The sequence below is a fragment of the Massilia agri genome, from assembly GCF_024753255.1.
GTDB classification, from domain to species: domain Bacteria; phylum Pseudomonadota; class Gammaproteobacteria; order Burkholderiales; family Burkholderiaceae_D; genus Telluria; species Telluria agri.
In genome coordinates this window covers 1-57,032 of sequence record NZ_JANUHA010000015.1, presented here as the reverse complement: position 1 = coordinate 57,032, position 57,032 = coordinate 1, and the positions used below count along the sequence as shown (strand labels likewise).

Below are 57,032 nucleotides of genomic sequence, written 5' to 3'. Positions count from 1 at the left end.
CGGGCGGATGCGCTCTGCGACGATGCGGGCGGCGCGCGCCAAGGCGGCCTTGCGTGCCTCGGGCGACAGGCCTTCCATCTTCTCGGTGCGCTGGGCCAGCGACGTCACCAGCACGTTCTCGTTCGCGGCGGGCTTGAGGAAGGTGTCGACCTGGTACTGGGCGCGCTCGAGGATGAAGCGCGGCGGGATCAGGGACTTGGCCGCTGCCTCGCGGGCGCGCGCCAAGGCTTCGTCCATGCGGGTGCCGACCTGCTCCAGGCGCGCCAGGTAGCTGTCGACGTCCTGCGGGTGGCGCAATGGGTGGGTGGTGGTCATGAAGTTGACCAGGCTGACCTGCACGCCGCTGAACTGCGAGAAAATGAAGTTGTGGTCTTCGAAGGGCTCGTTGGCGATCACGTTCTGCAGCGACCAGCGCATGACGCTGGCCGACACCCGCTGGTTCTCGTCGAGCGGGCCGGCCATCCACTTGTCGAGGCGCGCGAGACCGGTCCTGGCCATCGCCTGCATCTTCTGGCGCTGGGCCTTGGTGAGCGGCGTGAGCTCGCGGTCCAGGCGCGCCTGTTCGGCGCCGCTGAAGTACTGGGTCGAGGTGGCCAATTGCGGGCTCATGCGCACCCAGTCCTCCGCGAACTTCTCGGCCCAGGTGTCGAAGGCCTTGTTCGGCTTGGCGGCGGCCGCCTTGGCTGGTGCGGCTGCCTGTGCGGCGAGCGGCAGGCTGGCGACGGCAGGAGTGGCCAACACAGCGGCGGGGATGAACAGGGCGCCGATGGCGGCGCGCAGGCGGAGGGATGGCATCGTTTGTCTCTTCCTTGTCGTGGTCAGTTGGACGGCGTCGCACGTCGTGTTTGCCGCGCAGGAATCTAACATGGAAATGCTGACATGAACAATGCAGCGGCGTGGACCGTGACCCCGGCCGCCCTTGTCGCCCCGCTCACGATGATAGGCCTTGCCCACCTTGCAAGCCTCAAGGTATCCTGAAATATTCTTTCATGCCCAGCCTGAATATGAAATTTTCTTTCACCGCCCTCGCCCTGTCGGCCGCCCTCCTGTGCGCCGCGCCCACCCATGCCGAACAGTTCAAGGTCCTCCTGTTCACCAAGACAGCCGGCTGGCACCACGACGCCGTGCATGCGGGCGTGTCGGCCGTGCAGGAGCTGGGCAGGCTGCATGACTTCGGCGTGTTCTGGACCGCCGACGCGAACCGCGTGATGAACGATGCCGAGCTGGCGAAGTACGGGGCGGTGATCTTCCTGCTCACCACCGGCGACGTGCTCGACGACGCCCAGCAGGCCGCCTTCGAGCGCTACATCCGCAAGGGCGGGGGCTTCGTGGGCGTGCACAGCGCCTCCGACACCGAATACGGCTGGCCGTGGTACACGAAGATGGTGGGCCACATGTTCAAGGTCCATCCCGCGGTGCAGACCGCCGTGCTGCAGGTCCGCGAGCGCAACTTCCCTGGCATGGAGCGCTTCGCCCCGCGCACCCTGTTCACCGACGAGTGGTACGAATTCGGCCCCGCCACCTCGGACAGGCTGACCTACCTCCTGAGCGTGGACGAATCCACCTACGCGCCAAAAACGAAGTGGCCGGACCGCGAGGGCGCGGGCATGGGCGCCTTCCACCCGATCAGCTGGTACCAGCCCTACGAGGGCGGGCGCGCCTTCTATACGGCGCTGGGACACATGGCGGCGACCTACCGCGATCCGGTCTTCCTGCACCACCTGTACGGCGGGATCTACTGGGCGGCGACCGGACGCGGGTTCAAGGCGGACTGAAGGTCCGCGCCGCATCAAGGGCAAAGTGGGAGACCCGGCCCGTCCTGCCTCACATCAAGGGTGTCTTCCTGCTAGCGTCAGGGCGCGTCGGCCTCGATCTCCAGCGTCGCCTCCTTGCTCCAGTCCCAGCTACCCGCCAGGCGCCAGTCGCGCGCCCCGCCCTCGACCACGACCTGCCAGTGCGTCGCTTCCAACCCCGGCGCGGCGGCCGTGAAGCGCCCTCCCGCATCGGGCAGCGCCTCGAGCACGCGGTCGCGCTCGGGCTGGGTCGGGTGGGCCAGGCGGATGTGGAAGGGCGCCACCACCGGCTTGCCGTGGCTGAGCAGGCGCCCGCGCAGCTTCCCCTGGCCCGGGTCGTAGCGCGTCTCGAAGGCCAGGGCCCGGCGGGTGGCTTCGCGGTCGCGGCGCAGCTCCTGGTTGATGGCCTTGCCCTGCTTGTAGTAGTCGCCGACCACCATCGCATCGGGACGCATCGTCGCCAGCCAGATCATGACGACGCCGCCAACCAGCACCAGCGCCGGCCCGATCATCAGGAGCCACGGCCAGCGGTGGCGATACCAGGGCGCGCTCGCCTGCAGCGCGGGATGTGCTTGCATGTCCTTCTCCTTCTTCATTTCGGCACGAGGAAGACCGCGTCCTCCTCCACCGCCAGGCCGTGCCCGTCGATTGATGTCACGTGAAAGGCGATCCGGTTCGAGCCCGGCATCGCCTCGCCCGGATTGACGCGCACCCGTACGGGAATGGCGCGCGTGGTGGCGGGATCGATGTCGACCACCTCCCCTTCGACCACCCGGGCCGACCCGATGCCGCTGACGGCGATGCGCAGGCGCTGCGCGTCCTCCAAGGTGTTCATCAGCTGCAGCCGGTAGACGTTCTCGATCATGCCGTCCTCGACCTCGCGCCCCATCGAACCGCGGTCGCGGATCACGTCCAGCTTGAGCGGATTGCGCAGAGCCATCGAGGTGACCATGGCCGTGCCCAGGATGGCCAGCACGGCGGTGTAGACCAGCACGCGCGGGCGCAGGACGCGCCGGCGCACCTGGGCAGGCTTGAACCGCTGCGCCAGCGCATTCTCGGTGGCGTAGCGGATCAGGCCGCGCGGGCGCTTCACCTTGTCCATCACGCCGTTGCAGGCATCCACGCAGGCGGCGCAGCCAATGCATTCGTACTGCAGGCCCTTGCGGATGTCGATGCCCGTCGGGCAGACCTGCACGCACATGCTGCAGTCGATGCAATCGCCCGCGCCGGGCGCGGATTGACGCGGATTACGCGGTTCGCCGCGCGCCGCGTCGTAGGTGACGATCAGCGTGTCCTTGTCGAACATCGCGCTCTGGAAACGCGCGTAGGGGCACATATACTTGCAGACCTGCTCGCGCAGCCAGCCGGCATTGCCGTAGGTGGCCAGGGCGTAGAACAGCACCCAGAAGGTCTCCCATGGGCCCAGCTTGAGGCCGGCCACGCCGCCGCCAAGCTCGCGCACCGGGGTGAAGTAGCCGACGAAGGTAAAGCCGGTCCACAGCGCCACCGCCAGCCAGGCAGCGTGCTTGCCGCCCTTGCGAGCGATTTTCGCCACCGTCCAGGGCTGGCGCGCGAGGCGGATGCGGGCGCTCCTCGCGCCTTCGAACTTGCGCTCGATCCACAGGAAGATCTCGGTATAGACGGTCTGCGGGCAGGCGAAGCCGCACCACACCCGCCCAGCCACCGCCGTCACCAGGAAGAGCCCATAGGCGCACAGGATCAGCAGGGCGGCCAGGTAGATGAAGTCCTGCGGCCACAGCACCAGGCCGAACAAGTAGAACTTGCGGCTGGCCAGGTCGAACAGCACCGCCTGGCGGCCGTTCATCGAGATCCAGGGCAGGCCGTAGAACAGCAGCTGGGTGAGCCAGACGCAGGCCCAGCGCAGCGAGGCGTAGCGGCCCTTGATCTCGCGCGGGTAGATTTCTTCGCGCGCCGCATACATGCGGATGACCGCTTCCTGTGGGGTATTCATTTTGCTTCCGCGGTCACGATGGGCTGGTTCGACAGGCTCCACACGTAAGCTGCCAGCACGTGCACCTTCTCTTCGCCGAGGAACTCGCCGAAGGCCGGCATGGTGTTGGCGCGGCCCTTGCGGATGGTCTCCATCACGGTCTCCTGGCTGCCGCCATACAGCCAGACCTTGTCCGCCAGGTTGGGCGCGCCCAGCATCGGATTGCCCTTGCCCTCCACGCCATGGCAGGCGGCGCAGGCGGCGAACTTCGGCTTGCCGAAGGCGACCTTGATCGGGTCGGCCGCGAGGCCGGAAAGGTTGCGCACGTAGTGGGCCACGCTCTCGATATCCTTGTCCGAGCCGAGAACCGCGCCCATCGCCGGCATAGTGCCGACCCGGCCCTGCATGATGCTCTGCTTGATGGTGGACGGTTCGCCGCCATGCAGCCAGTCACTGTCGGCCAAATTCGGGAAGCCCTTGCTGCCGCGAGCGTCCGAGCCATGGCATTGCGCGCAGTAGGTCAGGAAGAGGCGCTCGCCGATGGCGTGGGCCTGGGGGTCGCGCGCCACCGCCTTCAAGTCCTGGCCGGCGTATCTGGCGAACAGCGGGCCGTATTCAGCCTTGGCCTGTTTCAGTTCGGCCTTGTACTCGCCGGTCGAGTTCCAGTTCAAGCTGCCCGCATAGCTGCCCAGGCCCGGGTAGAGCAGCAGGTAGCCGATGCCGAACACGATGGTGAGGTAGAACAGCACGATCCACCAGCGCGGCATCGGCGTGTTCAGTTCGGTCAGGTCCTCGTCCCAGACGTGGCCGGTGGTTTTCTCCGGCGTGCCGTCGGCGCGCAGCTTGACGCGGTGGGTCGACTGCGACCACAGCAGGATGCCGCAGCCGAGGATGGACAGCACCGTGATGACGGCGATGTACCAGTGCCAGAAGCCGTTGAAGAAGTCAGCCACGGTCGTTCTCCTCGTCCGCGAACGGCAGCTGGGCGGCCTTGTCGAAATCGCTGCGCTTGCGCAGCACGAAGGTCCAGCCGAGGATGCCGAGGAAGGTCGTGAAGCTGATCACGGTCATCACGCTGCTGGCGTTATCGAAAATCTGTTGCAGTACCATGTCAGTTCCTTGTCTTGATCTGGGTGCCCAGGCCCTGCAGGTAGGCGATCAGCGCATCCTGCTCGGTCTTGCCCTCGAGTTCCGCCGGGCCGGCCTTGATCTCGTCTTCGCCATAGGGCACGCCCAGGCGGCGCATCGCGCGCATCTTCGGGACGATCTCCGCCGGGTTCAGCTTCGCCTTTGCCAGCCAGGGATAGGACGGCATATTCGATTCCGGCACCACGTCGCGCGGATTGTCGAGGTGGGTGCGGTGCCACTCGTCGCTGTAGCGTCCGCCCACGCGCGCCAGGTCCGGGCCGGTGCGCTTCGAGCCCCACTGGAAGGGGTGGTCGTAGACGAATTCGCCGGCCACCGAGTAGTGGCCATAGCGCTCGGTCTCGGCGCGGAAGGGCCGGATCATCTGCGAGTGGCAGTTGTAGCAGCCCTCGCGGATGTAGACGTCGCGGCCGGCCAGGCGCAGCGGCGAATACGGTTTCAATCCGGCCACCGGCTCGGTGGTCGACTTCTGGAAGAACAGCGGCACGATCTCGACCAGGCCGCCGAAGGAGATCACGAGCAGCACCAGGCCAATGAGGAGCCAGGGGTTCTTCTCGATCCATTCATGGGTGAATTTCATTTTTTATCTGCTCCAGGTTCAGGCGTGCGCCGCTTCAGGATGCGCGAGATGCGGGGGCTTGTTCGTCGGGATCGGCGCATCCGCGTTCTTCGTGCCGCGCATCGTCATCCAGGTGTTCCAGGCCATCAGGACCATGCCGGACAGGTAGAGGAAACCGCCGCTGAAGCGGATCACGTAGTACGGATAGGTGGCCTTGACGCTTTCGGCGAAGGTGTAGGTCAAGGTCCCGTCCGGGTTCACCGCGCGCCACATCAGGCCCTGCATCACGCCGGCGATCCACATCGAGGCGATGTAGAGCACGATGCCGATGGTGGCGACCCAGAAGTGGGCGTCGACCAGCGCGGTGCTGTACATCTGCTTGCGGCCCGCCAGGCGCGGAATCAGGTAGTAGATCGAGCCCATGGTGATGAAGCCGACCCAGCCCAGGGCGCCGGCGTGGACGTGGGCGACGGTCCAGTCGGTGTAGTGCGACAGCGAGTTGATGGTCTTGATCGACATCATCGGGCCCTCGAAGGTCGCCATGCCGTAGAAGGACAGCGAGACGATCATGAACTTCAGGATCGGATCCGAGCGCAGCTTGTGCCAGGCGCCCGAGAGGGTCATGATCCCGTTGATCATGCCGCCCCAGCTGGGCGCCAGCAGGATCAGCGAGAACACCATGCCGATCGACTGGGTCCAGTCGGGCAGCGCGGTGTAGTGCAGGTGGTGGGGGCCGGCCCACATATAGGTGAAGATCAGGGCCCAGAAGTGCACGATCGACAGGCGGTAGGAGTACACCGGACGCTCGGCCTGCTTCGGGATGAAGTAGTAGACCATGCCCAGGTAGCCGGCAGTCAGGATGAAGCCCACGGCGTTATGACCGTACCACCACTGGATCATCGCGTCCTGCACGCCGGCATAGACGGAGTACGACTTCATGAGCGACACCGGCATCACCGCGCCGTTGACCACGTGGAGGATGGCGACCGCGAGGATGTAAGCGCCGAAGAACCAGTTGGCCACATAGATGTGCTTGACGCGGCGCTTGACGATGGTGCCGAAGAAGACCACGGCATACGCCACCCAGACGACGGTGATCAGGAGAGCGATCGGCCATTCCAGCTCGGCGTATTCCTTGCCGCGCGTGAAACCCATCGGCAGCGAAATCGCGGCGGACACCAGCACCGCCTGCCAGCCCCAGAAGGTGAAGGCAGCCAGCCTGTCGGAGAACAGCCGCACCTGGCAGGTACGCTGCACGACATAGTAGGAGGTGGCGAACAGGCCGCAGATGCCGAAGGCGAAGATGACGGCGTTGGTGTGCAGCGGACGCAGGCGTCCATAGCTCAGCCAGGGGATGTCGAAGTTGAGCGCGGGCCAGGCCAGCTGGGCCGCGATGAAGACGCCGGCGGCCATGCCGATGACGCCCCACACGACCGTGGCGATGGCAAACTGGCGCACGATCTTGTAGTTATAGTTTAGACTGGTGTCCAAGACGCTCTCCTGAAAATACCTTGATGAATGACAATCAGGAGTGTCGTTTTTCGGACAGTAAAAATCCTTGATGTGAATCAAATTGTTCAGCTTGAGATGAGCTATGCAACGGCCTGTTGCGTCCGCGTGCGCAGCGGCTCGTCCAGCACACCCCACACAGGAAAAACGCCATGCCGCCTCTATCGCAATCCGTATCGGAACAATTGAGGGCGAGCCTGCACCAGGCCCGCGAAGACCTGCTGGATACGGTGCGCTCGCGCACGGACTCTCCAGACGACGAAGCGCCATCCATCGGTCCGCTGGCCCACCAGGGCCAGAGCGACGATGCGCCGCAGTCTGAAATGCTCAGCCATAACGAGCAGCACCTGGCCGATCACGAATCCAACCTGCTGCACGAGATCGACGTCGCCATCGGCAAGCTCGAATCGGGCGGCGCCGGCATCTGCGAGTCCTGCGGGCGCGACATCCCCGAGGCGCGCCTGCTGGCCACGCCCACGGTGCGCCTGTGCATCGAATGCCAGGAACAGCTCGAGAAAGACCAGCACAGCGGGCGCGGCCCGTCCATGTAAGGCAGACGGCGCGTTCAACTCAACGGCGCGCCGAATCGCCCTCCGCCCCTACCCTGTCGTCGTCGACGAGAATCCGCATCCCCGGCCCTTCGAGATCCTCGAACTGCCCGCTCTCCGCGGCGCCGAAGAAGATCCACACCGCCAGCGCCACCAGCATCACGCTCAGCGGAATCAGCAAATACAGCGCTTCCATCTCAATCCTTCCTCAGCCGCAGGGCATTGAGCACCACCAGCGCCGAACTCGCCGCCATTCCGATCCCCGACAGCCAGGGGTTGAGCAGGCCGCTCGCCGCCGCGGGAATCGCGGCCAGGTTGTAGACCGTGGCCCAGACCAGGTTCTGGCGCACGATGGCCAGCGTGCGGCGCGCCGTGTCGGCCGCATCGGCCAGCGGGCCCAGGCCTTCGCCCAGCAGCACGCCGTCCGCATGCAGCTGCGCCAGCTCGGCGCCGCGTCCCATCGCGAAAGAGACGTCGGCGCCGCTCAGCACCGCCGCATCGTTGACGCCGTCGCCCACCATCGCCACCACCGCGCCGCCCTTCTGCAGTTCGCGCACGAAAGCCAGCTTCTCGGCCGGCAGCCGGCCGCCGTAGGCATGCGCGATGCCGAGCTGGCTGGCCACGGCCTGGGCCACGGCCTGCTCGTCGCCGCTCAGCAGCACGACGGTCTTGCCGCCGTCGCGAAAGCGCCGCACCACGTCTATCGCTTCTTCGCGCAGGCTGTCGGACAAGTCGAAACGCGCGAGCCAGGCGCCGGCGGTCGCCAGCCACACCGTGGTGGTGCCCGGCGGGGCCGCCGTGCGCGCCGCCCCGCCCGCCAGTTCGGCGACGAAAGGCGCGCTGCCGATGCGGTAGACCACGCCGTCGATGCTGCCCTCGATGCCGCGGCCGATCTCGAAACGCAGATCGCGCGCCCGCAGGCCCGGCTCGGGCATGGCGGCGCGCACCGCGCCGCTCAGCGTATGCGAGCTGTCGGCCTGCAGGGCGGCGGCGATGCGCAGGCAGGTCTCGCGATCGAGTTCACCCACCGGGAGCACCCGGCGCAGCCGCGGGCAGCCATGGGTGAGCGTGCCGGTCTTGTCGAAGACCACATGGGTGGCGCGCTCGAAGGTCTCGAGGGTGTGCGGCGCGACCGCCAGCACGCCGCGGCGCAGCAGGCGGTCGGTGGCGGCCGCCAGCGCCGTGGGCGTGGCGAGCGACAGCGCGCAGGGGCAGCTCACGACCAGCACCGCGATCGCCGCCTGCCAGGCGCGGGCCGGGTCGAGCACGTGCCAGATCGCGTAGACCACGCCGGTGAGCAGCAGCAGCCCTACCACGAACCAGGCCGCGACGCGGTCGGCCCACAGCGCGATGGCCGGCTTGCCCTGGCCCGCCCGTTCCACCAGGCGCACCAGCATGGCCAGCGTGCTCTCGTGGGCGCTCGACGTCACGCGCACCACGATCGCCTGGCCGGCATTGACCACGCCGCCCGGAAGCTGCTCGCCCACCGCGACGGCACGCGGCTTGCTCTCGCCGCTCAGCAGGGAGAAATCGGCTTCGGTCGCGCCTTCGACCACCTGGCCGTCGGTCGGCACCGCCTGCCCCGGCTTGACCAGCACCAGGTCGCCCGGCGCCAGTTTCGTGGCCGGGACCAGCTCGGTGTCGCGCAGGGCCGGATCGCCGCGCAGGCGATAGGCGGACGCCGGGGCGCCGCGCCGCAGCGTATCGAGCGCCTCGGTCGCGCGCCGGCGCGCTTCCAGCTCCAGGTAGCGGCTGCCCAGCAGCAGGAAGATGAACATCGTGATCGAGTCGAAATAGACCTCCCCCTTCCCGGCCAGCAGTGTCACGCAGCTGCCGGCGAAGGCCGCCGCGATGCCCAGCGCCACCGGCACGTCCATGCCCGGCATGCCGCGCCGCAGGTCGCGCCAGGCGCCCGCGAAGAAGGGCAGCGCCGAGTAGAGCACGGCCGGCAGGGTCAGCGCGAAGGAGGCCCAGTGCATCAGCGCCGTCATGCCGGCGTCCATGGTGCCGTCGCCCGCCAGGTAGACCGGCACCGCATACATCATCACCTGCATCATCGACAGGCCGGCCACGAAGAGCTGGCGGAACAGGGTGCGGCGGGCGCGCTGCAAGGCGTCGCCGTGGCGCCGCGCTTCGTAGGGATAGGCGGTGTAGCCGATCGCGCGCAGTGCGCGCACGATGGCGCTCGGTCGGCAGAGCAGCGGGTCCCAGCGCAGATAGATGCGCCCGGTGGCGACGTTCAGCGCCACTTCGCGCACGCCGGGCAGTTCGCCCAGGCGGCGCTCGACCAGCCAGACGCAGGCGCCGCAGCGCACGCCCTCGATGGTGAAGCTGCCCTCCCCTTTGGTGCCGGCTTCGTCGAACAGCGCCAGTTCCGGCGCGTCGGCGCCGGCGCTGGCCGTGGCCGTGGCCGCGAATTCGGTGCGGTTCTCGTAATAGTTGCCGAGCCCTCCGGCCACGATGGCGTCGGCCGCGGCGGCGCAGCCGGGGCAGCACATGCTGCGCATCGCGCCGCCCACCTGCGCCTCCCAGCGGCCGCCGTCGGGGACAGGCAGGCCGCAGTGGTAGCACTGGACCGGTTCTGCCCGGGCGTTCTGCGCGTCCCGCATCGCCTGCGCCAGCACGGCGCTCATTGCGCCGCTCCGATGCACAGGAGTTCGGCGGCGCCGGCCGGCAGGCCGCCGCTCGCGCGCCACAGGCCGAGCAGGCCGAAACCCAGCACCAGCAGGCCGCAGGCGGCGCGCACGGCGCGCAGTTGCAGCACGGTGCGCAGGCGCACGCCGGCCATGCCGATCGCGGCCAGCATCGGCAGCGTGCCCAGGCCGAAGGCCAGCATCACGGCCGCGCCGCCCGGCGCCGAGCCGCTCAGCATGGCCGTCACCAGCACGCTGTAGACCATGCCGCAGGGCAGCCAGCCCCACAGGGCGCCGGCCGCGAACAGGCGGCCAGGGGAATCGAAGGGCTTGAGGACGGCCAGCATCGGCGCCACGCGCCGCCACAGCACCCGGCCGCCACGCTCCAGCCAGGCCAGGCCGCGCCAGGCGTCGATCAGGTAAAGCCCCAGTGCCACCAGCATCAGGTTGGCCGCCCAGTAGCCGGCCACCTGCAGGACCGGCAGCCCGGCCAGCCTGCCCAGGCCGCCAGCCAGCCCGCCGGCGAGCGCGCCGGCGATGGCATAGCTGGCAAGCCGGCCGGCATTGTAGGCGGCGACATGGGTGGCGGCAGCCGGCCAGGCGAAGGTGGCGGCGCCCGCGGTCCGCACCGGCGCCGGGAATGCCCTGCGCGCCTGGCCGGGGGCGGACAGCGCGGCGACGATGCCGCCGCACATGCCGGCGCAGTGCACGCTGCCGAGCAGGCCGACGAGGAAGACGGGCAGCAGGCCGATGCCGTGGAAGCTCATCATACGGTTTGCGAGTGGCGTGGACCTTCGGGGCGCACGGCCAGGTAGCGGTCGAACACCATGCAGATATTGCGGATCAGGAGCCGTCCTTTCATGGTCACGGTCAGCCATTCCTCGCCGATGGCGAGCAATCCATCGTCTTCCATCTGGCGCAGGCGCGCCAGCTCCGGGGCGAAGTAGTCGCGGAACACGATGGGAAAGGCCTGTTCGAGCGCGGGGATCGACACCTCGAACTGGCACATCAGCTTCTGGATCAGGCTGCGGCGCAAGGCGTCGTCCATGCCGAGCCGAATGCCGCGCGCCACCGGCAGCTCGTTCTGGTCGAGCAGGTCGTAGTATTCGTCGAGGGTCTTGACGTTCTGGCTGTAGGTCGCGCCCACCGCGCCGATCGCCGACACGCCGCAGGCCACCAGGTCGGTGTCGGCATGGGTCGAGTAGCCCTGGAAGTTGCGGTGCAGGCGGCCCTGGCGCTGGGCGACGGCGAGGTCGTCGCCCGGCCTGGCGAAATGGTCCATGCCGATATACACGTAGCCGGCGTCGGCAAGGCGCTCGATGCACAGCTGGAGCATCAGCAGCTTGGTTTCGCTGTCCGGCATGTCGGCCTCATTGATGCGGCGCTGGGGCTTGAACAGGTGCGGCATGTGGGCGTAGTGGTAGACCGCGATGCGGTCCGGGCTTGCGGCCACCACCTTGTCCAGGGTCTGGCGCATGGTCTCCAGGGTCTGCTTCGGCAGGCCGTAGATCAGATCGATACTCACCGAACGGAAACCGGCGGCGCGCGCGGCGTCGATCACGGCACGCGTTTCCATCTCGGGCTGGACCCGGTTGACGGCGCGCTGGACCTCGGGGTCGAAGTCCTGCACGCCCAGGCTGATGCGGTTGAAGCCCTGGCGGCGCAGGGTGTGCACGCGCTCGGGCGAGACCGTGCGCGGATCGACCTCGATCGAGAATTCGCCGGCGGCATCAGGCGCGAAGCGAAAGCTCCGGCGCAGGTGGCCCATCAGGTCGTCCATCTGGGCGTCGCTGAGATAGGTCGGGGTGCCGCCGCCGAAGTGCAGCTGCTCGACCTCGTTGGTGCTGGCGAACAGGGCGGCCTGCATGGCGATCTCGCGCTTCAGGTAGGCCAGGTAGGTGGCCGCCTTTTCGCGGTTTCTTGTCACCACCTTGTTGCAGGCGCAGTAGTAGCAGACCGTGTCGCAGAAGGGGATGTGCAGGTAGAGCGACAGCGGCCTGGCTCCGCCGCGGGTGCGCATGCCTGCCACCGCGTGCAGGTAGTCGCGGTAGCCGAAATCCTCGACGAAGCGGTCGGCGGTCGGATAGGAGGTATAGCGCGGACCCGACTTGCCGAGGCGCTGGAGCAGCCCCGCGTCGAATTCGACGGTCTGGTAGGCGGCGCCGTGCGGGGCGGGCTGGGACGGGGTGGGAACCGCTGTTGCATGCATGTCAATCTACTCCTGCTGCTGCCGGTTTGCGGAACTGCAAAGCGGCTCGAATAGCAGGCAGTTTATTGATCGACGTCTTGGGAATCCTTGACTTACATCAAATACGGCACAGTCCGCTCTCCCGGCAGCAACTCGGCGACCGGGAGCTCGTTCCGGTCGAGCCGAGTGTAGTAGTCGACCACCGCCGTCACGTTGCGGCACGCCACCGGACCGACAGCGGACACGGCGCCCAATCCGCAGCCAAGCAGATGGGTGGCCGGGCGCCACCGTAAGCCGGCCAGCTCCGGGCAAGTGCGCGCCGAACCTGGCGCGGCGTCTCCGGGCAAGCGCGCGTAACGGCCGGCGCCGGTATGCGTATACGACGCCATGTCCAGGCGGTCGGCGCACAACTGCTGCATGCGCTGGTCCACACTGCCGGGGATGGCGTCTCCACTCTGCAGTCCGGCGCGATGGCAGAGCGCGATGCGGTCCGGGCCCGCGCCAATCACAGTCTCGAGCATCCATCGCAGCCGGCCGAGACGTTGCCCCGGCATGCCGTAGGCCAGCGCCACGCAGACCGAACGGAAACCGGCCGCGCGCGCGCCATCCACCAGCACCGGCAGGCGCTCGGGCCCCATGCCGTCTCCATCGAAGTGGATCCGCACCCTGTGGAAGCCGCGCTCGCGCAGCCGCTTCAAGCGCCCCGGCGGCATGGTGGAGGCGTCCACCGCGGCCTCGTAGTCGCCCGCGTCGCCGCCCATGAAGCGGAAATGCCGGCGCAGGTGTCCGAGCAGGGAATCGACCGCGCGCTCAGGGAGGCAGGCCGCCCCGGCCCCTTCGAAACAGAGTTGCTTCACACTGCTGGCCCCGGCGAACAGGACCGCATGCATCGTCGCTTCGCGCTTCAGGTAGGCCAGGTAGGTGTCCAGGGCCGCATCGGGGTCCGTTTCCGCGAAAAAGTCCGGGATGTGGAGGCCGAGGGAGAGCGGCCGCATGTCGCACATGGGCAGGCCCGCCACCGCCAGCATGTAGTCGAGAGACGGGGGCAAGGGAGCTGGCGCGGCCGCAAATGGTTCTGCATGCATGGATCGCCTCCAGGAAGTGGCGCCTTGCGATAATGCAAGGCATTGCATGCAGTGTAGAGTTGGGATGCCCACAGCATTTGATAAATATCAAATGTTAAATCTTGCGATAGAACTTTTTCACATCCATGCGATGGCTGGCCAGTTCAGCGCCGCGAGCGCGGGCCTGTGGCAGCGTCTGCAAACTTGAACACCGACAAGGCCTGCACCAGCTGGGCGGCCTCCTCGGCCACGCTGCTTGACGCGTTCGCCGATTCCTCGACCAGGGCGGCGTTCTCGCGCGTGATCTGGTCGAGCTGGGCCATGGCGGCATTGACCTGGTCGATGCCCGCTCCCTGCTCGCGGCTGGCGCCGGTGATGCCATGCATGATGGCGGCGGCGTCGCGCACCGAATCCACCACCTGGCGCATGGTCTGGCCGGCGTCGCCCACCAGCACATTGCCTTCGCCGACCTGCTGCACCGAGGCTTCGATCAGGGCCTTGATCTCCTTGGCCGCGGCGGCCGAGCGCTGCGCCAGGCTGCGCACCTCGCCCGCCACCACGGCGAAGCCACGCCCCTGCTCGCCGGCGCGCGCCGCTTCGACGGCGGCGTTCAGGGCCAGGATATTGGTCTGGAAGGCGATGCCGTCGATCAGGCCGATGATGTCGACGATGCGGGTGGCCGAAGCGCTGATGCGCTCCATGGTGTCGCCCACGCGGGTAACGGCCTGGCCGCCGCTGCCGGCCACGCTGGACGCCGCCATCACCATGCCGTCGGCGCGCAGCGCGCTCTCCAGGTTCTGGCCGGCGCTTGCAGCGATCTGGGCCAGGCTGCTGGCGGTCTGCTCCAGGCTGGCCGCCTGGGCTTCGGTGCGGCTGGCCAGGTCGCCGTTGCCGGCCGCGATCTCGCGCGTCGCATGCTCGATCGAGGCCACGTTGCGGCGCACGTCGCCGACGATGGCGGTCAGGTTGACGTTCAGCTGGCGCAGCGCCAGCTGCAGGCGGCCGATCTCGTCGTCGCGCCCCGCTTCGATGGGATGGGACAGGTCGCCGCCGGCCAGGGCGTAGACCGCGCCGGTGGCCTCGCGCAGGGGACGTGCGATGCTGCGGTGCAGTTCGGCCCAGGCGGCCAGGGTGCCGGCCACGCCGAGTGCGGCCAGCAGTTGCCACGGCAGGCCGTCGGCGGCCAGGCCCAGGCCCGCCATCAGGAGCGACTGGCTGGCCATCATGATGCCGAGCCGTTTCGAGAGCGGCATGCGGCGCAGGCCGGCAATCCGGGCGCGCCAGCCGGTGCGCACGCAAGCGCCGCGCTGGATCGTCAATCCCCTGGCCTCGCCGGCGCGGAATCTGCGATAGAGCTCGCTCGCCGCCTTGACCTGCTCGCGGCTGGGCGCGGTGCGCACCGACATGTAGCCCGTGACGCGTCCGCCTTCCTTGACCGGCACGACGTTCGCCACCACCCAGTAGAAGTCACCGTTCTTGCGGCGGTTCTTGACCAGGCCGGTCCACGGTTCGCCCGCCTGCAGGGTGGCCCACAGGTCGCTGAAGGCTTCCGGCGGCATGTCCGGGTGGCGCACGATATTGTGCGCCTTGCCGAGCAGCTCGGCTTCGCTGAAACCGCTGACTTCGATGAAGCTCGGATTCACATAGACGATGCGGCCCTTGGTATCCGTCTTCGAGACGATGGATTGGCCTTCCTTCAACACGTATTCGATGCCGGTCACCGGCAGATTGTTTCGCACACCACACTCCTTGTTGCCCATGGGCAAAATTTCAGCGGCCGATTATACGGGTGGGCAGGTGCGGAATTTTTGATTTGGATCAAAATCCAACTGGAAACGTGCTGACTTATGCCGAGAAGTAGTTGATTTACATCATTGTTGTTTCGTGTAATCTGTGCGGCATGGACAATATGACACATTCCCTCGTCGGCCTCGCCCTGGGCGAACTGGTCGACCGCGCCCTGCCCGCACCCCTGGATGCCGGCCGGGGACGGCTGCGCCGCCGCCTCCTGCTGGCCACCGGCCTCCTGGCCAGCAATTTCCCCGACCTCGACCTGGTGCTGACGCCCCTGCTGCCTGCTCCGCTCGGTTACCTGATCCACCACCGCGGCCATACCCACACCCTGCTTTACGCCCTGCCCCAGGTGGCGCTGCTGCTGGCCCTGCTGTGGCTGCTGTGGCCCGGCGCGCGCCGCCTCATGAAAGACGACCGCCAGGCGCGCCGCGCCGTGATCGGCACCGCCCTGCTCGGCATGGTCCTGCACCTGTCCTTCGACGGCCTCAACGTCTACGGCGTGCATCCCTTCCACCCCTTCGACTCGCGCTGGCTCTACGGCGACCTGGTGTTCATCGTCGAACCCGTGTTCTGGACCGCGCTCGGCGTGGGCCTGTCCCTGCTTGCCGGACCACGCCTGCGCTGGCCGCTGCTGGCCTTCTTCGCCGCGATGCCCCTGCTGTTCACCTGGCTCGGCTTCCTGCAGTTGGGCTCGCTCGCCGGACTCGCGGCCCTGGGCCTGTTTGTGGCCGCCGCGCATCGCCGCATCGGGGCGCGCGCCGGCCTGGTGACGGCCCTGCTGTTGTGCGTGGGCTTCGTCGGCGTGCAGGGTGTGGCCGGCCAGATGGCGCGTGCGGACGTGCGCGCCGCGCTGGCCCAGGCGGCGCCGGGGTCGCGCGTGCTCGACATCCCGCTGTCTTCCTTCCCGGCCAACCCGCTGTGCTGGTCCTTCGCCACAGTCAGCGAAGACGCGGCCGCCGGCAGCTACGGCGTGCGCGTCGGCGTGCTCAGCCTGGCGCCCGGCCTGAATCCGGTGTCGAGCTGCCCGGCGCGCTTCGGTGGCGTAGCGGGCAGCAGGGAAACCGCCCTGGTTTGGAAGTTCAGCGAAACGCGCAGCCTGGCCGAGTTCCGGGCCCTGCAGCGGAACAACTGCCACTTCGATGCCTGGCTGCGCTTCGCGCGCGTGCCCTCGCTGGCGAAGGGCGCGGCGACCGACATCCGCTTCGGCGCCCCGGACCAGCCCAACTTCTCGACCCTTCCCTATGCCGAGCGCCAGGGCGCGCCCTGCCCGTCGCCGCTGGCGGGCTGGGGTTATCCGCGGGCGGACCTGCTCGGCTGGTAACAGGCGCCGGATCGCTTCCCACCCTATCTTCGCCGCCGCCCACCCGGCCGCGCCCGCATGGGCGCACGCGGCCCTGCGTGAAAGGCGGCGATGACCGTTTCAAAAAAGCCGAGCAGCGCCGGCGCATGCGTGTCGAAGCAGAACTGCCCGCGAACCTGCCAGACGTGTTCGCGCAGCGCAGCCATGTGCGGGCGGTCGTGGAGCTGGCGCGCCAGGTCCTCGATGCCGTCGAAGAACAGGCCGATGCCCAGCGCTTGCGTGAGCGCCTGGCTGGCGACCAGGGCGCCGCGGTTGTCGAACTGGATCATCGGCAGGCCGGCCGCCGCCAGGGTTGCGATCCGCGCGGGATAGTTCAGGTCGTCCCAGTCGGCGCGCCGGATATCTCCGCCGTTCGCGCTGCGAAACACGTGCAGCCAGCCGGCGTCGTAGCGCGAGAATTCTTCCACCCAGCGGTCCGGATCCACGTTCGCATGCAGGTGCAGGTGGGCGGGCGCGAGCTCGCGGCAGCGGGCTATCCACTCGCGCCATTGCCCCTGCGTGAAGTCGCCGTAGAAATGCAGATGGATGCCATGCCGGGCCAGCTCGGCCACGGTGGGCGGGTGCAGGCCGATCGGGCGCCCCGGCACCACCGTGTGCACTTCCCCGTCCTGCGCGAGGGGCGGCGCGCGATCGCCCCGGAACCAGGCGCGGCGCGGCAGGTCGCCGTCCAGCAGGTGTTCCGGGCGCCCCGGCGGGATGCCCGGTACGGCGGTGGCGAACCAGTCGCGCATCTCCGGGCTGCTGTAGACGACCCCGTCGCTCAGCCGCACCAGGGCCGCCAGTTGCGGCCACATGCCCTTCTCGATGCAGATGAAGGGGCCTTCCTTGAAATGCCAGATGAAGGGGATGTCGGGCGCATTGACGAGCACCTCGTGCGCGAAGGGCACGGCCTGCCAGTTGAGCTGGGCGTAGATGAGGTCGGGTTCGATCCGCGCCAGCGCCTCCTGCCAGCCCTGGCGCGGCAGGTCTTCGACCCGGCCGAAGGGCAAGGGGCCGACGGTATTGAACCAGTAGGGATCCGGCGTCCACAGTCCGTACAGCCGGTGGCCCAGCGCTTCCAGCGCCAGCACCCGGTCGGCATTGTAGGCCAGCTCGCCCGCCAGCACGATCGTCAATCCCCCGGGCGCCGTCTCGGGTGGGCCAGCCTGCGCCTCCATGCCGCGGTAGAGGCGCGCCTCGTCGATCGCATTGCCGGTCGTGGTGTGGAAGCGCAGCGGCTCCCTCACCCGGTAATGCCGGCGGAAGGGATTGACGCCCCCGACGGGCTCGCGCATGCGCTTGTGGCGCTGCCCGGGATGGTCGACCCATTCGCAGCTGATCTTGCCGGTGCCGACGAAGGCGCCGCATGCGCCCAGGGCGGTCCAGAACAGCCGGTCGAGGTCGTCGCTTTCGACCTCGCCGCGCTCGCGCCAGCGCAGGGCCACGCGCCGGTGCAGGCATTGCACCGGCTGCAGGCATTCGCCCGGAACCGCGGCGGGCGCGCTGCGGTTGTAGTGGTGGCGCACGCCGGAACAGGCCAGCACGGCGCCGGGCGCGGCATCGAGGCAGGCGACCAGCTGGGCCAGGTGGGCACGAAAGTACAGGTCGTCGCTGGGCAGGTAGGCGATCAGTTCGCCACGCGCGGCATCGAGCCCGGCATTGATGGCGCAGCCGAGCCCGCGGTTGTGGTCGAAGCGCAGGTAGCGCAGGCGCCCGGACGCCTCCCAGCGCGCCAGCCAGGGGGCCAGGGCAATGGCCGTGTCGTCCTGCGAGCCGTCGTCGATCACGATCACTTCCCAGTCGGTCCAGGTCTGGGCATCCAGGCTGTCGAGGGCGCGGCCGATGAAGGCGGCCTGCTCGAAGGTGGGCATGAGCACGCTCACGCGCGGCGTACCCGGCGGGCTGGGCTGGATGGGATCGGCGCTGTCCATGGCGGTCGAAGGTCGTGGTGTCCCGGCCAGCTTAGGTCGGGCCCTTGGTCCGCCCTTGCGCCAGGTCAGCGGTGTGCCGCGTGGCCTCGCCGGCGCTATACTCCCGGCATGGATCCCGACCTGCCCCTCCCCGACGCCCCCTGCTACTGCTCCTCGCTGCGCCAGGCCTCGCGCTACGTGACTTCCTTCTATGACCAGATGCTGTCCGGTTCCGGCCTGCGCGTCACCCAGTTCGCCATCCTGTCGCGCCTGCGCGCCCGCCCGGCCACCGTCAGCCGCCTGGCCCAGGGCATGGTGATGGACCGCACCACCCTGGCGCGCAACCTGCAGCCGCTGGTGCGCGCCGAGCTGGTGGCGGTGCGCCCCAGCGAGACCGACCGGCGCGAGCGCGTGGTCGAACTCACCGCGGCGGGGCGCGCCAAGGTGGAGGAGATCCTGCCGGCCTGGCGGCGCGCCCAGGCCCGCTTCGACGAACAATTCGGCGCCGAACGGGGCGCCCGGCTGCTGGCCACCATGCGCGCCGTGGTCGACAGCGGCCTGCACGTCCCTGGCGAATTGCCCACGGCAAGCGACTAGGGCCGGGCGGCTCCCAGCCCCGCCAGCGCCTGGCGCAAGGCGGTCCCGGAGCAGGCGATGGCTTCGTCCAGCGAGAAGCCGAACTGGAAGCGGTAGTAATGCCAGGAGCTGGCCGACAGGTGGTAGCAGATATTCGCCACCGCGATGCGCCGGGCATCAAGCGCGCTGGCGGGCGCCGCCGCATCGAGCACGGCCGCCACGGCCTTCCAGCGCGAAGAGGCCTGCAGCGCCCTGGCCCGTTCCACCAGGTCGGTGTGCAGCAGCGCCCGCGTCAGTTCCGCGCGCGCTTCGAAAGCGCCGTACAAGGCCGCCGGCGCCTCCAGCAGCGCCCCCACTGAAGCCGGCGGCGCCGGCACCGCCATCTCCTCGAGCAGCTGGGCGGCCACCGCGTCGAGCAGGGCATCGCGCGAGGGGAAGTAGCGGAACACGGTGCGTTCGGACATGCCGGCCTGCTGGGCCACGGCGCGCACCGTGAGCGCACTGACCGACGCCGTCCTCAGGAGGGCATAGGCCGACTCCATGATCAGGCTGCGCGTCAGGTCATTGCGTTTTTCGGATAGCGTGGCGGACTTGCTCATGGCGTTGGCACTCGAGAGGACAGAATGTCATAGTGTATGACAAAGCAACTGTCCGGACAATCGCCTGCGGCGCAAGCATCTCCCCCTCAATGACGACGGGAAACGAATGTTTCGCCCGTTACGGTTTGGAACAATTTCGAATCGTGCATATGCTCAGCGGGTATTACGATTTTGTTCATGAACTTCAGCTTCTCTACCCCACACAAAGGTGCCTGCCTGGTCAAGCTCTGGGCCAGCGGGCGTTACGGTTTTTCGCTGCCGAAGAAGGTCGAGATCACCGGCCCCGACGGCGTGACGGCGACCTTCCTCCATCACAGCCGGAAAGTCGGGTCGGGCTCCGAACTCACCAACCGCACGCTGGTCAGACTCGCTATCGCCCAGTACCTGGCGGGAGCGGGCGGCCAGGGCAAGGAGGTCGAGATCGACGATGCGGTGGCGCCCTTCGCCGGCACGCTGACGCAGATCCGGCCCTTCGCGCCGCCCCCGCCGCCACCGCGGGTACGGCCTTCGCGCATCATGCCGCGCTCGAGCGCCGGCGCAGGGCGCGCCGAGGAAGCGGCCTGAAGCACGAAACACAGGCAGGACGACAACACGCGACACGAGGACAACCATGCGAATCACCTTCACTCCAGGCCAGGTGGCCATGCTGATCGAGCGGGCCGAACGCCAGCTCGAACAGATCGTCACGGATTCTGTGCGCCAGGGTGGACCGGGACGCAATATCGCGCGCTCGGCCCACCACGCATTGCACGAGACCGTGGTGACCCTGATCCGTCTCTACCGCGAGCAGGTGGAAGGCGGCGCGCCGGTCGCCACGCGCATCGCGCGCGCCTACGCCAAGGGCACCGACGCCCAGTCCGGCTGCCCGACCATCGCCTGCGTCAGGACCATCCAGTCGCTGGTGCGCGAGGAGCGCGCGGCGCATGCCGCCGCGCCCGCCTCACCCGGCGCCCCGGGCCGGCTGAGCAGCGCCCCGTTGTAAGGCATCAGCCGGCGCTGCCGACCGGCTGCGACGCTTGCGCACGGGTATTGCCGCCCACGCCCACCGCGGTGGCGATCGCCAGCGCCTGGAATAACGCCACGCCCGCGAACACCCAGCCGGGACGGCCCGCATCCATCACCAGGCCGAACAGCAGCGGGCCGATCGCCAGCCCGCTGTCCAGGCCCGAATACACGACGCCATACACCCGGCCCGTCGCCCCCGCGGGCGCGGCGGCGCGGATCATCAGGTCGCGCGAGGGGCCGGCCACGCCCGAGCACAGGCCGATCAGGGCCATCAGCGGCAAGGCCATCCAGGACGGCCCCGCGCCGGCCGCCAGCACCAGGGCCAGCAGGGCCGCCGCCGAAAACGCCAGGGCCACGGTGCGGTCGTGGTGCCTGCTGCCGGCGCCGACGAAACCGCCCGCCACCATGCCCAGCGCCGAGGCCAGCATGTAGGCCGTATAGGAACTGGTCGCGAGCGCATGCGAGATGCCGTACAGAGATTCCAGGCTGATCGTCGCGAAGCTCTGGATGCCGCCCAGGGCGACCGCCGTCAGCAGGAAGAAGCCGAAGCACAGCCAGACCGCGCGCAGCTTCAGGAAGGACAGCGTGCCGCCCTGCGCGCCGCCGGCATCGCGCCGGACCGGATCCGGATACAGGGCGTGGCGGTTCAGCACCAGGAGGAGCAGCACGAGCAGCGGCAGCGCCGCGGCCGACAGGAGCGCCACGCGCCATCCCTGGCTGGCCGCGATCGTGGCCAGGAACAGGGGCGAGGCGGCCCAGCCGATATTGCCGCTGATGCCGTGCACCGAGAAGCCGTGCGCCAGCCGTGCGCGCGAGACGCGCTGGTTCAGCAGCGTGTAATCGGCCGGGTGGAAGACCGCATTGCCGACCCCGGCCAGCAGCGCGCCCGCGAGCAGTCCTCCATAGCCGCGCGCCTGCGACAGCAGCAGCGCGGACAGGCCCAGCATGCCGATCCCGAAGAACAGCACGGCGCGCGCCCCGAAGCGGTCGACCACGAAGCCGGCCAGGGCCTGGCCGATGCCGGAGACCACGAAGAACACCGTCATCAGGAGTCCCAGCTCGGTGTAGCTGAGCTGGAAGGCGGGTTTCAGCCAGGGGATCAGGGCCGCCAGGATCAGGTGGTAGAAGTGCGAGGTGCCGTGCGCGAGGCCGACCAGGCCGATCACGCGGGCATCCTGCCTCAAGGTGTTGTTGTCGTTTGCCATGCCGCCGCCTCTTGTCGAAAAGGCCAGTGTAAGCACGATCGGCCAGTCCGTTTTAAGATAGCGTGTCAACATTTGTCGAGAAACTGCCATGCCGCCCCGACGACCATTGCTGCCCCCGGCCTCGGGCCCGGCCCCGACGGGCGAGCGCCCGGTCGGCCTGTCCGCGCGCGACCTGCCGGCCGACGTCTCGATCGGCGCCCACAGCCACGAGTGGGGCCAGCTGACCTATGCCGCCAACGGCATGCTGCGGGTCAGCGCCGCCGGCGGCAGCTGGATCGTGCCGCCGCAGCGCGCGATCTGGATCGCACCCCACGTCGAACACGAGGTGACCCTGCTCGAGCCGGCCCGCCTCAGTCCCCTGCGGGTGCACGCCTCGCGCGACCCCTTCCCCGGCGAGACCTGCCGCGTGGTCGAGGTGGGCGGCCTGATGCGCGAGCTGATCGCGGCCCTGGTGGCGGGCGGCGCGGACCTTCCGGAAAAGCGCGCCGGCCTGCTGGGTGAACTCATCCTCGATGAGCTGGCCCAGGCGCCCACGCGCCCGATCCGGGTGCCGCTGCCGCGCGACAAGCGCCTCCTGCAACTGTGCCAGGCCCTGATGGAAGCGCCGGGCGACAGCCGCACCCTGGGCGAATGGGCGCGCGGCGCCGGCGCATCCGAGCGCACGCTGGCGCGCCTGTTCGAACAGGAACTGGGCATGAGCTTCGGCCAGTGGCGGCGCCAGGTGCGCCTGGCCCACGGCGCCTCGCTGATCGCGCGCGGCGTGCCGCTGTGGCAGGTGGCGGAGCAGCTGGGCTATGCCAGCCAGTCGGCCTTCACGGCGATGTTCCGCAAGACCTTTCGCGCCACGCCTTCCGGCTACTTTGCGGCCGAGCCTAGAAGCTGATCACGAAGCGTGCGCCCTGCCCCACTGGACGTGCGTAGCGCACCGTGCCGCCATTGCCGTGGACCAGCTGGCGCACCATCGCCAGGCCGATGCCGCTGCCCTGCTTCTTGGTGGTGAAGAAGGGCGTGAAGATGTGGCGCACCAGTTCGGGCGGCACGCCGGGGCCGTCGTCGCTCACCTCGATGCGCAGCCGTCCGCCCTTGACCAGGCGTGCGCTGACGCGCGCCGCCGCGCGGTCGATGCCGCCCGTTGCCTCGAAGGCGTTCTTGAGCAGGTTGATCAGGGCCTGTTCGAGCTGGCCGGGGTCGGCCACCAGTTCGAGCGTGGCCGGCTCCACCGAGAACTGCAGCTCGCCGCCGCGCGCGCGCCAGCCGGGCGCCGCCAGCGCGCGCACCCGTTCGAACAGCGCCTGCACGAGAATCCGCTCCGGCTGCGCGGCGGGAACGCTGGACAGGCTGCGGTAGCTGGCGACGAAGGCGGCCAGGCTGTCGGCGCGGCGGCCGATGGCGTCGACCGCGGTGATGAGGTCCTGGCCCACGTCCGCCGGCAGGCTGGAGCGGCATTCCTCGAGCATGTCGCGGGCGGTGCGCGACAGCGAGGCGACCGGCGTGAGCGAATTCATGATCTCGTGGGTCAGCACGTGCACCAGCTGGCGCCAGGCGTCCAGCGCCGCCGCTTCCAGTTCGCTCTCGACCGGCATCAGGGCCGCCAGGCGCTCGCTGCTGCCCTGCAGGGCCAGGTTCGATGCCGCCACCAGGGCGCGCTCCACGCCACGCTCGGTGTCGTACTGGATCATGCCGCGTTTGTCGGCCGGCTGGGCGGCGAGCTCCCGGTAGAGGCTGGCGGGGTCGCTGGCGCGGCCCGGCGCCACCAGCCTGCGGGCGTTGCCGTTCAGCGGCGTAACCCGGGCGCCCTCGGGGCCATCGATGCGGAACAGCGCGATCGGCGCATGTTCGAGGCGCGCTTCCAGCGCCTGCGCATTGTCGACCAGGTGCTGCTGCTCGATGCTCAGCACCGCCTTGGGCTCGGGCGGCTTGGGATGGCGCAGCATGGCCAGCCGCGTCAGGCAGCGCCACAGCGTCATCAGGAGCGGCAACGCGGCCAGGCCGCACAACACCACCAGCCGCGGCGAATCGTGGACCATGCCGGCGCCGTAGCCGAGCACGGCGACGCCCAGCGTGCACAGCAGGGCCGCCGTCTTCAGGCGCCGCTCAGAAGCCATGCTTGCCCAGCTTGCGGTAGAGCGCGGCGCGGCTCAGTCCCAGCATGCGCGCCGCCAGGCTGATGTTGCCCTTGGCCTTGTCGAGGGCGGCGGCGATGGTCTCGCGTTCGAGGGCGCCGAGGCGGAAGTCCTCCTGCGGGGTTTCCGCGGCCGGCGCCGGGACGGGGGTAGACGTCGTCGCCGCCAGCCCGAAATCCTCGAAGCGGTAGTCCGGCCCCGCCGCCAGGATGGCCGCACGCTCGCAGGCATGGCGCAGCGCGCGCACATTGCCGGGCCAGGGCCAGGCGCACAGCTGCTCCTGCGCGCTGGGCGCGAGCTCGCGCACCGGCCGCCCGTACTGGCTCTCGTAGAGCGACAGGTAATGGTGCAGCAGCTGCGGGATATCGTCGGCCCGTTCACGCAGCGGCGGCACGCGCAGCACGATGGTATTCAGGCGGAACAGCAGGTCGGGCCGGAACACGGCGGGGTCGAACAGGCGCGCCTCCTCCAGGTTGGTGGCGCTCACCACGCGCACGTCGATGCTCTCGGCACGGTCGGCGCCGAGCGGCGTGACTTCGCGCCGTTCCAGCGCGGTGAGCAGCTTGGCCTGGGCGCCCAGCGGCATATTGCCGATCTCGTCGAGGAAGAGCGTGCCGCCGCGCGCGGCCTGGAAGCGTCCCGGGCGGTCGGCGCGCGCGTCCGTGAAAGAGCCCTTGCGGTGGCCGAACAGTTCGCTCTCGAAGGTCGTCTCCGGCAGCGCGCCCATGTCGACGGCCAGGAAGGTGCCGGCCGCGCGGCCTGACGCGGCATGGATGGCGCGCGCCACCAGCTCCTTGCCCACGCCGTTCTCGCCCAGCACCATGACATTGGCCTCGGTCGGCGCGACGGCGGCGATCAACGCCTTCAATTCGCGCATCGGGCCCGATTCGCCCATCAGCGGCGAGGCGCCGGCGGCGCCGTGTGCCGGCGCGGAGGCATTGCGGCGCGCCACGGCGCTGTCCACCGCCGCCACCAGGCGGTCGTTGTCCCAGGGCTTGGTGATGAAGTCCAGGGCGCCGCGCTTCAGGGCTTCGACCGCGAGCGGCACATCGGCGTACGCCGTCAGTGCGATCACGCCCGGGGGCCGCGGCAGCGCGCGCAGGCGGTCCAGCACGGCCAGACCCTCCGCGCCGTCGATCCGTCCCGGCGCGAAGTTGAAGTCGAGCAGCACCACGTCCGGCACGCCCTCGCCCAGCACGGCGTCGAGCTCGCGCGGGTCATCCAGGGTCGCGACCCTGGCGTGCCGCCGGCGCAGCAGCAGCTGGGCGGCGCAAGCGACGTCGTCGTCGTCGTCGAGGATCAGGATGGAAGCGGTCGAGGGAGACATGCGTGGCCGTGCGCTGATGGGAATGGAGCGCATTCTAGCAGCGCATCCGGGCGCGGTGGACAGGTGGGGCGGACAGCTGTCCGCTCCCGAACATGCATACCTGTCCGCTTCCGGACACTTCCGTCCGAAATGCTGCCCGAAGCCGCGAAAAAGCGGGTGGCACGGAAGTTGCGACTGGGGAGGCATCATCAACGCCTTACATGAAACAGCCTCTATGGATCGACTCCCTCCCCAAGCCGTCACCGGCGCCGCCATGGACGTGGTGGTGAAAAAAACCCGCAGCAGATTGTATGTGCGTGCCGGCGCCGCCCTGCTGCTGCTCGCCGCCTTCGGCGCCGGCGCCTGGCAGCTCATGCCGCACGGCCTGCAAGTCAATAGCGCCGACGTGCGCATCGCAGCAGTCGCACAGGGCGTGTTCCGCGACGACATCGTGGTGCGCGCCACCGCCCAGCCGCTCAACTCCATCATGCTCGATTCGGTCGAGTCCGGGCGCGTCGAGGAGGTGCTGGTGGAAGACGGCCAGGCCGTCACCAAGGGCCAGCTGCTGTTCCGCCTCTCGAATCCGATGCGCAACCTGGCCCTGCTGGAACGCCAGGCCGAGCACGCCCAGCAGATCTCCAACCTCGCCAACCTGCGCGTGGCCCAGGAAGCCGGCCGCACCGAGCATCGCCGGCGCCTGGCCGACCTCGAGTTCGCGCTGCTGCAGGCCGTCAAGCAGCACAGCCGCAACCAGCGCCTGGCCCAGCAGGGCTTCATCTCGGCCGTCGCGCTGGAGGAATCCGCCGACAGGCTTGCGCAGCAGCGCCGCGTGCTGGACAACGAACGACGCAGCATCGAAACCGAGGAAGGCGTGCGCCAGCGCGGCCTGCAGCAAATGGAGACGGCGATCGACGGCTTCCAGTCCGGGCTGCAGCTGGTCAGCGCCACCGTCGACGCCCTGAACGTGCGCGCGCCCGCGGCCGGCGTGCTGACCGACTTCCGCCTGCAGGTCGGCCAGACCGTGCGTCCGGACCAGAACATCGGCCGCATCGACGACCCCAAGCGCTTCAAGCTGGCGGTCCAGATCGACGAGTTCTACCTCAGCCGGGTCTCGCGCGGCCTGGAAGGCAGCGTCACGCAGGACGGCCGGCGCTATCCGCTCAAGGTCAGCACGGTATTCCCGCAGATCCGCGAGGGCCGTTTCACCGCCGAGATGGTCTTCACCGAAGGACAGCCGGCGGTGATCAGCCCTGGCCAGAGCCTGGATGCCCAGCTGACCCTGGGCCAGCCGGCCAAGGCCCTGCTGCTGCCGGTCGGGCCTTTTGTCAACGACACCGGTGGCGCCTGGGCCTTCGTGGTCGACAAGGACAGCGGCCGCGCCGCGAAACGCACCGTGCGCCTGGGCCGCCGCAACAACAGCCACGTCGAGGTGATCTCCGGACTGAGCCCCGGCGAGCAGGTCGTCGTGTCCAGCTACGCGCCGTTCGGCAAGGCCGAGCAGCTGCAGATCAAGCAATAACATCCATCCATCGAACAAGAAAGGAAGCACCATGCTGAAACTCAGGGGCGTCTCCAAGATCCACCTCGCGGGCGAAGTCCAGACCCGCGCGCTCGACCGCGTCGACGTCGACATCGCGGCCGGCGAATACGTCGCCATTACCGGCCCTTCCGGCTGCGGCAAATCGACCCTGCTGTCGGTGCTCGGCCTGCTGGACGTGCCCAATGAAGGCGAGTACTTCTTCGAAGGCCAGAACGTGGCCGGCTGGAGCGAGGCCCGCCTGAACGCCCTGCGCCGCGGGAAGATCGGCTTCATCTTCCAGAGCTTCAACCTGATCGAGGAACTGACCGTCTACGAGAACGTGGAGCTGGCGCTGGAATACACCGGCACACCGGCGGCCGAGCGCCGCCGCCGCGTCGAGGCCATGCTCGAACGCCTGGGCGTGGCGCACCGCGCGCGCCACCGTCCTTCCCAGCTCTCGGGCGGCCAGCAGCAGCGCGTGGCGATCGCGCGCGCCCTGGTGGCGGAGCCCAGCATGCTGCTGGCCGACGAACCGACCGGCAACCTCGACACCGCCCACGGCGACGAGGTGATGCGCCTGCTGCGCAACATCAATGCCGAAGGCACGACCGTGGTGATGGTCACGCACTCGCCGGCGCACGCGGCCCAGGCCTCGCGCACCCTGCACCTGGTCGACGGCCGCGTGGTGGTCGACGCGCTGCAGGCTGCCTGAGGGGAGAACCGGACATCATGATTCTTCGCGACTTTCGCATCGGCTGGCGCCTGCTGGTCAAGGAACCGGCCTACTCCGCCGTCGTCCTCATGGGCCTGGCGGTCGGCTTCGCCGCCTGTTTCCTGCTGCTCGGCTACGTGGTCCACTCACTGTCCTACGACCGCCACGTGCCGCAGCGCGAGCAGATCTACCGGCTCATGCAGAAATGGAATACGCCCGGGGCCTCGGGCAACTGGAACGATTCGACCAGCCTGCCCGCGCGCGATGCCGTCGTGGCCAGCGGCCTGCCGCTGCTGGCCAGCGCTTTCATCCAGAGCGACATCGACGTGCGTGTCGGCGCCGACGTGCGCTCGATCAGCCTGACGGTGGTCGACCCCGACTTCCGCAAGATCTTCGACCCGAAGGTGCTGGCCGGCGACCTGGCCGCGGCGCTTGGCCGGCCCGATGGCCTGGCGCTGACGCGCGAGACCGCGATCCAGCTCTTCGGCAGCATCGACGTGATCGGCAAGACAGTGCAGGTGGCGGGCCAGCCCTACCTGATCGCGGCCCTGCTCGAGGACCAGCCTTCCGCGACCACCCTGCCCTACGCTGCGCTGGCCGGCATCCGGACCGGCATCTGGAAGCCCGAATACCGCGAGCTGGTCACCACCAACTGGGGCTCCTCGCACGGCGGCGTGTACGTCAAGCTGCCGCCCGGCGCGCCCGTACAGCCGGTCGTGGATGCCGCCCGCCGCGCCATGCTGGCATCGAGCTTCTACCAGCGCCAGAGCCCCGAGCAGGTCGCCGCACTGAACGGCCGCGACATGATCGACTTCCGCCTCGGGCCGCTCGCCGAAGCCTACCTCGACCCGCTGATCAAGGGACAATCCAGCACGCACGGCGACAGCAAGACCATCTTCGGGCTCGCCGCCGTCGGCGCGCTGATCCTGCTGCTGGCCGCCACCAACTACGTCAACCTGGCCACCGTGCGCACCTTGCGGCGCCAGCGCGAGATCGCGGTGCGCAAGGTGCTCGGCGCCTCCACCGGCGCCGTGAGCCGCCACTTCCTGGCCGAATCGGTGCTGGTCTGCCTGGTCGCGACCGCGATCGGCCTGCTGCTGGCATGGCTGCTGTTGCCGGTGTTCTCCGACCTGGTGCAGCGCAAGCTCGACGACATGTTCAGCCCCGGCGCCATTGGCGTGAGCGTGCTGCTGGGGGCCCTGGTCGGCCTGCTGGCGGGCGCCTACCCCGCCTGGTCGGCGATCAAGGTGCGTCCGAGCGCCGCCCTGGCCGGCCGGGGCAACAGCGAAACCGTGGGCGGCCTGCGCCTGCGCCGGATCCTGACGGTGCTGCAGTTCGCCACCGCCATGGGCCTGACCAGCCTGACCCTGGCGGTCACCTGGCAGACCCACTACGCGAGCAACCTCAATCCCGGCTTCGACCCCGCTCCGCTGCTGATCGTGCGCACCGATGACGATATCCGCAGTGCCAACGTGCGCGCCTTCGAGGACGCCCTGCGGCGGCTGCCGGGTGTGAGCGGCGTCGCCGTCAGCGACTCGCCGGTCACCGTCAACTTCAACAGCACCGCGCTCAAGCGTGACGGCGGCAACCCGATCGAGATCAACTGGAGCAGGGTCAGCCCGGAGTTCTTCCAGGTCTATGGCCTCAAGCCGGCTGCCGGCCGCCTCTACGATGCCTCGCGCGACAAGCGCGAGGACGGGGGCAAGATCGTCATCAACGAGGCCGGCGTGCGCAGGTTCGGCTTCGCCAGCGCCGCGGACGCGGTCGGCAAGACCGTGCGCATGCCGGACGGCGAGGAGCCGATGCAGGTGGTCGGCGTGGCGCCGGACATCCGCCACCGCTCGGCACGCGAGGCCATGCAGCCCACCGTCTACTACCTGGGCGAGCGCATCGGCACCTTCACCGTGCGCACCAGCCAGGACCAGCAGGCCGTGCAGGTCGCGATCGAGGAGATGTGGCCGCGCTACTTCCCGAACGACGTGCTGCAGGTCGAGCGCATGTCCGCCCTGTTCGCGCAGAGCTACGCCGACGACCTGCGCCTGGCCAAGCTGCTGGCCGCGTCCAGCGTGATCGCGACCGCCATCGCGGCCTTCGGCATCTATGTGCTGGCGGCCTACAGCGTGCAGCGCAAGGCGCGCGAGATCGTGCTGCGCAAGCTCTATGGCGCCGGCAGCGCCGCCATCGGCCGCCTGGTGGCGCGCGAGTTCCTGGCCCTGATCGGCATCGGCGCCCTGGTCGGCCTGCCGGTCGCCTTCGTGGCCCTGCAGCGCTATCTCGCCAGCTTCACCGAGCAGGCGCCGGTCGGCGTCTGGACCCTGGGCGCCGCCCTGCTGGTCTCGCTGCTGGTGGCGCTGGGTTCGACCGTGCGCCATGGTGTTTCCGCCATCCGGATCCGCCCGGTACAGGCGCTGCGCGAGTAAGACCCTGCGGCAGCCGGCCGGCTGCCGCTTTCCTCCCGGCGGCGCGGCGCAAGGCTGCGCCGCATCCGTCCTCCCTCTCGAAGATTCCACCAGCGTCCGGGCCGATGCCTGGCTTGCCTGTTTACTAAAAAGGTACTAAATAGCAAGCGGTTTAGCATGGCTGTGTTGCCCACAAGGCAAACTCGGCATATATATACGTGTCACAAGAATGCGCTTAACGCCACCGTTGGAGACACCATGACCGTTCGCCTCACCCGCGCAGTCCCCCTGCTGTCCGTCCTGTCCGTCCTTGCCGTATTGACGCCCGGCCTCGCCGGCGCCGCAGCCCCCGGCAGCCCCGCAGCCGCCGTCAACGTGTTCATCGGCACCGGCGGCGACGGCCACACCTTCCCCGGCGCCACCCGCCCATTCGGCATGGTGCAGCTCAGCCCCGACACGCAGGTGCGCCACTTCCGCCAGAGCTATCCCTGGGCCTCGGGCTACAACTACGCCGACAACTCGATCCTCGGCTTCTCGCACACCCATTTCTCGGGCAGCGGCCACTCGGACCTGGGCGACGTCCTGCTCATGCCCTATACCGGCGACACCAAGCTGGAGCCGGGCTATCCCGAGCGTCCGCACTCCGGCTACCGCTCGCGCTTCTCGCACGACGAGGAGAAGGCCGAACCGGGCTACTACGCGGTGCGCCTGAAGGACAACGAGGTCGACGTCGAGCTGACCGCCAGCGAGCGCGTGGGCCTGCACCGCTACCGCTTCGGCAAGGACGCGCCGGCCAAGGTGATCCTCGACCTGCGCCAGAGCATCTACGACTACGGCAGCAAGAACCTGTGGTCGCGCCTGCGCGTGCGCGACGCGACGACCATCACCGGCATGCGCGAGACGCGCGGCTGGGCGCCAGGCCGCCAGCTCTACTTCGCCATCAAATTCTCGCGCCCGATGAGCGCGCGCCAGCTGCTCAACCGCGAGGAAGCGATCGAGTACCGCGGCTTCGCCTCGCCCGGCAAGACGCCCGCCGAGAAGCCGATCGTCGAAGGCAAGGCCCTGATGGCCAACCTGGAATTCGGCGTGCCGGCCGACGGCCAGCTGCTGGTGAAGGTCGCCCTGTCGCCGGTCAGCGAAGACAGCGCGATCGCCAACCTGGAAGAGATGCCGGGCTGGGACTTCGACGCCGAGCGCGCCCGCGCGTCTACCGCGTGGAACGACGCCCTGTCCGCCGTGAAGGCCGAAGCGCCGGAACCGATGCGCACCATGTTCTACACGGCGCTCTACCACAGCATGCTGGCGCCGTCCCTCTTCATGGACCGCGACGGGCGCTATCGTGGTCCGGACAACCAGGTCCACCAGGCCAAGGGCTTCGACTTCCACTCGACCTTCTCGCTGTGGGACACCTACCGCGCCCTGCACCCGCTGCTCACCCTCGTGGCGCCGGAAAAGCGCAACGCCGACTTCGTGAACTCGCTGATCGCGGCACAGGAGCACAGCCCATACGGCATCCTGCCGGTATGGTCCTTCCACGGCCTGGAAACCTGGTGCATGATCGGCTACCACGCAGTGCCGGTGATCGCCGACGCCTACATGAAGGGCATCAAGGGCTTCGACGCGAACAAGGCGCTCAAGGCCATGACGGCGTCCGCCGAGTACGGTCCCTACGGCGGCCTGGAACACTATATGAAGCTCGGCTACGTGCCGATCGACAAAGAGCCGGAAGCGGCCTCCAAGACCGTCGAATACGCTTTTGATGACTGGACCATCGCGCGCATGGCCGAGAAGATGGGCAGGAAGGACGTCGCCGCCACCTACTACAAGCGCGCCCAGAACTACCGCAACGTCTTCGACAAGGAAACGGGCTTCATCCGCGCCCGCAAGTCGACCGGCGAGTTCCGCACGCCCTTCAACCCGGTGCAGTCGAATTTCGGCAGCGACTACACGGAAGGCAGCGCCTGGCAGTATTCCTGGTACATGCCGCACGATAACGCCGGCCTGATCTCCTTCCTGGGCGGCGACACCAAGCTGGTGGCCAAGATGGACGAAGTGTTCGACGCCAAGATCCGCGACGATCTCTACGCCCACATGGAAGACATCTCGGGCCTGATCGGCCACTACGCCCACGGCAACGAGCCTTCGCACCACGTGGCCTACCTGTACAACTACGCCGGCGCCCCGTGGCGCACCCAGGAACGCGTGACGCAGATCATGGCGAGCCAGTACCACAACCGCCCCGACGGCCTGTCGGGCAACGACGACCTGGGCCAGATGTCGGCCTGGTTCGCCTTCACCGCCCTGGGCTTCTATCCGGTGGCGCCGGGCTCGAACGAGTATGTGATCGGCCGTCCCTTCCTCGACCGCGCCACCTTGAGCCTGCCGAACGAGAAGCGCTTCACGATCCGTGCAGACGGACTGTCGGAAGCGAACCGCTACATCGGCCGCGCCACGCTCAATGGCAAGCCCCTGACCCGCAGCTTCCTGCGCCACGAGGACATCACCGCCGGTGGTGAGCTGGTGTTCACCATGCAGGCCACCCCGAACAAGGACTGGGGCAAGGAACGCAGCGCCCGTCCCTACACCCAGACCCCTTATCAACACTAATCAACCATGATCAGGAACGCCATGACCATGAAATTCGCAGCAGGCCTCCTCCTGGCCGCCAGTGCATTCGCCGCACAGGCCCAGGTGGTGGGCAAGATCACCGACCCGGTGGAGTGGGCCAATCCCCTGATGGGCACCCAGAGCAAGCCCGAGCTCTCCAACGGCAATACCTACCCGGCCATCGCCGTCCCCTGGGGCATGAACTTCTGGACCCCGCAGACCGGCAAGATGGGCAACGGCTGGGCCTACACCTATGACGCCGACAAGATCCGCGGCTTCAAGCAGACCCACCAGCCTTCGCCCTGGATGAACGACTACGGCCAGTTCGCCATCATGCCGGTGGTCGGCGCCAAGCGCTTCAACCAGGATGCGCGCGCCAGCTGGTACTCGCACAAGGCGGAAGTCGCCAAGCCCTACTACTACCGCGTGTACCTGGCCGACGCCGACGTCACCACCGAGATCGCGCCGACCGAGCGCGCCGCCCAGTTCCGCTTCACCTTCCCGAAATCCGACGCCAGCTACGTGGTGATCGACGCCCTCGACAAGGGCTCCTACGTGAAGATCATCCCGGGCCAGCGCCGCGTGATCGGCTGGAGCACCCGCCATGCCCACAAGCTGCCGGCGAACTTCCGCAACTACTTCGTGATCGAGTTCGACCAGCCCTTCGCATCGACCGACACCTGGCAGGGCGACAAGCTGGAAGAAGGCAAGCTGGAAAACGATGGCGAGCATAGCGGCGCCCTGGTGGGCTTCCGCACCGCCAAGGGCCAGAAGGTCAATATGCGCGTCGCCTCGTCCTTCATCAGCCTGGAGCAGGCCGAACTGAACCTGCGCCGCGAGCTGGCCCAGGACGACTTCGAGACCACCAAGGCCAAGGCCAAGGCGCTGTGGAACGGCGTGATGGGTAAACTCCAGGTCGAAGGCGGCTCGGTCGACCAGACCCGCACCTTCTATTCCTCGCTCTACCGCATGGTCCTGTTCCCGAACAAGATCTATGAACTCGATGCGAACAACAAGCCGATCCACTGGAGCCCCTACAACGGCGAAGTGCTGCCGGGCCGCCTGTTCGCCGGCACCGGTTTCTGGGACACCTTCCGCGCCCTGTATCCCTTCCTGAACCTGGTCTATCCCTCGATCAATGCGGAGATGCAGGAAGGCCTGGCGAACTCCTTCAAGGAAGGCGGCTGGCTGCCCGAGTGGTCGAGCCCGGGCTACGCCAACGTCATGATCGGGAATAACTCGGCCTCGGTGGTGGCGGATGCCTGGATCAAGGGCGTGCGCAGCCAGGACATCGAGACCCTGTGGCAGGCCCTGAAGCACGGCGCCAACAACGAAGGCCCGCTGACCGCCGTCGGCCGCGCCGGCGTGAAGTACTACAACGAACTCGGCTACGTGCCCTACGACGTCGGCATCAACGAGAACGCCGCGCGCACGCTGGAATATGCCTACGACGACTTCACCATCTGGCGCCTCGGCAAGGCGCTCGGCAAGCCCGCTTCCGAGATCGACATCTACGCCCAGCGCAGCATGAACTACAAGAAGCTGTTCGACCCGGAGACGGGCCTCATGCGCGGCAAGAACAAGGACGGCAGCTTCCAGACCCCGTTCAACCCGTTCAAGTGGGGCGACGCCTTCACCGAGGGGAACAGCTGGCACTATTCCTGGTCGGTCTTCCATGACGTCGACGGCCTGGTCCAGCTGATGGGCGGCCGCAAGGCCTTCGTGGATAAACTCGACACCGTGTTCTCGCTGCCGCCGATCTACGATGAGAGCTACTACCGCCAGGTGATCCACGAGATCCGCGAGATGCAGATCGCGAACATGGGCCAGTACGCGCACGGCAACCAGCCGATCCAGCACATGATCTACCTGTACAACTACGCGGGCGCCCCGTGGAAGGCCCAGCACTGGATCCGCGAGACCATGGACCGCATGTACGCGGCGACCCCGGACGGCTACTGCGGTGACGAGGACAATGGCCAGACCTCGGCCTGGTATGTGTTCTCGGCCCTCGGCTTCTATCCGGTCACGCCTGGCGTGAACCAGTACGTGGTCGGCACCCCGCTGTTCCCGAAAGCCACCGTCAAGCTCGAGAACGGCCGCAGCTTCACCGTGAACGCCCGCGGCAAGGGCCGCTACGTGGACGCGCTGAAGGTCAACGGCAAGGCGATCCAGCGCACCTGGCTGGGCCACGACGAGCTGATGAAGGGCGCGACCCTGGACTTCAGCATGTCGGCCAAGCCGAACATGGTGCGCGGCACCCGCGAGCAGGACGTGCCTTACTCCTTCTCGCGCGACGAGAAGCTGTGATCGACCCGAGGGGCCGGCCGGCCCCTCGGCGGCATTGATGGACGCGCACGCCATGGACACGCTGCCCGACTTCTTCTCGCCCGACGTGCTGCTGCGGCACGTCTCCCACACGCTGTCCTTCTACTTCCCCCGCTGCGTCGATCCGCGCGGGGGATTCTTCCACCACTTCCGCGACGACGGCACGGTCTACGACCGCCGCGCCCGCCACCTGCTCTCCAGCGCCGGCTTCGTGTCGGTGTTCGCACGAAGCTGGCGCCACTTCCGGGACCCCGACCACCAGGCCCTGGTGCGCCACGGCCTCGACTTCCTGCGCCGCGTGCACCGCAACCCGGATACCGGCGGCTATCGCTGGGTGCTGGAATGGGACGGCGCCGGCGCTAGGGCCCTCGACGACGACAATCACTGCCGCGCCCTGGCCTGCGTACTGCTCGCCTATGCGCACGCCGTCGACGCCGGCGTGGAGGAAGCGCGCGCCTGGGTACATGAAACCTTCGAGCTGATGGAAGAACGCTTCTGGGAGCCCGAACACGGCCTGTACGCGGACCGAGCCAGTGGCGACTGGAGCCGGCTCGCCCCCTGCCGCAGCCAGATGGCCAATCTGCACGCCTGCGAGGCACTGCTGGCGGCCTACCGCGCGACAAGCCACCTGACCTACCTGCACCGCGCCGAACTGGTGGCCCGCCACATCACCCGGCGCCAGGCTGCGCGCGCCGGCGGCATGGTGTGGGAACACTACAGGCAAGACTGGCAGCCGGACTGGGATGGCGCGCAGCTCGACAAGGGCAGGAGCTACCAGCCCGGCCATTTCGCGCAGTGGAGCAAGCTGCTCCTGCAACTGGAAAGCCACGGCGCCCACCTGGGCGGGCCGCGCGACTGGCTGCTGCCCAACGCCCAGGACCTGTACGCCAGCGCCATGCGTCTCGCCTGGGACGCACGCCATGGGGGCCTGCATGCCGGCTTCGCCCCGGACGGCATGGTATGCGACGCCGACAAGATCCACTGGGTCCAGGCCGAGACCCTGGCGGCCAGCGCCCTGCTCGGCGCGCGCACCGGGGCCGAGCGTTACTGGGTCGACTACGAGCGCCTGTGGCGCTTCTGCTGGCAGCATATGATCGACCACGAACACGGCGCCTGGTACCGCATCCTGGGCGCGGACAAGCGCAGGTATTCAGACGAGAAGAGCCCCGCCGGCAAGGTCGACCGCGAAACCATGGGCGCCTGCTACGACATCCTGCCGGCGCTCGCGCGGCATGCCAGGCGCTAGCGCCATGCGTTTCGCATAAGCAGCGACGGCAGACCTAACCGTGCGCCGCCGGTCATACCCATCGGTGTATTGTCTCGCCATTGACGCGATTTTCATGCAGTAGCTTGCCTGGAGCCCTCAATGAGCCGGTGCTGGATACCTTTCATCGCATTGCTGACGACTATCCCGGCCTGTGTCTATGGCCAGGGTCAGGCGGACGCGCCGACCAACCGGATTCCCGATACGATGGAAGCGCGGGTGGCCGCCTGCACCGGCTGCCATGGCGCCGCGGGACGCGGGGTCGACAACGTCTATTTCCCTCGCCTGGCAGGCAAGCCCGCGGGCTATCTGTATAACCAGCTGGTCGCCTTCCGCGACGGCCGCCGCAAGTACGTGCCCATGAACTACCTGCTGGCCTACCTGCCGGACAGCTACCTGGTCAAGATGGCCGAGCACTTCGCCGCGCAGAACCCGCCGCCGCTCGCCAATCCGCCCGTCAAGGCCTCGCTCCAGCAGATCCAGGAGGGCCGGCGCATCGTCACCCAGGGCGTGCCAGGCAAGCAGCTGCCGGCCTGCGCCAGCTGCCACGGCGCCGACCTGGCCGGCCGCGAGCCGGGCATCCCGGGCCTCCTAGGTCTGCGCGCCGACTACGTCAGCGCCCAGCTGGGCGCGTGGCGCTACGGCGTGCGCACCGCACTGGCGCCGGATTGCATGCAAGTGATCGCCTCGACCCTGAGCGAGCCGGAAGTGGCGGCCGTCTCCGCCTACCTGGCCTCGCAGCCTGTCACCGCTGCGCGGCCGGCGAAAGCGGCCACGATCGCGCTGCCCATGCCGTGCGGCAGCCAGGTTCACCGCAAATGAGGGGGCGACCATGAGCAAATCCGCCACGCCGGCACGTCCGCTGTTGTGGGCCATCCCCGTCATCATCGTCGTCGCCCTCCTGTCCTGGATGCTGAGCCGGGGTTTCGGCCCGCCGGAACTGCTCTCGCGCGACGGCAGACTGGAGAGCGGCGCGGACCAGGCCCTGATCGCGCGCGGCAAATACCTGGCGCAGGCCGGCGACTGCATCGCCTGCCATACGGTGCCGGGCGGCCCCATCTTCTCCGGCAACCGGGCGATGCCCACGCCCTTCGGCACGCTGTACGCGCCGAATATCACGCCCGACCGGCAGACCGGCATCGGCGAATGGACCGCCGACGAATTCTTCAAGATGATGCGCACCGGGAAGTCGCGCGAGGGGGAGCTGCTCTATCCGGCCATGCCCTTCGCGAGCTACACCAAGGTGACGCGCGCCGACAGCGACGCCATCTTCGCCTACTTGCGCTCGGTGCCGCCGGTGAACCTGAAGACGCGCGAACATGACCTGCGCTTCCCCTACAACAACCGCGCCCTCCTGATCGGCTGGCGCACCCTGTACTTCAAGGAAGGCGAGTACGAACCCGATCCCGCCAAGTCGGCTGAATGGAACCGGGGCGCCTACCTGGTGCAGGGCCTTGGCCACTGCGCGATGTGTCATACCCCGATCAATGCCCTAGGCGGCTCCTCCGAGGAGCGCGCGTTCCAGGGCGGCCTGATTCCGATGCAGAACTGGTATGCGCCTTCGCTGACCTCGAACAAGGAGGCAGGCCTGGGCAACTGGGAAATCCAGGACATCGTCGACCTGCTGCAGAAAGGCGTGTCGAACCGCGGCACCGTCTACGGGCCGATGGCCGAGGTGACCTTCAACAGCCTGCAGTTCATGAGCGACGCCGACGTTCGCGCGATGGCGGTCTACCTCAAGAGCCTGCCGGCCGACCAGCCGGTCAATACCGACCCGGCCACGGCGCCGCTGCGCGCCAACATCACCCAGCAGCATTCGCAGGGAGAACGCATCTACGCGGCACAATGCGCCAGCTGCCACGGCGAGCAGGGACGCGGCATGCTGCCGCACTATCCGCCATTGGCGAACAACCAGTCGATCACCATGACCTCGGCCGTCAACCCGATCCGCATGGTGCTCAATGGCGGCTACCCGCCCGGCACCCGCCGCAACCCGATGCCCTACGGGATGCCGCCCTTCTTCCATGAATTGTCGGACGAGGAAGTCGCCGCCGTCGTCACCTATATCCGCACCGCCTGGGGCAACCGCGGCGCACCCGTCACGGTGCGCGAGGTTAACGAACTGCGCGCGGCGACCGTCGAATAGGCCGCCGGCGCAGCATACGAGCAAGGAGATCCAATGATCCTGGAACCGAGGGAAAGCGACGGCAGTCTCGACCAGCAGCGCGTCGACGCCGTGGTGGCTCAGGGACCGCGCGGCGCCTTCGCCGTGGCCGGGCTGGCCGTGGCCATCGTGATGGCCATCTGGCTGGCCTTCTACGTGCTGGTCTACCTGGCGCGTGGAGGCGACTGAGATGGCGCACCCTCCCCACGCTTCCCCCGGCGCCGCCGTCGCCCATGCAGCGGAAAGCCGCTGGGCCCTGATGGTCGGCGCCATCATCCTGTTCCTGGTCGGGATGATTGTCTACATGAGTCTGCACTGGGCGGCGATGCCGCCGGTGCGCACCGAGACCATCGACGCCGGGACCCTGCACATCTCGGGCGAGTTCGTCGAGACCAACCTCGGCTCCACCCTCGAGCCGGACGGCACGGTCATGGTGCGGGTGCTGGCCAACCAGTACTCGTTCACGCCTTCCTGCCTGCTGGTCCCGAAAGACACCGAGATCCGCATCCGCGGCACCGCGGCCGACGTGGTGCACGGTTTCTCGGTTGGGCAAAGCAACGTCAACCTGATGCTCATCCCCGGTTACATCTCGAACTTCCGCACGAAGTTCGAGAAGACCGGCGAACACATGATGCCCTGCCACGAGTACTGCGGGGTCGGCCATGCCGCCATGTGGGCGCGCGTGAAGATCGTCGGCAAGGCGGAGTTCGCGCGGCTTGCGGCCGGAGGAAGGAGACTGAGCTGTGTTGGACAATGACACCAAGCGCCTGGTGCTGGCGCACTTCTGGATCGCCTTCATCGCCTTCTTCGTGGCCCTGCTGCTGGGCGAATGGCAGATGTACATCCGCAGCCCCTTGCGCGACTGGATCGGCAACCCCGAGCTCTACTACCGCGCCGTCACCGCCCACGGCTCGGCCATGGGCTACGTCTTCCCGACCCTGGTGGCGATGGGCTTCGGCTACGCTATCGTCGAGCTCTCGCTCAAGCAATCCCTGGTGGGTAAGCGCTGGGCCTGGATCGGCTTCCTGCTGGTGGTGCTGGGAACCATTACCGCGATGGTACCGGTCTCGATGGGCCTGGCCACCGTGCTCTACACCTTCTACCCGCCACTGGTCGGGAACGCCTTCTACTACATCGGTGTCGTGCTGGTGGTGGTGGGCTCCTGGATCTGGGTCGGCCTGATGTCGGTCAACCTGTACGCTTGGAAGAAGGCGAATCCCGGGGCTGCGGTTCCGCTACCCATGTTCGCCAACCTGGCCGGCGCCTATCTGTGGGCCTGGACTTCGCTGGGCGCCGCGATCGAGATCCTGTTCATGATCCTGCCGGTGGCGCTCGGCTTCAAGTCGACCATCGACGCGGGGCTGGCGCGGGTGTTCTTCTCCTGGACCCTGCACGCCATCGTCTACTTCTGGCTCATGCCCGCCTATATCGCCTTCTACACCCTGGTGCCGCGCGCCATCGGCGGGCGCCTCTACAGCGACCGCATGGCACGGATTTCCTTCGTCCTGTTCCTGGTGTTCTCGATGCCGATCGGCGTGCACCACCTGTTCCAGGATCCGCAGGTGGGCTCGGGGATGAAGTTCCTGCACGCGATCTTCACCGGCATGGTCTCGATCCCGACCTTCCTCACCATTTTCACCATCACGGCCTCGGTCGAGATCGCGGGCCGCCTGCGCGGCGGGCGTGGCGCCTTCGGCTGGGTCAAGGCCCTGCCCTGGCATAATCCGATGATGCTGGCCGTGGCCTTCTCCTTCATCCTGCTGGGCTTCGGCGGCGCGGGCGGCCTGATCAACATGAGCTACCAGCTCGACTTCGCCGTCCACAACACCCAGTGGATCACCGGCCACTTCCACCTGATCTTCGGCGGCGCCATCGTCATCATGTACTTCGCCCTCTCCTACGACCTGTGGCCGCACCTGACCGGCAAGCAGCTCGTGGCCGGGCGCCTGATGCGCACCCAGCTCTGGCTGTGGTTCGTCGGGATGATCGTGCTGACCTTCCCCTGGCACGTGGTCGGCATCCTTGGCATGCCGCGCCGCATGGCCTACTTCGACTACAGCAATCCCGAGATCGCGCCGCAGGCCATCACCGTGATCATCACCTTCATCGGCGGCCTCGTGCTGGTGGTCTCCGGCCTGCTGTTCCTGCTGATCCTGCTGCGCGGCCATCGCAGCATGCGCATCGAGTTGCCCGAGTTCCGCTTCAGCCAGGTGGTGCACGACGAGGGCAGGCTACCCGCAGCCCTGAACAGCTACGCCCTGTGGCTGGCGCTGATGATCGGCCTGTCGGTGGTGAACTACGGCTACCCGATCAGCCAGCTCATGACCCTCAAGCAGACCTCGGTGCCGGCGGTGCCGGTAGGGAGCGAACCATGAGCAACGACAAACTGTTCTCCCTGAAGAACCGCTGGTTCACGGTCAGCCTCGGGGCCCTCCTCGTCATCTTCGCCATCGCCGCCTTCATCGGTCTTGTATGGCTGCCCAAGACCCACGCCCGCAATGCCATGCAGAGCATGTGGGAAGCGATCTGCAGCGCCGTCGGCGCGCCGGCCCCCTACCAGGCTGCAGCCCTGCCGGGCGAGCAGCAGCGCTACCCGAGCAGCGTCATCGTCCACGCCCGGATGATGTCAGCAGGCGAAGCTGCCTCGGTCGGCAAGGGCGCCACCCTGGCGATGGCTTGCACCATGTGCCACGGCGCGCGCGGCACCAGCCCGGCCGGCACCCCGCACCTGGCCGGCCAGCCAGCGTCCTCCACCTACAAGCAGCTGCGCGACTATGCCTCCGGCCACCGGCAAAGCGCCATCATGCAGCCGCTGGTGGCCAACCTGAGCGACCAGGACATGCGCGACCTCGCCGCCTACTACGCCTCGCTGGAACGGGAGCGCATCGCCGACATCGCGCCATCCGCGCCGGAAACGCCGCGCCTGGTGCGTAACGGCGACCCGATGCGCAGTGTCGGCGCCTGCTCGTCCTGCCACAGCCCGCACGCGGCGCGGCCCGCCACGCCGGTACTCGAAGGCCTGTCCGAAGTCTACCTGCGCGACCAGATGCTGGCCTTCCGCGACGGCCGCCGCGCCAACGACATCAACCGCCAGATGCGCAATGCGGTCGCGCAGCTGAACGATGCCGAGATCGCCGAACTGGCGCGCTACTACGCCGCGCGCTGAGCAGGCCGTCCGAACCAGACAGAACGCCATCCGAATTTCAGTGCGGTATCGAGCGGCCCGACAGAGCGCACTGCGCTAGGATAGATTGCTACCAACATAGCAAGGAGATGAGCATGGCCGATTCCGAAATGAGCAATATGCAGGCCTGTATCGACGCCTGCGCCGAGTGCCTGCGCGCCTGCCAGGCCTGCGTCGCCGGTGACGTCCGCGACGGCAACACCAGCTGCATTCCGATCAACCTCGATTGCGCCGACATCTGCGCGGCGACCCTCAAGGCGCTCTCGCGCGGCTCGCCCCACCACGGCGACTTCTGCGCCCTGTGCGCCCACGTCTGCCGCGCCTGCGCGGCCGAATGCGCCAAGCACGCCTCCATGCACCAGCACTGCGCCGAGTGCCAGGCAGCCTGCGAGCGCTGCGCTCTAGAGTGCGACAAGCACGCGCGCGAACGTCATATCTGAGGGACCAAGGGCGCGGCGGGAAGGGCCGCGCCTGCGCTTAACGCGGATTTAACAACCGGCTAACGGTAGGCTGAGCCTTGCCCGGCTAGCATCACGTGTGCATATTGCCTGAATGGAAGGGAGATTGTCCTTTCGCATGGCAATGCTTCGATGGTGCGGTGCCGCATGGCGTCGCGCTCCACGTGACAGGCTCATCTACCGGTTTCCATGGCCCTTCCAGCATCCGGCGCACCCGCCCGTTCTTCCCTTCCCGCCACCTGGCTCGCGCGCTTCACCTTGTGGGCCGGTCCCTATGCCGGGGTGCTGCAGATGGTCGTGGTGGGCCTGGCGATCCTCTCGCTCTCGCGCCTGTTTCTCGTCGCCTGGCAGTGGGACCGGGTGCAGGCCACCGGCATCGCGGCCACCCTCTTCCTGCAGGGCGTGCGCGCCGACCTGATCCTGCTCGGCTACTTCGCCGCCGTCCCACTGCTGGTCGCGCCCCTGTTCGCGCACCGCTTCGCGGCCGGCTTCTGGCGCACGGCGACCCTGGCCTGGGCCACGCTCGCCCTGGTGTTCATCGTCTTCATGGAGCTGTCCTCGCCGCAGTTCATCCTGCAGTACGACGTGCGCCCGAACCGGCTCTTCGTCGAATACCTCGGCTATCCGCGCGAGGTGTTCGCCACGCTGTGGAACGGCTTTCGCGCCGCCCTGATCCTCGGTGCCGGCTTCACCATCGTCCTCGGCGCCGGGCTGTTCGCCCTGCTGCGCCGCGCGTCAAGCGGCATGGGCATGTGGCCGGCGCGCCGCCTGCTGCTGTTCTGGCCCCTGGTCTGCCTGGTGGTCTTCATGGGGGTGCGCTCGACGCTTGGCCACCGCCCCGCCAACCCGGCCCTGTTCGCCCTCACCGGCGACTCCCTGGTCAACTCGCTGATCATCAATTCCGGCTGGTCGGTGCTGGACGCCATCGGCGCCATGCGGAAGGAATCACAATCCTCCGAAATCTACGGCGCGCTCCCGCGCGAAAGAATCCTGGAACAGGTGCGCAGCGCGCCCTGGCTGCGCGAGGCGCGCTTCCCGGACGCCCAGCTTCCCACCCTGCACCACCAGGCTGCCGCAATCGCCCGCGCGCGCCCGCTGAACCTCGTGATCGTCCTGCAGGAAAGCCTGGGCGCCACCTTCGTGGAGTCGCTCGGCGGCCTGCCGGTCACGCCGGAACTGGAAAAGCTCAAGAACGAAGGCTGGTGGTTCGAGCAGCTCTACGCGACCGGTACCCGCTCGGTGCGCGGCATCGAGGCGGTGATGGCCGGCTATGCGCCGACGCCGGCGCGCAGCGTGGTCAAGCTCTCGCTGGCGCAGCAGAATTTCTACACCCTGGCCGAAGGCCTGGGACGCGCGGGCTACCACACCGAATTCGTCTACGGCGGCGAAGCCCACTTCGACAATATGCGCAGCTTCTTCACCGGAAACGGCGTCGCGAAGGTGGTCGACATCGGCGAGATGCAGCCGGATTTCGTCGGCAGCTGGGGCGCCTCGGACGAAGACCTGTTCGACAAGTCGCTCGAACGCCTGCACGACCTGCATGCGGCCGGCAAGCCCTTCTTCAGCCTGATCTTCACCTCCTCCAACCACGAGCCCTTCGAATTCCCGGACGGGAAGATCGCCCTGCACGAGCAGCCGAAGCAGACCGTCAACAACGCGGTCAAGTACGCCGACTACGCGCTCGGCAAATTCATCCGCGCCGCGAAGCGGCAGGACTACTGGAAGGACACCGTCTTCCTGATCGTGGCCGACCACGACAACCGGGTCTACGGCAATGCCCTGGTGCCGGTGAAAAAATTCCACATCCCCGGCCTGATCCTCGGCGCCGACATCGAACCGAAGCGCATCCGCACCATCGCCAGCCAGATCGACCTGGCCCCGACCCTGCTGTCGCTGCTGGGCGTCTCGAGCACCCACCCGATGATCGGCCGCGACTTCGTGCGCGACAGCGAAACGCCGGGCCGCGCCCTCATCCAGTTCAACAATCTGTTTGCCTACCTGGAAGGGTCCTCGGCAACCATCCTGCGTCCCGGCCAGCCCGCACTGCTGGGCCGCTACGACGCCGCCGGCGGCACGCTCGACCCCTATGCCGGCAAGCCAAGCCGGGCCCAGGTCGAGCGGGCCATGGCCCACGTCATGCTGCCGTCGCTGCTCTACCGTGAGCAACGCTATCGCCTGCCGCCCTGACGAACAGCCGAAACCGCTGAAACAAATTTGCAACAAACCGGGCGGCTGTCCGTGATTTTTTGTCATTCGTTCCTGATAAGATGGCTGCGCCACGCCATCCAATCGGGGACGACAAGATGCTTGCACCATTGCTGCACCTGCTGCTGGCCTTTGCCTGCGCCCTCTTGAGTGGCTGGGCCCAGGCCGCGCCGTCGGCCGACACCGGCCACGCGCGCGCCAGCCTGCTGGTGCATGCGCCGGACGGCATCAAGGCAGGCGGCACGGTCTGGCTCGGCCTGCGCATCGAGCACCAGCCCCACTGGCATACCTACTGGCGCAACCCGGGCGACTCCGGCCTGCCGACCACCCTGGCCTGGACCCTGCCGGCCGGCTTCGCCGCCGGCGACATCGCCTGGCCGACGCCGAAGCAGCTGCCGCTCGGCCCCCTGATGAACTATGGCTATGACGGCGACCTGCTGCTGCCGGTACGCCTCACCGTGCCAGCCGCTTACCAGGGCGGGCCGGCCCCGGTCAGGCTGCGCGCCGATTTCCTGATCTGCGAAGAAGTCTGCATTCCCGAATTCGCCGAACTCGATCTGCTGGTGCAGGCAGCGCCACAGGCGGAGCATGCCGCGCTGTTCGAGCGCGCCTTCGCCGCCATGCCGCGCCAGGACACCGGCGCCCGCGCCAGCGCGCGCCTCGACGGCCAGGCGCTGCTGATCGAGGTCACCGGCCTGCCGCCCGCCTGGCGCGGCAGGCAGGTGCAGCTGTTCCCTGAGAACGGGGCGGTGTTCGACCACCCGGCGCCGCTCGGCCAGGCCTGGAAGGGGCAGCAGCTGGAGCTGCGCGCGCCCCTGTCCGCCCAGCGCAGCGACAGTCCCGCGGCGATGGATGCGGTGCTGACGGCGGAGCATGGGACGCCCGGCATCCGCATCGGTTTTCCGATCGCAGGCGCATGGCCGCAGGCGGGGGCGGCGGCCGCGCCGCCGGTCGTCGCAGCCGCACCCGCCACCGCACCGCCGGCCGACCAGTCCTGGCTCCTCGTGCTTGTCTTCGCCTTCCTCGGCGGCGCCATCCTCAACCTGATGCCCTGCGTGTTCCCGGTGCTGTCCCTGAAAGTGCTCGGCTTCGCCCAGCATGGCGGGCAGCGCCGGCGGATCGTCGCGGGCGGCATCGCCTACACGGTGGGCGTGATCGTCTCCTTCCTGCTGCTGGCCGCGCTGCTGCTGCTCCTGCGCGCCAGCGGCGAGCAGCTGGGCTGGGGCTTCCAGCTGCAGTCGCCCCTGTTCGTGGCGGCGCTCGCCATCCTGTTCACCCTGATCGGCCTGAACCTGGCCGGACTCTTCGAATTCCGCCACTTCCTGCCGAGCCGCATCGTCAACGCACGCGCCAGCAATCCCGTGGCGGACGACTTCCTCACCGGCGTGCTGGCGGTGGCCGTCGCCTCGCCCTGTACCGCGCCCTTCATGGGAGCGGCCCTGGGCGCCGCGCTGTCCTGGCCCGCGCCGCAGGCATTGTCGGTGTTCGCGGCGCTGGGAGCCGGCATGGCCGCGCCCTACCTCGCCGCCAGCCTCTTCCCCGGCGTCGCCCGCCTGCTGCCGCGCCCTGGGCCGTGGATGGCGCGCTTCAAGACCGTCATGGCCTTCCCGATGTTCGCCACCGTCGTCTGGCTGCTGTGGGTGCTCGGCCAGCAGGCCGGCATCGACGCCGTCGCCGCCCTCCTGGGCCTGCTGCTGGCCGCCGCGTTCGCGCTGTGGGTGCTGGGGATCCCGGCGAAGCGCAGCGCCGGCCGCTGGATCGGCATCGGCGCGGCCGCCATCGTCCTCGCAGGCGCCGCGAGCTGGTCGTGGCCGGCGCTGCGCCAGGCGCCCGTGGCGGCCGGCGCCAATGCGGAGGGCGGATGGCAGGCCTGGTCGCCCCAGGCGGTGCAGGACGCGCGCCAGGCGGGACGCCCGGTGTTCGTCGATTTCACCGCCGCCTGGTGCGTGACCTGCCAGTACAACAAGCGCACCACCCTGGCCGATCCGGGCCTGCTGCAGGATTTGCGCGCCAGGAACGTGCTCCTGCTGCGCGCCGACTGGACCCGGCGCGACGAATCGATCACGCAGGCACTGAAGGAACTCGGACGCAGCGGCGTGCCGGTGTACGCGGTCTACCGAGACGGCGCCGGGCAGCCCACGCTGCTGTCTGAACTGCCGAGCGTGGACGAGGTAAGGCAGGCGCTCGCGGCGCCTTGATCGCTGTTTGCTGTTTAACGTGCAGTCAGACCAACCCAAGGAGGATTCCATGAAGCGCACCATCGCAAGCTCCCTGATCGCCGCCGGCATGCTGCTGGCCGGCGCCGCCCACGCCGAAGCCGTCGTCGGCCAGCAGGCCCCGGCCTTCTCCGGCACCGACAGCACCGGCAAGCCGGTCTCGCTCAGCCAGTTCAAGGGCAAGTACGTGGTCATGGAATGGATCAATCCCGAGTGCCCCTTCGTGAAGAAGCACTACGACGGCGGCAACATGCCCGGCACGCAGAAATACGCGGCCGGCAAGGGCGTCGCGTGGGTGGCGGTGAGCACCAGCGCCGATAGCGGCGACCGCAACGCCAAGGCGGCGGCCGTGAACGACTGGCTGAAGGCGAAGGGCGCGGCGCCAACCGTGACCGTCATGGACGTCGGCGGCGCGATCGGCAAGGCCTACGGCGCCCGCACCACGCCGCACATGTACCTGATCGATCCGAGCGGCAAGCTGGTCTACGCCGGCGCCATCGACAGCAAGCCGACCGCCAACCCGGCCGACATCAAGACCGCCACCAACTACGTGGTCCAGGCCATCGACGATTCGCTGGCCGGCAAGCCCCTGGCCCAGGCCGTGACCAAGCCCTACGGCTGCTCGGTCAAGTACGGCTGACCATGCGAGCGGGATAATCGCATCCCCGCCCCGGCCACCACGGCCGGGCGCTGCTATGATGGCCGGCACGACAACCAGGGGATTCTTCGCATGCGCCATCCTTCCTTCCCGCGCCGCTCCATGCTCGGCGCGGCCGCCGCCCTCATCGCCGTCCTGCCGCTGGCGCAGGCATTCGCCGCCCCCTTCGAATCAGGCCGCATCACCGTCACCACCGAGGGTTCCGGCCCCGACGTGGTCCTGATCCCCGGCCTGAATTCCTCGCCGCGCGCCTGGGCCACGACCGTGGCCGCGCTGCCCGGCTACCGCTACCACCTGGTGCAGCTGTCGGGCTTCGCCGGCCAGCCGGTGGGCGGCAACAAGGAAGGCGATGTGGCGGCGCCGGTGGCCGAGGAGATCGCGCGCTACATCAGGGAGGCGGGTTTGAAGCAGCCGGCCGTGATCGGCCACTCGATGGGCGGCACCATGGGCATGATGCTGGCCGCGCGCCATCCGGATGCGCTGTCGAAGCTGATGGTGGTCGACATGCATCCCTATCTCGGCGCCTTCTTCGCCGGCCCCGGCGCCGGTCCCGAGAAGGTGGCGGCAGTGGCCGACGCGATCGCGGCCGGCAACCTGGCGGCCAGCCCTGAACAGCGCCGCCAGAACGCCAACGCGACCATCGCCGGCATGGTCGACACCGAGGCGATGCGCGCCGGCGCCATCGACGATTCGATGAAGAGCGACGCGGGCGTGAGCACGCGCGCCTTCCGCGAACTCCTTGTGACCAACCTGATCCCCGAGCTCTCGAAAATCAGCAAGCCGGTCACCGTGCTCTACGTGCAGCCGAAGACCGTGCCGATCCCGGCGGAGCAGTTCGACTACGTCTATCGAAACGCGTACGCGCCGGTGAAGCAGCTGACGCTGAAACGCATCCCGGACAGCGCCCACTTCATCATGTGGGACCAGCCGCAGCGCTTCCAGGGCGAGCTCAAGGCCTTCCTGGCCGCGCCCTGAAACCCGTAGGGGTGGTCCAGTCCAGTGGACTGGACCACGCTATGCCGACCGCGCGTTCAGCTCCCCTTCGATCAGATGATGTGCTGCTCAGAGACCGTTCGAACGCGCGGTCGGCAGAGCCGACCACCCTACGAAGCAGTGGCTAGATGAAGGGCCACGCAAGGATGCGCTTCATGTGCAGCGTCGTGCGCGTGGCCACATAGCCGGTCGCGAAACCAAGGGCGAGCAGGCTCCAGCCACTCCCCATCACGGCCAGCCAGGCGCCGCCCACGGTGGCGCCGGCGACCAGCACCATCAGCCACAGCTCGATGCTGAGAAAGAATGCACGCGATTCGCGCCACACGCGCAGCAAGAGCGCGGCGGCTTCCCTGAAAGTCTTGATGTCGTGGCCCATGGTCCTGTTCCAAATGTCCGCAATTGCGCAATGATGAAAATGAAAGTTCAGCGCCGGAAATGACAATCGCCGGCGCAGGCCGGCGATTGGAAACAGCATATTATACGCTGCACTGCAGCATATTGTCCTTGGGCAAGGAACCTGCGTGGTGCGGAGACCTCAGCGTTTTGCCTGGCGGTGCAGCTGCACCACCGAGCTCGTCCCCGCCGGCTGGCGGAACGCCTGCAGCAGGCGCGCACTCTCTTCCTGCGCCCGCGCCATATTGGCCGCCTTCACGTGGCCGTAGCCGCGGATGCTCTCCGCCACCTGGGCCAGCTTCAGGGCGGCCGCCCGGTTGTCCAGGGTCAGCTCGCTCGCCAGCATGTCCACCAGGGCCAGGTAGTCGTCGCGCAGGCGGCGCTCGGCACGCCGTTCCTGGGTGTAGCCGAAGGGATCGAAGGCCGTGCCGCGCAGGACTTTCATGGGCTTGAGCACGCGGAAGGCCGTCTGCATCCAGGAACCGAAGCGCATCTTGGCGGGCACGTCGCTGCCCGGCTTGCGCCTGGCCAGCAGCGGCGGCGCCAGGTGGTACTCGACGCGGAAGTCGCCCTCGAACTGCTCCTCCAGGCCCTCCAGGAAGCCGGTGTCCAGGTGCAGGCGCGCCACCTCGTATTCGTCCTTGTAGGCCATGACCTTGAACAGGGAGCGCGCAACGGCCTTGCTGACCGCCTTCTTCGATTCAAGCCCTTCGATCGCCAGCTCACGCGCCTCGACCCGCGCGACGGCGGCGCGGTACTGCTGGGCGTAGCGGGCGTCCTGGTACTTCGTCAGCCAGTCGGCGCGGAAAAGCACGATGTCCTCCAGCGAAGCCGGCGGCGTGAACTGGATCACCTTGGCCGGCTGGGCCAGGCGCGCGATCGCCTTGCTGTCGGCCGCCACCAGGCGTCCCAGCAGGAAGGCCTTCTTGTTCATCTCGACGGCCACGTTGTTCAGTTCGATCGCGCGCATCAATGCGGGCAGGCCGACCGGGACCAGTCCCAGCTGCCAGGCCGCGCCCATCATGAGGATGTTGGCGCCGATCGGGTCGCCCAGCACGCTGGCCGCGACTTCCTGGGCGTTCAGGCGCAGCGTCTCGCCGCCGGCATCCTGGATCTTGGCCAGCAGTTCGTCCTTGCGGATGTCGGCGTCAGGGTCGCGCGTGAACTCGGCGGTCGGGGTCTCGTTCTCGTTGGCGACCACGCGGGTATGGCCGCGGCGCATGACGGCCAGCGCGTCCGGCATCGCCGCCACCACCAGGTCGCAGGCCAGCAGGGCGTCGGCCTGCTGCAGGTCGATGCGCACCTGGTGCAATGCCTTGGGCGACGGCGCCACGCGCACGTGCGACATCACCGCCCCGCCCTTCTGGGCGAAGCCCATGAAGTCGAGGGTGGAGGCGCCCTTGCCTTCCAGGTGGGCCGCCATCGTGACCAGGGCGCCCACCGTGACCACGCCGGTGCCGCCGACGCCGGCCACTAGCATCTCGAAGGGTTTGTCGAAGCCATACGGCTGCGGCAGCGGGTAGGCGGCCAGCATGTCCTCCAGCTGGCCGAGCGACAGGGTGGCTGCCGCCGGCTTCTTGAGGGCGCCGCCGATGACGGAGACGAAGCTCGGGCAGAAGCCCTCCACGCAGGAGTAGTCCTTATTGCAGGACGACTGCTCGATCTGGCGCTTGCGGCCCAGCGGCGTCTCCAGCGGCAGGATCGACAGGCAGTTCGACTGCACGCCGCAGTCGCCGCAACCCTCGCAGACCGCCGGATTGATCACCATGCGGCGCGCCGGGTCGGGGAAGACGACCTTGTCCGGCTTGTTCTTCTTGCGGCGGCGGCGCTTCTCGGCGGCGCAGGTCTGGTCGTAGACCAGCACCGTCACGCCCGCGACCTCGCGCAGGCGGCGCTGGACCGCATCGAGTTCGCTGCGGTGGTGGACAGTGACGCCGGAAGGCAGCCGGATGCCGGTGTACTTTTCCGGCTCGTCGGTGACGACCAGCGCCTCGACGGCGCCTTCGCTCAGCACCTGCTGCACGATCTGCGGCACCGTCAAGGTGCCGTCGACCGGCTGCCCACCCGTCATGGCGACCGCGTCGTTGTACAGGATCTTGTAGGTGATGTTGGTGCGCGCCGCGATGGCCTGGCGGATCGCCAGGTAGCCGGAGTGGTAATAGGTGCCGTCGCCCAGGTTCTGGAACACGTGCTTCTCGCGCGTGAAGCGCGAGGCCGCGACCCAGGGCACGCCTTCGCCGCCCATCTGCGTGAGGGTAAACGTGTCGCGCTTCATCCAGCTCGCCATGAAGTGGCAGCCGATGCCGGCCAGCGCGCGGCTGCCTTCGGGCACCCTGGTCGAGGTGTTGTGCGGGCAGCCGGAGCAGAAATAGGGCGTGCGCTTCACGAGGTCGGCGCCATTGGACAGGACCTCGGCACGGCAGAACTGCGGCAGGAACTGCTCCAGCTGCATGCCGGGGAGTTTCGGCGCCAGCCAGCGCACCAGGGCCGGGGCAATGCGCGAGGGACGCAGCTCGCCCAGGTGCGACAGCAACGGGGCGCCCGACACGTCGGTCTTGCCGAGCACCTGCGGACGCGCATCGGGCGCCAGGTTGTAGAGCAGGCTTTTCAGCTGTCCCTCGATGACGTCGCCCTTCTCTTCCACCACCAGCACTTCCTGCAGGCCCTGCGCAAAGGCGTGCAGGCGCGTACGCTCGAGCGGGAAGGTCAGGCCGGGCTTGTACAGGCGCAGGCCGATTTCCTCCAGCTTGTCGAGCTTCAGGCCGAGACGGTCGAGGGCTTCGAGCAGGTCGAGGTAAGCCTTGCCGGCCGCGACGATGCCGAGCTTCGCACCAGGGGCCGCGACGACCAGGCGGTCGATCGAGTTCGCGGCGGCGAAGGCGTGCACGGCTTCCAGCTTGTCGGCCACGCGCTGTTCGATGGCGAGGCTGGGCAGGTCGGGCCAGCGGTAGTGCAGGCCGTCGCCGGGCACCACATAGCCTTCCGGCGCCTTGAAGACGGGCGGGTCGGGCAGCTCGACGACGGCGCCGCCCTCGACGGTTTCGGAGATCGCCTTGAAGCCGACCCAGGCGCCCGAGAAGCGCGACAGCGCCCAGCCATAGAGGCCGAACTCCAGGTATTCCTCGATGTTGGCGGGATTAATGACGGGCATGCCCCAGGCCATGAAGGCGTGGTCGCTCTGGTGCGGCATCGAGGAAGACACGCAGCCGTGGTCGTCGCCGGCCACGACCAGCACGCCGCCCAGCGGCGAAGAACCATAAGCGTTGCCGTGCTTGAGGGCGTCGCCGGCGCGGTCCACGCCCGGGCCCTTGCCGTACCACATAGCGAATACGCCGTCGACCGTGCGGTTCGGATCGCCGCCGACCTGCTGCGTCCCCAGCACGGCGGTGGCGCCCAGCTCCTCGTTGATCGCGGGGAGGAATTCGATGGCGTTCGCCTTGAGGATCTTCGAGGCGCGCCAGACTTCCTGGTCGACCGCGCCCAGGGGCGAGCCGCGGTAGCCCGAGATGAAGCCGGCGGTGTTCAGGCCCGCGCGTTCGTCGAGCGCCTTCTGCATCACCGTCAGCCGGATCAGGGCCTGCGTGCCGGTCAGGAAGACCCTGCCCTGCTCACGCTTCAGGTTGTCGTCCAGCTGGTAGCCGGGGTCGGCGAGCGTTGCTCCCGCGCCTTGCCCCACACTACCCACTTCCTCGTGCATCGATCCCATCTATTCGTCTCCACTGTGCAGCCCTGCAGGGCTTGTCTATTGTGGTAGATGATAGTCTTCTGTCATGAAATAGCATTTCTAACTTGCCGGGTTTTGCGTCAGAATAGGCAAACTATTCCCACTACGAGCACGATATGGACAAATCCAACCTCGATCCGGCGTCTGTACGCATCCTGCGCGAACTGCAGCAGGATGCGCGCCTGTCCGTCAACGAACTGGCCGAACGGGTCGGCATGTCGGCCTCGCCCTGCTGGCGGCGCCAGAAGGAGCTGGAAGAGAACGGTTTCATCCGCCGCTACGCCGCGCTGCTCGACCGGCGCAAGCTGGACCTGGGGCTGGTGTGCGTGCTGCACGTGTCCCTGACGCGGCACGAGGCGGGCGTGGTCGACACTTTTGAAGCGCAGATGAAGGCGTGTTCGGAGGTGATGGAGTGCTACGAAGTGACCGGCACCTCGGACTACATCGTCAAGGTGATGGTGAAGGACATGGATGCCTACCACGACCTGCTGCATAACGTGCTGCTCAAGCTGCCGGGGGTGTCGCAGCTCAATACCAGCGTGGCGCTCAGGGAGGTGAAGTATGAGACGGCGCTGCCACTTTAACGTGGTCAGGCGCCACCTGTCGTCATGCGCGGGACATGACGCTTTCCTCAGGGTTTATGGCGCCGGCCTGCCCGCCCGCGCTCGCGTACTGGACCTCGGCGCCTCGCCCATGCCGTAGCAGGCCGGCATACCGGTATTTCTCGTCGCCGCCCAGGTAGATCACGCGCGGGTCCGAGGGTAGCGTCGCATCCTTGGCAAAACCGGCCAGCGAGTCGTGGACGTAACGATCGAAGAAAGCGATGAGGGCGTCGTCTTTCAGTCCCTTATTGTGAATGAACTCGTTCTCGTAGGCTTCGATGAGAATCTTATAGTGAGGACGCAATTCCCTGCGCCTGGCGGCATCCGGCGCACCGCCGAAGAAGCCGCGCTCCGTGTACACGGCGCGAATAGCCTTGGCGTCGGCGATGAGCTGGGCATCGTACATCGCGACCATCGAGGCGAAATTGCTCATGTCCGGTAACGCGTCGCGCCGGGCTTTCGCCTCCAGCATGGCACTCTCTGTCTGTTCGCGCTGCCCTTGCGCCGCGCGCACTTCGGCATCGTGCCTGGGCAGATCGGCGAGCTTGGCGTTGCCGTAGTTGCTCTGGATGTAGTTCAGCCTGCGCTGGCGGGCCAAGTTCAGCGCACGCAAAGCCTTTCCATCGGCCTGTTCAAGCTGCGCGATCTCCCGGTCGAGCACAGTCCGCTCGCCACGCAATACCCGGTCGACCCGTGCGATCTCATTCGCTTCTGTGCGGCTCCCGTTCTGCTTCAGGCGAATCGCGCGGAAGCGCCACGCCAGATACAAAGCCATGTGGGCATTAACGAGAGGGCCGAGGTTGGAAATTCCCTGGAGCTTCGCTTGGTAATGGTTGTAGTGTTCCAGAAGTTGTGGGCTGATGTCGAAGTCCTCTCGATGCATCTCCTTCCAGGCCCCTGCTCCCAGCAGCGGCACATGGTTTTCAAGCGCGAACCGGTACATGCTGTGCAGCGGAACCAGTCCCAGTTTCGCGCGCCCGTCGCTGCTACGGCCACCTTCTCCTGGTCGGTAACTCCCTCCAACGTCGGAATGGGCGCCAGGGAAGACGGTCTCGTGGAATTGCTCAGGCTTAACCACCCTGCCGTCGCGCAGGATGCTTACACTATCGACCGGAAACGAGTTGCGGATCTCGTGCGCGGCGACGAAATGGCGCACGTGCTCCACCATGTCCGGAATCGCCATCCTCCCACCCCAGTCCTGGTGGCCGTCGAAGCGCCCCGGTGCGGGATCCGCGCCCGGCGCGGCCCCTTCGGCGAATGCCAGCGACGCGGGACGGGTTGCTTCGTAATCGGGATGCGAGAGGCGGGTCGCGATGATGTGCTTGAGACCGAGGGCGGCGGCCACCTTGCCGACGTTGTTGGTGCTCATCGGCAGCCCCACCGAGGCGACGGTATCGAAGAGCCCCATGAAGCGGATGCGCAAGCGGTGATTTCCCTGCTTGACGCGCCAACCGTTCCGGCCGGCGACGCATCGCTTGTCGAGCAGCATATTGGCAAACGCCCGGGCCAGCGCCGCACCGCGGCTGAAACCAAAAAGCGCGATATTGATCTCGATGATTTCATTGCCGGGAGAATTCGCCCGCGCCAGGTGCCTGCTCATGCGCTGGTCGAACTGCGCGAGCGCCCAGTCGAGGCGTGCGTCTCCCAGTCGCCCGCTGCCGAGTCCCAGCGTGCCGCCGCCGTCGTCGCCGACATCGCGGAAATAGGTCCCCACACCCGGAATATAGATCCGGTAGACGCCATTGACGGGATCGTCTTCCGCGTGCACCCGGTACAGCTTGGCGACATTGCTGTGTTTCGATGTTCCGACATCGGCATCCAGGTTATTCCCGGTACCATCGAAGAAGAAGCTCAGCCAAGGCCGCTGGCGGCAGCTTCCGGGCGGCGGCGCCATCGCGGTCTGCCCGGCCCCCGCTGCCAGTCCTGCGGCGGCGGACAGCGGCCGCAAGGCCGGGCAAGGCTCCGCCGCCAAGGTGCCGGCTTGGTCAACGCCGCTGCGCAGGGCGGATGCCTGGGGTTTGAGCACCGGCGACTTGCTGTCGCCTACCTTGTCATTGTCCTGGCTTTTCGTCATTCGGGCACCGTGGATATCTGGAATTGTCTTCCCGCTCCTTGCTCAATGACAGGCGCGGCATAGACGCGTCGGCCGTCACTGCGGCCTGGACCGTACCGTTGGGATAGAAATGCACTTCCATGTAGCGCCCGCGTGTTCCCGCGTGGTCGGTGACATTGACCTCTGTCTCCTTGTAGAAGGAATGCAGGCGCTTGTAGACCTCGTCGGAATCGCTGGCGCGGACCCGGTAATAGCAAGCGCCGGATTGCCAGCGCACCTTGACCTTGTATTCGCCGGCCCCCGGCCAGTATCGTACGCAACACACCGTTCCGCCCCCGCCGCTGGTGGGCGAGCTGATATACAGGTTCCCGCCGCCCTGGCTGTTGACGCTGAAGGTATCGATATAGCGGTTGGTGTAGTTGTAGCCGACCAGTGCAAGCGAAATGGGGCGCGATTCCTCGTACGCCGAAGACTGGCCCGATCCGGCCTGGGACGATGCGGCCTTGCCACAAGCGCATAGGGCCAACAACATTGCCACGGCGAGATAACGCACGCCATTAGTCCATCTGTTCGATGATCCCTTCACATCAATTTCCTCCGTCAACTATGTTTCCTGCGCCGTGGCTGTCCGGCCAACCGGCGCCGCTGCGCAGGGCCGTCTCCTGCGGCGTCAATGGCGGCGACTTGCTGTCGCCTACCTGGTCATTGTCCTGGCTTTTCGTCATTCGGACACCGTGGATATCTGGTTTTATCTTCTCGGTCCTCGCTCAGCGCCACACGAGGCGCGGACGGCTGCTCTGTCGCGGCGACCTGGACAGATCCGTCCGGATAAAAATGGACTTCCATGTAGCGGGCACCTTCCCCGGCGCGGTCGTCAACCGCGACTTCCGCTTCCTTGTAGTAGGAATGGAGAGTCTGATAGACGTCGTCGGAATCGCTTGCGCGAACGCGGTAGTAGCAAGCTCCGGACTGCCAGCGCACCTTGACCTTGTAACCCTTTACGCCTGGCCAATATTTCCCACAACAGGCCGTCCCGCCCCCGCCACTTGTAGGCGAGCTGACATACAGATTGCCACCACCCCGGCCACCGACGCTGAATTCGTTGATATAGCGGTTGGTATAGTTGTACCCAACCAGTGCCAGTGAGACCGGGCGCGGCTCCTTATAGACCGGAAACCCACTGGGTGTCGCTTGGGATTTCACTGCCTTGCTGCAAGCGCTTAGCGCAAACAACAGCGCCATGGCGGCATAATGCGCGACTGGGCGGCGCCTGGAAATATCTGCCAATTGAAACTCCTTGAAGCTATCGTTCATGTGCCGAGACCACATCGATAAGACTGCTGGATCCCTCGCCGACCTGCACCAGCATGTCGCGCCAGGGCGGCCGATGCGCGAACTCCTCGCCATGGAGCAGCGCCAGGCCGCAGTACAAGGCCACTTCATGGGTCGCGACGACACCTGCCTTTCCGGCGTCCGCCATGTGCCGCCTGAGGAAGCCGGCTCTCTGGACTGGCGTCATGCGGATGTATGCATCGGGCAGCATCGATCGCAGCTGCTGGGCCACCTGGTCGATTTCGCTTGCGTCCACCAAAGCGAATTCCTGAGCAGCCGATAGTTCCAGATGACCAGCGTATTCGTCCACCGCAAACTTCGCAGGCTGGCTGCGCAGCTGTCCACTGCGATCTGGATACCACCAGCACTGCGCCGGATTCAGGAATCGGTCGCGCTGCTCTTCGTCGAGCACGTCCACCAGAACCTCGAACACACGAGGATCGAAGAAGCGCAGCAAAACATTCATCTCGTCCGAAATCCGGGCACGCATTCGTCTTGCGAGGCGATCGCGTAGCTCTTCGAGGCCCAAAGGCGAGCTGAGCATTAACATGGAAGACGTATAGGTTCCATGCTCGGCGATCCATTCGAGCAAGCGCGCATTCGCGGCTAGGAGAGGAAAAAGCAAAGGCGCTGCCGGCAGCGCCGATTCTTCCGCGGATCCGTGGAACAGACTGTTCCAGGCGACTCCGGTCTGCACGAGCTGTCGGTGCAAGCCCGGCATGCCTGCGTGATCGGCCAGGCAATACAGGCTGTTGGAGGGATAGGCCTCAGCGGCAACCCGGCAGAACGCTTGCAGATCGAGATAGGCGTTCATGGTCATCGAATGACAAACGGCGCACCCGCCGCCCTCGCCTTGAGCAGGCATTCGACACAGACCGACTGCGGCATCAGAGGGAGCGGGTAAGACATGTTTGCAGGGCCGCTGAAGGTCTTCTTGCCCGCATGGATGGTGATCTTCCCCGGGCACTGGACC

Annotated in this window: 49 protein-coding genes (1 of these 49 running past the window's edge); 25 read left to right on the top strand and 24 right to left on the bottom strand. The window is 67.8% G+C overall.

What is annotated here, in order from left to right; all coding sequences use genetic code 11:
• Positions 1–795, bottom strand: partial view of a DUF885 domain-containing protein gene (locus tag NX780_RS18880; protein ID WP_258829425.1) — the start only. The gene continues 1,041 nt to the left of window position 1, outside the view; only the first 795 of its 1,836 coding nucleotides appear in the window; its start codon is at positions 793–795; the stop codon falls past the left edge of the window.
• Between the two features lie 209 nt (positions 796–1,004).
• Here NX780_RS18880 and NX780_RS18875 point away from each other — a divergent pair, with 209 nt between their 5' ends.
• Positions 1,005–1,775, top strand: coding sequence for a ThuA domain-containing protein (locus NX780_RS18875; protein WP_258829424.1), 771 nt, complete (start codon positions 1,005–1,007; stop codon positions 1,773–1,775).
• Positions 1,776–1,852: 77 nt separating this feature from the next.
• On the opposite strand, the gene NX780_RS18870 is transcribed toward NX780_RS18875, so the two are convergent.
• Genes NX780_RS18870 through ccoN form a run of 6 tightly spaced genes read right to left on the bottom strand, consistent with a single transcriptional unit; the run spans position 1,853 to position 6,940 of the window.
• Entirely contained in the window at positions 1,853–2,371 is a 519-nt protein-coding gene (locus NX780_RS18870) for a FixH family protein (protein WP_258829423.1), read from the bottom strand.
• 14 nt (positions 2,372–2,385) lie between these two features.
• Complete coding sequence (gene ccoG, locus NX780_RS18865) at positions 2,386–3,765, bottom strand: cytochrome c oxidase accessory protein CcoG (protein WP_258829422.1); 1,380 nt, start codon at positions 3,763–3,765, stop codon at positions 2,386–2,388.
• A complete protein-coding gene (ccoP, locus tag NX780_RS18860; protein WP_258829421.1) occupies positions 3,762–4,697 on the bottom strand; it encodes a cytochrome-c oxidase, cbb3-type subunit III in 936 nt (311 codons plus the stop codon). Before ccoP ends, ccoG begins: the two co-directional genes overlap by 4 nt.
• Positions 4,690–4,854 carry a cbb3-type cytochrome oxidase subunit 3 gene (locus NX780_RS18855; RefSeq protein ID WP_258829420.1) on the bottom strand — a complete coding sequence of 55 codons (165 nt, stop codon included), beginning with the start codon at positions 4,852–4,854 and terminating at the stop codon, positions 4,690–4,692. Before NX780_RS18855 ends, ccoP begins: the two co-directional genes overlap by 8 nt.
• Before the next feature lies 1 nt (position 4,855).
• Positions 4,856–5,470 (bottom strand): cytochrome-c oxidase, cbb3-type subunit II, encoded by a 615-nt coding sequence (ccoO, locus tag NX780_RS18850; protein ID WP_258829419.1) that lies wholly within the window; start codon positions 5,468–5,470, stop codon positions 4,856–4,858.
• Positions 5,471–5,488: 18 nt separating this feature from the next.
• Complete coding sequence (gene ccoN, locus NX780_RS18845) at positions 5,489–6,940, bottom strand: cytochrome-c oxidase, cbb3-type subunit I (protein WP_258829418.1); 1,452 nt, start codon at positions 6,938–6,940, stop codon at positions 5,489–5,491.
• Positions 6,941–7,110: 170 nt separating this feature from the next.
• Here ccoN and NX780_RS18840 point away from each other — a divergent pair, with 170 nt between their 5' ends.
• Positions 7,111–7,509, top strand: a complete 399-nt coding sequence (locus NX780_RS18840) for a TraR/DksA family transcriptional regulator (protein WP_258829417.1) — start codon at positions 7,111–7,113, stop codon at positions 7,507–7,509.
• Positions 7,510–7,528: 19 nt separating this feature from the next.
• On the opposite strand, the gene ccoS is transcribed toward NX780_RS18840, so the two are convergent.
• The 6 genes from ccoS to NX780_RS18810 form a co-directional block, all read right to left on the bottom strand.
• Positions 7,529–7,702, bottom strand: coding sequence for a cbb3-type cytochrome oxidase assembly protein CcoS (gene ccoS / locus NX780_RS18835; protein WP_258829416.1), 174 nt, complete (start codon positions 7,700–7,702; stop codon positions 7,529–7,531).
• A gap of 1 nt (position 7,703) precedes the next feature.
• Positions 7,704–10,139 carry a heavy metal translocating P-type ATPase gene (locus NX780_RS18830; RefSeq protein ID WP_258829415.1) on the bottom strand — a complete coding sequence of 812 codons (2,436 nt, stop codon included), beginning with the start codon at positions 10,137–10,139 and terminating at the stop codon, positions 7,704–7,706.
• Positions 10,136–10,909 carry a sulfite exporter TauE/SafE family protein gene (locus NX780_RS18825; RefSeq protein ID WP_258829414.1) on the bottom strand — a complete coding sequence of 258 codons (774 nt, stop codon included), beginning with the start codon at positions 10,907–10,909 and terminating at the stop codon, positions 10,136–10,138. Before NX780_RS18825 ends, NX780_RS18830 begins: the two co-directional genes overlap by 4 nt.
• Positions 10,906–12,348, bottom strand: a complete 1,443-nt coding sequence (gene hemN, locus NX780_RS18820; RefSeq protein ID WP_258829413.1) for an oxygen-independent coproporphyrinogen III oxidase — start codon at positions 12,346–12,348, stop codon at positions 10,906–10,908. The genes NX780_RS18825 and hemN overlap by 4 nt, the downstream gene beginning before the upstream one ends.
• A gap of 92 nt (positions 12,349–12,440) precedes the next feature.
• A complete protein-coding gene (locus NX780_RS18815) occupies positions 12,441–13,412 on the bottom strand; it encodes a hypothetical protein (RefSeq protein WP_258829412.1) in 972 nt (323 codons plus the stop codon).
• 143 nt (positions 13,413–13,555) lie between these two features.
• Positions 13,556–15,130, bottom strand: a complete 1,575-nt coding sequence (locus NX780_RS18810; protein WP_258829411.1) for a methyl-accepting chemotaxis protein — start codon at positions 15,128–15,130, stop codon at positions 13,556–13,558.
• Between the two features lie 170 nt (positions 15,131–15,300).
• On the opposite strand from NX780_RS18810, the gene NX780_RS18805 reads away from it, so the two are divergent.
• Entirely contained in the window at positions 15,301–16,506 is a 1,206-nt protein-coding gene (locus tag NX780_RS18805) for a metal-dependent hydrolase (protein WP_258829410.1), read from the top strand.
• 23 nt (positions 16,507–16,529) lie between these two features.
• On the opposite strand, the gene NX780_RS18800 is transcribed toward NX780_RS18805, so the two are convergent.
• On the bottom strand, positions 16,530–18,455 hold the full coding sequence (locus NX780_RS18800) for a glycosyltransferase (protein WP_258829409.1): 1,926 nt from the start codon (positions 18,453–18,455) through the stop codon (positions 16,530–16,532).
• Between the two features lie 108 nt (positions 18,456–18,563).
• Between NX780_RS18800 and NX780_RS18795 the strand changes: the two genes are divergently transcribed.
• Complete coding sequence (locus NX780_RS18795) at positions 18,564–19,031, top strand: MarR family winged helix-turn-helix transcriptional regulator (protein ID WP_258829408.1); 468 nt, start codon at positions 18,564–18,566, stop codon at positions 19,029–19,031.
• Here NX780_RS18795 and NX780_RS18790 read toward each other — a convergent pair.
• The gene (locus tag NX780_RS18790) at positions 19,028–19,609 is read right to left on the bottom strand and encodes a TetR/AcrR family transcriptional regulator (protein WP_258829407.1); all 582 of its coding nucleotides are present in this window, start codon (positions 19,607–19,609) and stop codon (positions 19,028–19,030) included. The genes NX780_RS18795 and NX780_RS18790 overlap by 4 nt on opposite strands.
• Before the next feature lie 177 nt (positions 19,610–19,786).
• On the opposite strand from NX780_RS18790, the gene NX780_RS18785 reads away from it, so the two are divergent.
• Positions 19,787–20,173, top strand: coding sequence for a hypothetical protein (locus NX780_RS18785; RefSeq protein ID WP_258829406.1), 387 nt, complete (start codon positions 19,787–19,789; stop codon positions 20,171–20,173).
• 46 nt (positions 20,174–20,219) lie between these two features.
• Positions 20,220–20,591: a hypothetical protein gene (locus tag NX780_RS18780; RefSeq protein ID WP_258829405.1), complete on the top strand. Its 372-nt coding sequence runs from the start codon at positions 20,220–20,222 to the stop codon at positions 20,589–20,591.
• A gap of 4 nt (positions 20,592–20,595) precedes the next feature.
• Here the strand turns inward: NX780_RS18780 and NX780_RS18775 are convergent, their stop codons facing one another.
• Complete coding sequence (locus NX780_RS18775; RefSeq protein ID WP_258829404.1) at positions 20,596–21,819, bottom strand: MFS transporter; 1,224 nt, start codon at positions 21,817–21,819, stop codon at positions 20,596–20,598.
• Positions 21,820–21,907: 88 nt separating this feature from the next.
• Between NX780_RS18775 and NX780_RS18770 the strand changes: the two genes are divergently transcribed.
• Positions 21,908–22,702: an AraC family transcriptional regulator gene (locus NX780_RS18770; protein ID WP_258829403.1), complete on the top strand. Its 795-nt coding sequence runs from the start codon at positions 21,908–21,910 to the stop codon at positions 22,700–22,702.
• Here NX780_RS18770 and NX780_RS18765 read toward each other — a convergent pair.
• Positions 22,692–23,924, bottom strand: coding sequence for a sensor histidine kinase (locus NX780_RS18765; RefSeq protein WP_258829402.1), 1,233 nt, complete (start codon positions 23,922–23,924; stop codon positions 22,692–22,694). The two genes, NX780_RS18770 and NX780_RS18765, sit on opposite strands and share 11 nt — an antisense overlap.
• On the bottom strand, positions 23,914–25,269 hold the full coding sequence (locus NX780_RS18760; protein WP_258829401.1) for a sigma-54-dependent transcriptional regulator: 1,356 nt from the start codon (positions 25,267–25,269) through the stop codon (positions 23,914–23,916). Before NX780_RS18760 ends, NX780_RS18765 begins: the two co-directional genes overlap by 11 nt.
• Before the next feature lie 214 nt (positions 25,270–25,483).
• On the opposite strand from NX780_RS18760, the gene NX780_RS18755 reads away from it, so the two are divergent.
• The 17 genes from NX780_RS18755 (at position 25,484) to NX780_RS18675 (ending at position 47,937) form a co-directional block, all read left to right on the top strand.
• Positions 25,484–26,767 (top strand): efflux RND transporter periplasmic adaptor subunit, encoded by a 1,284-nt coding sequence (locus NX780_RS18755; protein WP_258829400.1) that lies wholly within the window; start codon positions 25,484–25,486, stop codon positions 26,765–26,767.
• Positions 26,768–26,798: 31 nt separating this feature from the next.
• Positions 26,799–27,479, top strand: coding sequence for an ABC transporter ATP-binding protein (locus NX780_RS18750; RefSeq protein WP_258829399.1), 681 nt, complete (start codon positions 26,799–26,801; stop codon positions 27,477–27,479).
• Between the two features lie 17 nt (positions 27,480–27,496).
• The gene (locus tag NX780_RS18745; protein WP_258829398.1) at positions 27,497–29,899 is read left to right on the top strand and encodes an ABC transporter permease; all 2,403 of its coding nucleotides are present in this window, start codon (positions 27,497–27,499) and stop codon (positions 29,897–29,899) included.
• A 237-nt stretch (positions 29,900–30,136) separates the two neighbouring features.
• Entirely contained in the window at positions 30,137–32,485 is a 2,349-nt protein-coding gene (locus NX780_RS18740) for a GH92 family glycosyl hydrolase (RefSeq protein ID WP_258829397.1), read from the top strand.
• A 27-nt stretch (positions 32,486–32,512) separates the two neighbouring features.
• Positions 32,513–34,795, top strand: a complete 2,283-nt coding sequence (locus tag NX780_RS18735) for a GH92 family glycosyl hydrolase (RefSeq protein WP_258829396.1) — start codon at positions 32,513–32,515, stop codon at positions 34,793–34,795.
• 37 nt (positions 34,796–34,832) lie between these two features.
• Positions 34,833–36,059, top strand: coding sequence for an AGE family epimerase/isomerase (locus NX780_RS18730; protein WP_258829395.1), 1,227 nt, complete (start codon positions 34,833–34,835; stop codon positions 36,057–36,059).
• Positions 36,060–36,179: 120 nt separating this feature from the next.
• The gene (locus NX780_RS18725; RefSeq protein ID WP_502572590.1) at positions 36,180–36,899 is read left to right on the top strand and encodes a c-type cytochrome; all 720 of its coding nucleotides are present in this window, start codon (positions 36,180–36,182) and stop codon (positions 36,897–36,899) included.
• Between the two features lie 88 nt (positions 36,900–36,987).
• Positions 36,988–38,223: a c-type cytochrome gene (locus tag NX780_RS18720; RefSeq protein ID WP_258829499.1), complete on the top strand. Its 1,236-nt coding sequence runs from the start codon at positions 36,988–36,990 to the stop codon at positions 38,221–38,223.
• A gap of 33 nt (positions 38,224–38,256) precedes the next feature.
• The gene (locus tag NX780_RS18715) at positions 38,257–38,430 is read left to right on the top strand and encodes a hypothetical protein (protein WP_258829394.1); all 174 of its coding nucleotides are present in this window, start codon (positions 38,257–38,259) and stop codon (positions 38,428–38,430) included.
• A gap of 1 nt (position 38,431) precedes the next feature.
• Positions 38,432–38,998 (top strand): cupredoxin domain-containing protein, encoded by a 567-nt coding sequence (locus tag NX780_RS18710; protein WP_258829393.1) that lies wholly within the window; start codon positions 38,432–38,434, stop codon positions 38,996–38,998.
• Positions 38,985–40,616, top strand: a complete 1,632-nt coding sequence (locus NX780_RS18705) for a cbb3-type cytochrome c oxidase subunit I (RefSeq protein ID WP_258829392.1) — start codon at positions 38,985–38,987, stop codon at positions 40,614–40,616. The genes NX780_RS18710 and NX780_RS18705 overlap by 14 nt, the downstream gene beginning before the upstream one ends.
• On the top strand, positions 40,613–41,407 hold the full coding sequence (locus NX780_RS18700; RefSeq protein WP_258829391.1) for a c-type cytochrome: 795 nt from the start codon (positions 40,613–40,615) through the stop codon (positions 41,405–41,407). Before NX780_RS18705 ends, NX780_RS18700 begins: the two co-directional genes overlap by 4 nt.
• A gap of 113 nt (positions 41,408–41,520) precedes the next feature.
• Entirely contained in the window at positions 41,521–41,865 is a 345-nt protein-coding gene (locus NX780_RS18695) for a four-helix bundle copper-binding protein (RefSeq protein WP_258829503.1), read from the top strand.
• Positions 41,866–42,072: 207 nt separating this feature from the next.
• Entirely contained in the window at positions 42,073–44,070 is a 1,998-nt protein-coding gene (locus tag NX780_RS18690) for an LTA synthase family protein (protein WP_258829390.1), read from the top strand.
• Positions 44,071–44,186: 116 nt separating this feature from the next.
• Positions 44,187–46,286, top strand: coding sequence for a protein-disulfide reductase DsbD family protein (locus NX780_RS18685; protein ID WP_258829389.1), 2,100 nt, complete (start codon positions 44,187–44,189; stop codon positions 46,284–46,286).
• A 49-nt stretch (positions 46,287–46,335) separates the two neighbouring features.
• Complete coding sequence (locus NX780_RS18680) at positions 46,336–46,944, top strand: redoxin domain-containing protein (protein WP_258829388.1); 609 nt, start codon at positions 46,336–46,338, stop codon at positions 46,942–46,944.
• Positions 46,945–47,034: 90 nt separating this feature from the next.
• Positions 47,035–47,937: an alpha/beta fold hydrolase gene (locus NX780_RS18675; RefSeq protein ID WP_258829387.1), complete on the top strand. Its 903-nt coding sequence runs from the start codon at positions 47,035–47,037 to the stop codon at positions 47,935–47,937.
• A 142-nt stretch (positions 47,938–48,079) separates the two neighbouring features.
• Here the strand turns inward: NX780_RS18675 and NX780_RS18670 are convergent, their stop codons facing one another.
• Complete coding sequence (locus NX780_RS18670) at positions 48,080–48,331, bottom strand: hypothetical protein (RefSeq protein WP_258829386.1); 252 nt, start codon at positions 48,329–48,331, stop codon at positions 48,080–48,082.
• A 159-nt stretch (positions 48,332–48,490) separates the two neighbouring features.
• The gene (locus tag NX780_RS18665) at positions 48,491–52,045 is read right to left on the bottom strand and encodes an indolepyruvate ferredoxin oxidoreductase family protein (RefSeq protein ID WP_258829498.1); all 3,555 of its coding nucleotides are present in this window, start codon (positions 52,043–52,045) and stop codon (positions 48,491–48,493) included.
• Between the two features lie 143 nt (positions 52,046–52,188).
• Between NX780_RS18665 and NX780_RS18660 the strand changes: the two genes are divergently transcribed.
• The gene (locus tag NX780_RS18660; RefSeq protein ID WP_258829385.1) at positions 52,189–52,656 is read left to right on the top strand and encodes an Lrp/AsnC family transcriptional regulator; all 468 of its coding nucleotides are present in this window, start codon (positions 52,189–52,191) and stop codon (positions 52,654–52,656) included.
• A 22-nt stretch (positions 52,657–52,678) separates the two neighbouring features.
• Here the strand turns inward: NX780_RS18660 and NX780_RS18655 are convergent, their stop codons facing one another.
• The 4 genes from NX780_RS18655 to NX780_RS18640 form a co-directional block, all read right to left on the bottom strand.
• The gene (locus NX780_RS18655) at positions 52,679–54,748 is read right to left on the bottom strand and encodes a T6SS phospholipase effector Tle1-like catalytic domain-containing protein (RefSeq protein WP_258829384.1); all 2,070 of its coding nucleotides are present in this window, start codon (positions 54,746–54,748) and stop codon (positions 52,679–52,681) included.
• A complete protein-coding gene (locus NX780_RS18650) occupies positions 54,726–55,331 on the bottom strand; it encodes a DUF3304 domain-containing protein (RefSeq protein WP_258829383.1) in 606 nt (201 codons plus the stop codon). Before NX780_RS18650 ends, NX780_RS18655 begins: the two co-directional genes overlap by 23 nt.
• Positions 55,332–55,429: 98 nt before the next feature.
• A complete protein-coding gene (locus NX780_RS18645) occupies positions 55,430–56,041 on the bottom strand; it encodes a DUF3304 domain-containing protein (protein ID WP_258829382.1) in 612 nt (203 codons plus the stop codon).
• Complete coding sequence (locus tag NX780_RS18640; protein ID WP_258829381.1) at positions 56,031–56,873, bottom strand: DUF4123 domain-containing protein; 843 nt, start codon at positions 56,871–56,873, stop codon at positions 56,031–56,033. Before NX780_RS18640 ends, NX780_RS18645 begins: the two co-directional genes overlap by 11 nt.
• Positions 56,874–57,032: the final 159 nt, after the last annotated feature.

Excerpts from the sequence above, each read along its gene's own strand:
- NX780_RS18875 (WP_258829424.1), top strand. The coding sequence starts at position 1,005 with ATGAAATTTTCTTTCACCGCCCTCGCCCTGTCGGCCGCCCTCCTGTGC.
- NX780_RS18870 (WP_258829423.1), bottom strand. The coding sequence starts at position 2,371 with ATGCAAGCACATCCCGCGCTGCAGGCGAGCGCGCCCTGGTATCGCCAC.
- ccoG (WP_258829422.1), bottom strand. The coding sequence starts at position 3,765 with ATGAATACCCCACAGGAAGCGGTCATCCGCATGTATGCGGCGCGCGAA.
- NX780_RS18855 (WP_258829420.1), bottom strand. The coding sequence starts at position 4,854 with ATGGTACTGCAACAGATTTTCGATAACGCCAGCAGCGTGATGACCGTG.
- ccoO (WP_258829419.1), bottom strand. The coding sequence starts at position 5,470 with ATGAAATTCACCCATGAATGGATCGAGAAGAACCCCTGGCTCCTCATT.
- NX780_RS18840 (WP_258829417.1), top strand. The coding sequence starts at position 7,111 with ATGCCGCCTCTATCGCAATCCGTATCGGAACAATTGAGGGCGAGCCTG.
- ccoS (WP_258829416.1), bottom strand. The coding sequence starts at position 7,702 with ATGGAAGCGCTGTATTTGCTGATTCCGCTGAGCGTGATGCTGGTGGCG.
- NX780_RS18830 (WP_258829415.1), bottom strand. The coding sequence starts at position 10,139 with ATGAGCGCCGTGCTGGCGCAGGCGATGCGGGACGCGCAGAACGCCCGG.
- NX780_RS18825 (WP_258829414.1), bottom strand. The coding sequence starts at position 10,909 with ATGATGAGCTTCCACGGCATCGGCCTGCTGCCCGTCTTCCTCGTCGGC.
- hemN (WP_258829413.1), bottom strand. The coding sequence starts at position 12,348 with ATGCATGCAACAGCGGTTCCCACCCCGTCCCAGCCCGCCCCGCACGGC.
- NX780_RS18815 (WP_258829412.1), bottom strand. The coding sequence starts at position 13,412 with ATGCATGCAGAACCATTTGCGGCCGCGCCAGCTCCCTTGCCCCCGTCT.
- NX780_RS18805 (WP_258829410.1), top strand. The coding sequence starts at position 15,301 with ATGACACATTCCCTCGTCGGCCTCGCCCTGGGCGAACTGGTCGACCGC.
- NX780_RS18800 (WP_258829409.1), bottom strand. The coding sequence starts at position 18,455 with ATGGACAGCGCCGATCCCATCCAGCCCAGCCCGCCGGGTACGCCGCGC.
- NX780_RS18795 (WP_258829408.1), top strand. The coding sequence starts at position 18,564 with ATGGATCCCGACCTGCCCCTCCCCGACGCCCCCTGCTACTGCTCCTCG.
- NX780_RS18790 (WP_258829407.1), bottom strand. The coding sequence starts at position 19,609 with ATGAGCAAGTCCGCCACGCTATCCGAAAAACGCAATGACCTGACGCGC.
- NX780_RS18785 (WP_258829406.1), top strand. The coding sequence starts at position 19,787 with ATGAACTTCAGCTTCTCTACCCCACACAAAGGTGCCTGCCTGGTCAAG.
- NX780_RS18780 (WP_258829405.1), top strand. The coding sequence starts at position 20,220 with ATGCGAATCACCTTCACTCCAGGCCAGGTGGCCATGCTGATCGAGCGG.
- NX780_RS18775 (WP_258829404.1), bottom strand. The coding sequence starts at position 21,819 with ATGGCAAACGACAACAACACCTTGAGGCAGGATGCCCGCGTGATCGGC.
- NX780_RS18770 (WP_258829403.1), top strand. The coding sequence starts at position 21,908 with ATGCCGCCCCGACGACCATTGCTGCCCCCGGCCTCGGGCCCGGCCCCG.
- NX780_RS18765 (WP_258829402.1), bottom strand. The coding sequence starts at position 23,924 with ATGGCTTCTGAGCGGCGCCTGAAGACGGCGGCCCTGCTGTGCACGCTG.
- NX780_RS18760 (WP_258829401.1), bottom strand. The coding sequence starts at position 25,269 with ATGTCTCCCTCGACCGCTTCCATCCTGATCCTCGACGACGACGACGAC.
- NX780_RS18755 (WP_258829400.1), top strand. The coding sequence starts at position 25,484 with ATGGATCGACTCCCTCCCCAAGCCGTCACCGGCGCCGCCATGGACGTG.
- NX780_RS18750 (WP_258829399.1), top strand. The coding sequence starts at position 26,799 with ATGCTGAAACTCAGGGGCGTCTCCAAGATCCACCTCGCGGGCGAAGTC.
- NX780_RS18745 (WP_258829398.1), top strand. The coding sequence starts at position 27,497 with ATGATTCTTCGCGACTTTCGCATCGGCTGGCGCCTGCTGGTCAAGGAA.
- NX780_RS18740 (WP_258829397.1), top strand. The coding sequence starts at position 30,137 with ATGACCGTTCGCCTCACCCGCGCAGTCCCCCTGCTGTCCGTCCTGTCC.
- NX780_RS18735 (WP_258829396.1), top strand. The coding sequence starts at position 32,513 with ATGAAATTCGCAGCAGGCCTCCTCCTGGCCGCCAGTGCATTCGCCGCA.
- NX780_RS18730 (WP_258829395.1), top strand. The coding sequence starts at position 34,833 with ATGGACGCGCACGCCATGGACACGCTGCCCGACTTCTTCTCGCCCGAC.
- NX780_RS18725 (WP_502572590.1), top strand. The coding sequence starts at position 36,180 with ATGAGCCGGTGCTGGATACCTTTCATCGCATTGCTGACGACTATCCCG.
- NX780_RS18720 (WP_258829499.1), top strand. The coding sequence starts at position 36,988 with ATGCTGAGCCGGGGTTTCGGCCCGCCGGAACTGCTCTCGCGCGACGGC.
- NX780_RS18715 (WP_258829394.1), top strand. The coding sequence starts at position 38,257 with ATGATCCTGGAACCGAGGGAAAGCGACGGCAGTCTCGACCAGCAGCGC.
- NX780_RS18710 (WP_258829393.1), top strand. The coding sequence starts at position 38,432 with ATGGCGCACCCTCCCCACGCTTCCCCCGGCGCCGCCGTCGCCCATGCA.
- NX780_RS18700 (WP_258829391.1), top strand. The coding sequence starts at position 40,613 with ATGAGCAACGACAAACTGTTCTCCCTGAAGAACCGCTGGTTCACGGTC.
- NX780_RS18695 (WP_258829503.1), top strand. The coding sequence starts at position 41,521 with ATGGCCGATTCCGAAATGAGCAATATGCAGGCCTGTATCGACGCCTGC.
- NX780_RS18690 (WP_258829390.1), top strand. The coding sequence starts at position 42,073 with ATGGCCCTTCCAGCATCCGGCGCACCCGCCCGTTCTTCCCTTCCCGCC.
- NX780_RS18685 (WP_258829389.1), top strand. The coding sequence starts at position 44,187 with ATGCTTGCACCATTGCTGCACCTGCTGCTGGCCTTTGCCTGCGCCCTC.
- NX780_RS18680 (WP_258829388.1), top strand. The coding sequence starts at position 46,336 with ATGAAGCGCACCATCGCAAGCTCCCTGATCGCCGCCGGCATGCTGCTG.
- NX780_RS18675 (WP_258829387.1), top strand. The coding sequence starts at position 47,035 with ATGCGCCATCCTTCCTTCCCGCGCCGCTCCATGCTCGGCGCGGCCGCC.
- NX780_RS18670 (WP_258829386.1), bottom strand. The coding sequence starts at position 48,331 with ATGGGCCACGACATCAAGACTTTCAGGGAAGCCGCCGCGCTCTTGCTG.
- NX780_RS18665 (WP_258829498.1), bottom strand. The coding sequence starts at position 52,045 with ATGCACGAGGAAGTGGGTAGTGTGGGGCAAGGCGCGGGAGCAACGCTC.
- NX780_RS18660 (WP_258829385.1), top strand. The coding sequence starts at position 52,189 with ATGGACAAATCCAACCTCGATCCGGCGTCTGTACGCATCCTGCGCGAA.
- NX780_RS18655 (WP_258829384.1), bottom strand. The coding sequence starts at position 54,748 with ATGACGAAAAGCCAGGACAATGACAAGGTAGGCGACAGCAAGTCGCCG.
- NX780_RS18645 (WP_258829382.1), bottom strand. The coding sequence starts at position 56,041 with ATGAACGATAGCTTCAAGGAGTTTCAATTGGCAGATATTTCCAGGCGC.
- NX780_RS18640 (WP_258829381.1), bottom strand. The coding sequence starts at position 56,873 with ATGAACGCCTATCTCGATCTGCAAGCGTTCTGCCGGGTTGCCGCTGAG.